The following is a 42,751-nucleotide window of genomic DNA, read 5'->3' as shown; positions in this document are numbered from 1 at the left end:
AGGCCGTACTTCTCACGGATGCCGTCCACCGCCTGCCTGCGTCGCTCGGGGGCTACAAGTTTCCCGAGGCGACGTCCGCCAGCACCTGACCCACCAAAGAAAGGTCGGCGACGAGCCGGCGCAGACGAGCGTTCTCGCGCTCCAGATCCTTCATCTTCCTGGCTTGATCGACCTGAAGGCCGCCGTACGCCTTGCGCCAGCGGTAGCAACTTTGCTCGGAGATCTCCGCCCCCCTGCATGCAAGGGCCAAACTCTTGCCCTGGGCAGTCTGCACCTCAATCTGGCGCAGCTTGAGCACGACCTGCTCCGCGTTCGTCTTCTGGCCTCGCCGCATGTCCAACTCCTTTGGTCCTGGCTGATCCTCTCAATCAGCCCGGTCCAAAGCCAGACGGTCAGGCCAAGGTCGACTGCCGTGGGCAATGGGCTTAACGTCCCTGAATAGTAATCCCGACGTGTCCGGTCCGCGTCTGCAGCGGTGGAACAGGTCAAGCAGGCCCATCCGCACGAGCATGGGGTGGACTGGGATCATGCGCCGGGCCGCCTCGGTCTTCACCCGCCGCAAATCCTCGGGGGGCATGCGCGTCACCTCTTCGTCCGGCTCCTCGTCCTCGTCGTCCTTGAGGCATAGCACGCTCAGGTGGGGGCGACCGTTGAAGGTCTCGTCCAGGTTGCCGACCTTCAGCTGTGCGATTTCGCCAGGGCGGGCGCCGCTAAACAGCATGATCGCCGGGACCCAATAGGTCGCGGAAATCACGGGCTCCTTCGCGGTACGTTCGAGAAGGGCGGTGATGTGCGCCGGCTTTAGGGGGAGGCGTTTGGCCTTCGAACTCGACGTTTCCTTCTGCGTGGGCCGTATATCGTCGACGGGATTCGAGCCAAGCAGCTTCTCGCGCACGAGGAATTCGAACATGCGCCGAACAGGGCCGATGTATTTCAGGTCGACGGTAACCTTTTCGATGGTTCGGAAAGGGCGCGCGAGGCGCCGGTTCGCCGCGATGGCCTCCGCGATGTCATGCGTCCCGAAACGCAGCGTGAAGCGGTCCGACGCCTGGTCAAGAAGGTCCCTGTAGGCCCGAAGATCGTCCCGGGTGATCTCGCGGGTAGGTTTGTCGCCGATAGCGCGGAGAAAGGAGGCCAACCGTCGGGGTGCGTCCTCCTGATGCTTGGCGCCTCCGCGATTGCGGACCTCGTCGACCTCGAACTTGGCGATGGCCTGCGACAGGGGCATGCTGGACCAACGCTCGGTAGCCGCGCGGGTGACGCCGGCGCGGACCTCGGACGCGATCATCTCCCGTATGGCCTGGGCGTCGAAAGCGAGCGCGCGCAGCTTCGCTAGTTTGGAAGCGAGGAGGGCCCGGAGTTGCTCGAAGGGGAATGCCGTGGAGGGTGCCGTCGCGCAATCCGTTGACGTGGAGAGAGCGGAGAGCGCCGCATCGAGATCCCGAGCACCGGTGGCCGTATCCTCAAGGTGACCGCCGCTCATCCTGGCGACCGCCCGCAGGACAGCGACGGCAATTCGGTTCTCATCACCCGCCGGGCGCTCGCCCTGAAGGATGCGCAACGCATCGAGGGTTTTGACGACGTGCCCAGCCACGCGGCCGTCGGCACCGACATCTCTCAAATCGGGAGGATCATCCCTTTCGCCGCCTGATAGGTCCCCGTCGCCCATCCCGCGCAGGACGCTGGCAACCTCGCGAAAAAAACGTCCTTTTCTGTCGATTGCCCACGGGCTGCCTGAGGTGGCGTCGAGCGCCTGCTGCAGCATGGCGAGGGCGGCGTCACGGGCTGGGCGCAGCGGGCGCTCTGTCCGGAGGGCAGCGTAGACGTCCTTGACCCTGACCAGCACCTCCAGCGCCCTCCGCCGTGCCTCGCGGGCGTTGCTGGTACGCAACGACTGACGAATCTCGGCGATGCCGAGCACGTCGACGAGGTCAACAGGGACGGCCTTGCGAAACCACCAACGGTCGCCACGCCTAACGACGAACATGCTCGAACCCGATCCTGGCCGGGACCGGGGCCCCGGCTGTGACGGGGCGCGGTGCCGTCCAGCGTCGGCCTTAATTAAAAAGATCAGAGTTACAATAATTTAGCTTGGCGGCGACGGAGGAATTCGAATCCTCATTCCCTGCTTGGAAAACGCATCTAAAATAGAGCCGACGCCGCTCCCTTGCTGCTGCAAGCTCACAGGTGGCCGACGTGCTCACCGCAATCGGCGCGGTTGCCGGTCATTAATGGCTTGAGCTGAAGGAACGAAAGCGCCATCGCATAGCAATGGACCTGAAGTGGCCCGGCCACACAGCCGTCATCTTTACCAATCCGGGCAGAATTTACCGGCCGGATCGTCGGTAGCGCCGAAAAGCCCGATAGAAATAGTGGTAATGAGGGAGAAATTTGAACCCCCAGAACAAGAACTATAATTCTCAGCGAAGGAACTAGGAGAATAAGGATGCCGCCTGGCGGGTTTGCTTACGTCACTGCGGACGAATAGCGAGCAGCCGTTGTACGAGCGTTGTACGCCGGGAACAGACCCGCATTAGAATCGGCTGTAACGAGCGCTGCAAGCCTTTGCGACTACGGCAGAAATTCATGGAGCGGGCGATCGGGATCGAACCGACGACATTCAGCTTGGGAAGCTGACGTTCTACCACTGAACTACGCCCGCCCACATAAACGGCGTCCGGGGCGGCAAAAGCGGAGCAACCGCTCAGCCCGAACCCGAAGCGTTCATGCTTGGGCATGATCTAGCAGCCGGACCGCGACGGCGTCAAACGGATCATCCGCCGCGTGCGGTCCCGGGAATCAGGCGACCCGCGATACGCTACCGGCTGATTGTTTTTGCGTCTCGCGGGCGGAATCGTAGGCGCGGTTCCGCAATGCGGTCTCGCTGGGCAGCTGATCGATCACGGTGCCGGACGTGGTGTCCACCACCTGGAAGACGATGGCGCTGGTATCGAGATCCTTGATGTATCGCGCCTTGCCGTTCGTCGTGGTGATGTCGAGTTTCACCGCAGGCTCCAACGTCTTGGCGCTCACAGGCGGCTTGGACGGCTGCTGCGTCTCCGCAGGGGCGGCCGTGGCGCCGAGGGCATCGAGGCCCTGCGGTCCCGGCGGGGCCGCGAGCGGGCGGATCTCCATGGCTGATCTCCTGCTGTCCTGTGATCGGAGGATTCAGCTGCCACGCAGCCTAAGCGTTCCTTAACGCTGGCTGGTCATCCACGGGCCGCCAAGCGGTGATCCGGCATGCACTGAACATTCCGTTACCGCACCGACACAAATTCGTGGTGATTTCGGTTGATGCAGGGGCCGCAGCGTCCCACCCGCAAGTGCCCGCGGAAGGAAATCTGGATGCGCTGGGTCTGCGCCGTTCTGATGATCACGGTGACGTCGCCACTCGCCGCGGCGGACTTGGGCAGTACGGCGGCGTCCCGGGCCCGTTTCATTGCGCGGCATCGGTGCGCGATCGCGGAGCGCCTCGAGATCATGCATCAGCGTGGCCTGGTCGAAGAGTCGCGGGACCGCTTCATCATCGTCGCGTTGCGCGGCGCGCCCCAGCGCTACGTGCAGTGCATCTACCACGATCGCGACACACGGATGTTCTGCGAGGCCTCGTCCGGCGCCTACGGTCCAACCGGCGAAGGGCGGCTGCGGCTCGACCCGGCCGAGCGCGCGGCTCTGAACGCGCTCGGCTATGTCCAGGCGAGCCCGCGCAAGAACTTCGCCCGCGAGGTCGAAATCGGGGACCCGCCGGATGTCACCATCGCGGCGGATCTGATGCTCGCGGCTTTGCACGACGGCTACGGTGCCGGCCCGGGATCCGTCATCGAGATCCAGGCTCCCTCCGGCGACGATCCGATCGCTGCCTGTGGCACGCCCGCATCCTGAACGGACCGGGCGTGCCGTCGCCTCACTCGGCGGCGTCGACGTAGAGCTTCCCGCCTTCGGCCAGGAATTCCTGCGACTTCGCCTTCATGCCGGCTTCGGCCTCGGCCTTGGTCATCACGGGCGCCGCACCCACGACCTCGCCGGCCTCCTCCATCGCCAGCACCTCGGCGCGCAGGTCCTGCGTGATCTTCATCGAGCAGAATTTCGGCCCGCACATCGAGCAAAAATGCGCGACCTTGTGGGCGTCCTTGGGCAGGGTCTCGTCGTGGTAGCGGCGGGCCGTATCCGGATCGAGGCCCAGGTTGAACTGGTCCTCCCAGCGGAAGTCGAACCGGGCGCGGCTCAGCGCATCGTCGCGCAGCTGCGCGGCCGGGTGGCCCTTGGCGAGGTCGGCGGCGTGGGCAGCGATCTTGTAGGTGATCACGCCGGTCTTCACGTCGTCCCGGTCGGGCAGGCCGAGATGCTCCTTCGGGGTGACGTAGCAGAGCATCGCGGTGCCGAACCAGCCGATCATCGCGGCGCCGATGCCGGAGGTGATGTGGTCGTAACCGGGGGCGATGTCGGTGGTCAGCGGGCCGAGGGTATAGAACGGCGCCTCGCCGCACTCCCTCAGCTGCTTCTCCATGTTGACCTTGATCTTGTGCATCGGCACGTGGCCGGGGCCCTCGATCATCACTTGGCAGCCCTTGTCCCAGGCGACCTTGGTCAGTTCGCCCAGGGTCTCGAGCTCGCCGAACTGCGCGGCATCGTTGGCGTCGGCGATCGAGCCGGGGCGCAATCCATCGCCCAGCGAAAACGACACGTCGTAGGCCCGCATGATGTCGCAGATCTCGTCGAACCGCTCGTAGAGGAACGATTCGCGGTGCCCGGCGAGGCACCAGCGGGCCATGATCGAGCCACCGCGCGAGACGATGCCGGTGACGCGTCGGGCGGTCAGCGGCACGTGGGCGAGGCGCACGCCGGCATGGATGGTGAAGTAGTCGATGCCCTGCTCGGCCTGCTCGATCAGGGTGTCCTTGAACACCTCCCAGTCGAGCTTGAGCGGATCGCCGCCGACCTTCTCCAGTGCCTGGTAGATCGGCACCGTGCCGATCGGAACCGGGCTGTTCCGGATGATCCACGAGCGGATGTTGTGGATGTTGCGCCCGGTCGACAGGTCCATGACCGTGTCGGCGCCCCAGCGGATCGACCAGACCAGCTTCTCGACCTCTTCGGCGGCCGACGAGGTCACAGCCGAGTTGCCGATATTGGCGTTGATCTTGACCAGGAAATTCCGGCCGATCGCCATCGGCTCCAATTCGGTGTGGTTGATGTTGGCCGGGATGATCGCGCGGCCCCGGGCGATCTCGTCGCGGACGAATTCGGGGGTGATGAAGGGCGGCACCGAAGCGCCGAAGCTCTGGCCGTCGGCGAGCGTGGCCTCAGCGCCCTCCAGCATCTGCTCGCGGCAGGCGTTCTCGCGGTGGGCGACGTAGATCATCTCCTCGGTGATGATTCCGGCGCGGGCGAACTCGTACTGCGTCACCTTTTGGCCGGGCGCCGCCTTGCGGATGGTCCGCTCGGCGGGGCAGGGGGCCACGAGCTTGTCGCCGGCAAAACCGTTATCCTCCGGCTTGACCGCCCGGGGCTCGACCGCCGCGTAGCCGCGGGCCGCGATCCAGGGCTCGCGCACGCCGGTCAGGCCGGCGCTGAGGTCAATGCGTACGTCGGTTTCTGTGTAGGGGCCCGACGGGTCGTAGACCCGCACCGGTGCTTCCTTCGGGTCGGAGAGGGCGATCTCACGATAGGGCACGCGGATGTCCGAGCGGCCGGCCGGGCTCGCATAGACCTTGCGCGATCCGGTGACCGGACCGGTGGTCACGGCCTCGGGGTTGCCTGTCACGTCCTTGGGGCGAACGGGTGCGTTCATCGTGGGCCTCTCCTCGCTTCGGAGCGGTCCGGTCCACGCGATGGGTGAGATGAGAGAGCCGGCCGCGAGGCGCGCAGCCGCAGGTTCCCGTCCCTCCGCCGGTATGAGCCGGATCAGGTTCAAGGGTCAGGGCCGGATGCCCAATCTCAGCCCCCTGCGGGGCTCCCCTCGGAACGATTCAAGACTCACGGTTGCCGGTGCCTTTGTCAATGCTGCGTAAAACGTCCGAACGACATCCGCTCCGGATGGTCTGGCAGCGTTCCAAGCGGCCCCGATTGCAAGGGCGACCCGGGCGGGCCTAGGGGAGGGCACTCACGCCAAACGCTGCTCACCGCCGTTTCGAATGCGCCTTCTCGCCGGTCTCGTGCTTACCGTACTGCTGCTCTCCGGCTTGGCGCTTGCCGCGCTCGCCCTTGGGCAACGCCGCTTTCTCTATCCGGGCGCCTATCATCCACCGTCCCTCGCGCCGGTGCCGCCGGAGGTCGCGCCGATCACGATCGCCACCAGCGACAGGGAAACCCTGCACGCCCTTTGGCGCGCGCCGCGGCCAGGTTGCGGCATCGTGGTCAGCTTTCACGGCAACGGTGGTCGCCCGGAACCGCATGCAGCGCGCTTCTCTGCAGACCCCTGGCGGGCGGGCGGCTGGGGCCTGCTGACCCCGGCCTATCGCGGTTATCCGGGTTCGACCGGGCATCCCAGCGAAGACGGCCTGATCCGCGACGGTCTGGCCGCCGTGGCGGAGGCGGCGGCGCGGGCGCCGGGTGCGCCGATCCTGCTGCACGGCCATTCCCTCGGGGCAGCCATCGCGGTCGCGGTCGCCGAGCATTATTCCGCGATCGGGCTCTACCTTGAGGCGCCGTTCGACTCGATGACCCACACGGTGCGGCTGCATGCCCCGCTGGCACCATCCTGGCTCCTGCGCGAAACCTACCGCTCGGATCTGCGCATCCGTTCCGGGACGGCGCCGGTCCTGATCGTCCAGGGCCGCGACGATCCGGTGGTGCCGGCCAAGCTTGCTTTGGCGCTCGCTGCCGCGGCCGGACCCCGGGCGCGGATCGAGCTGGTACCGGGCGATCACGTCTCCATCCTGGGCCTCCGGGATCGCGAGGCAGAAGCTACGTTCGGCGCGCGTGTCGGCGGGGGCTGCGCGGCGGCCGAGACGGCGGGGTAGTGGGCGGATGAAGGAGGGCGTGCGTGGTCGGACGGCGGTCCCGGCGCTGGAATGCCGATGATCCCGCGCAGCCGGGCGACGCCGCGCGGGTCGATCCGGTCTGCCCGCTCTGCGAGAGGCCGATCCCACCGCGCGCCCGCTCCAGCCTCCACCATCTGACGCCCAAGCTGAAGGGTGGAACCCATCGTGGCACCGTCCGGCTGCACCAGATCTGCCACTCGGCGATCCACGCCCGCTACAGCGAAGCAGAGATCGCCAACCGGCTCGCCGAGGTCGATGCGCTGCGTACCGATCCGGAGATCGCCCGGTTTCTCGCCTGGGTCCGCGGCAAGCCCGACGATTTTCATGCCGCCACGCGCATGACCCGCGACCGGCGGACCTTGCGCCGCAAGATCTGAGCGGCGAATATTTACGAAGTCTTGGCTACGTCGGCAGATCGATTGCGCCTCGAATCTTGCCGTCAACCACATGGGGTCCAGGATCATCCTTGTATCGGGGATGCGATGATGGCCGGAGTAGCAGACGCACGGGATCGACTGGCCTGGGTCGATATCGCCAAGGGGATCTGCATCCTCCTGGTCGTGATGATGCATGCCGTGACGGGCACCGGCGACGCCATGGGCGGGGAGGGATTCCTCCACCCGGTGGTCGCCTTCGCGAAACCGTTCCGGATCCCGGACTTCTTCCTGCTGTCGGGCCTGTTCATGGGGCGGGTGATCGACCGCGACTGGCGCCTGTTCTCCGACCGGCGCGTGGTCCACTTCGCCTATTTCTACCTGCTGTGGCTGGTGATCCAGTCGGCGGCCCGGTACGGAAAGATCGTCGGCGATGGCGGCCCCGCGGACTTCGCGGCCTATCTCGCGCACGCCCTGATCGAACCCTATTCCAGCCTGTGGTTCATCTACCTGCTGGCTGTGTTCTCGGTGGTCACCAAGGTGCTGCGCCGCCTGCCGGGCGGCGTGTTGCTGGCTGCGGCCGCGCTGTTGCAGATCGCCGATATCCGCAGCGACTCGACGTTGATCGAGGAGTTCTGCGCACGTTACGTCTACTTCGTCGCCGCATACCTGTTCGCCGACCGGATCTTCACCCTGGCCGATACGGCACGGCGCCATGTCGGGCCGGCGCTCGGCGGACTTGCCATCTGGGCCGCCCTGGAGGCCTGGTTGGCCATGACACCCGCGAGCGATCCCGCCCATCCGACGCTGGCGAGCCTGCCCCTGGTAAGCCTCGCCCTCGGCGCCGCCGGAGCCTTGGCGATCGTGGTGGCGGCCGCCCTGATCGGCTGGGCGGGCGGCCCCGTGGCGGAAGCGATCCGCGCCTGCGGCCGGCGCTCGATCGTCATCTACCTCGCATTCTCGCTGCCGATGGCCGCGACCCGGGAGATCCTCGTGCGCACCGGGATCATCGCGGATATCGGTGCCGTGAGCCTGATCGTGATGGTGGCCGCGGTTCTGCTGCCGCTCGCTCTGGAACGGCTCGTGCGCGGCACGCCCCTGAAGATCCTGTTCGTCCGGCCCGCATGGTTCCACTTGGCGCCGGCCCGCAGGTCGGCGCGTCCGGCCCTGCAGGCGACCTGACGAGCCGCTTCAGCCCTCGAAGGCGATGCCGATCCGCCGGCTTCGCCGCCACGCGACCGTAACCGGACGCGGATCGCCATCAGCGGTCAGGCGCAGCGGGAAACGATCCGGTACCGGCTGATCGTTCTCCACCTCAATCTGAGCGCCCGTTTCGGTCGCGTCCCAGACCAGGCAACTGACCTCGCCGTGTGCGAGGAGCAAGGAGCCGAACGTGAAGGCGTTCCTGCGGAACGTGCCGCGCCGGTCCTCCGTCATAAGACACTCCCTCGGCCGCACCCGCCCGCCGAACCGGGCCTGAATGCCCGGAACCATGGCGGATCGCAGTTAACAGGCTGAATACGGCGGGAAGACGCGGCTATCGGGACAAGATCAATCATCGTCCCGGTACTGCCGCGGTGCAGGCCGGTCGTAATCCTCGTCGTAAGGGCGCCGCACCGGCGGGCGGTCAGCGTCGCGGTCGTAGCCGCGATCGTCGCGATAATCGTCGCGGCGCCGGTCATAGCCCTCGTCCCGGGGGCGGTCGTTCGATCCGCCCGCATTGATGCGCGGCGCGTACCAGCAGCTCTTCGGCTGGCCCGGAGCAGGATCCCCGAAGGTCTGGGCGTTGCAGGCGATCACACCGCCCTGCGGGAACGGCCGACCGTTGGTGCGGCCGGGGACGCCGAAATAGACGTTGGTTGGATAGGGCATCTGGCAAACACCCCCCTCCTGCGCGCAGGCGATCAGGTTCACCGTGTCGAGCTGGTAGGCTTGGGCCGCCGTGAGCGCGAGCAGGCCCATCCCCAGCGAGCCGGCCGCGATGGCCGAGGCAATCCGAATCTTCACGTCCACGATTCCCCCGTGATGCGTCATGCCGGGGCCGATTAATCCGGATGGCGGCTTCCGGCCAGCGGCCGTGCTCGCTATGGCGTCGGCTCACGATATCGATTGCGTGAGGACGGGTCGCATAGGTCGGCGCCGGATCGCGACGCATCGGGAGGACTGAGTGAAAGATTCGCCCGCGCACGAGCTTCTGCTGCTCAGCGCCTTGCAGGAGTGCCGGATCGCGCTGGCGGCCGCGCGCCAGGACGAGGCGGCCCGAATGGTCGTCCGCGGCGAACTCGAGGCCGCGCTTCGGCGCGAGGAGGCCCTGAAGACCGAGATCGTCCTCGAGCGCGAGCGTACCGAAGCCGTCCGCCTGGTGCTTCAGGCGCTGCTTGTGAGTCTCCGGCGCTTCGGCCTGCGCCGACGCCTGTTCCTGGCGCGCGTCGCTCGGCTCGGCCGGGAGACGCCGGATTTCGGTCCGCAATCGGCCCGCCACCCGGTGCTGCTCGCCGAGGCGCGGCGGGTGATGGGTGTGGGGCAACCTCCCGACCCGGCGCCGGGTGCGTAGAGGTTGACGCGGTCTTAACGGATTGGCGAGCCTTCTCGTCCAGCGTCACCGCGATGCGGTCACAAACGGATTCGACAAGGCGGGCGCGCGGCTGCCGCGTCCTGTCCTGTATCGGGGCGGACGCCGCAGCCTGAGACGCGCGGCAACCGTGCGGCGTCACCGTAGATGGGCGCGCCGGTCCGGATCAATCGAAGACGGGATGCATGGCCAAGGGGCAAGGCAACGGTCCAGGCAAGGGGCGCGGCAGGGTTGAGCCGAACTTCGATGTGCCGGAGGGGCGCACGCGGGATCGCGGCGACCTCGACCTGCGCCTGTCCCGTGACGATCGTTCTGGATCAGGAGAGGGCGTGGCGAATCGAGCGAGTGGGCCGGCACGCAAGCCGGCCAAGGCGTCGGCACGTTCGGCGAGCGCGGGCCGGAAGCGGCGTCGGCGTTCGTGGCTCGGCCGGATTGTCTACGGCACGGTGGTGCTCGGCCTTTGGGCCGTCATCGGGCTTGCCGGGCTCATCGCCTACCATGCCTCCCAGCTTCCGCCGATCGACCAGCTCGCGGTCCCGAAGCGCCCGCCCAATATCGCGATCCTGGCGAGCGACGGCACGCTGCTCGCCAACCGCGGCGAGACCGGCGGCCGGGTGGTCTCGATCAAGGAATTGCCGCCCTATCTGCCCCGGGCGTTCGTGGCGATCGAGGACCGGCGCTTCTACCAGCATTTCGGCGTCGATCCGGTCGGCATCCTGCGGGCGGTCGGCCAGAACGTGACGCGGCGCGGCGTCGCGCAGGGCGGCTCGACGCTCACCCAGCAGCTCGCCAAGAACCTCTTCCTGACGCCCGAGCGCTCCGCCTCGCGCAAGATCCAGGAGGCGATCCTCGCGCTCTGGCTGGAGCACAAGTACACGAAGGACGAGATCCTCGAACTCTACCTGAACCGCGTCTATTTCGGCGCCGGCGCCTACGGCGTCGAGGCGGCGGCGCAGCGCTATTTCGGCAAGCCCGCCAAGGAGGTATCGCTCGCCCAGGCCGCCATGCTCGGCGGCCTCGTCCAGGCGCCGTCGCGGCTCGCCCCGAACCGCAACCTGCCGGCCGCGCAGGCCCGCGCCGCGCAGGTGCTTGCCGCCATGCAGGATCTCGGCTTCGCGACCGCGCAGGACGTGAAGGTGGCGCTCGCCCAGCCGGCCAAGCCCGCCAACGCCCGCGGCGGCGGCTCCGCCAACTACGTCGCCGACCTCGTGATGGACGTGCTCGACGATTACGTGGGTAAGTTCGAAACCGACATCACGGTCCAGACGACGGTCGATACCACCCTCCAGGCCACCGCCGAGCGGACCCTGACCGAGGAGCTGAACGCCAAGGGCGCGCGCTTCAACGTCGGCCAGGGCGCACTCGTCTCGATGCGCCCCGATGGGGCGATCCGCGCGCTGATCGGCGGGCGTGATTACGCGCAAAGCCAGTTCAACCGCGCCACCACGGCCAAGCGCCAGCCCGGCTCCTCGTTCAAGCCATTCGTGTACCTGACCGCCGTCGAGCACGGCGCCACCCCCGACACGGTGCGCGACGATGCGCCGATCCGCATCGGCACCTGGGCGCCGGAGAACTATTCGCACCGTTACGAAGGACCGGTCACCCTGCGCACGGCGCTCGCCCACTCTCTCAACACCGTGGCGGTGCGTCTCGGCCAAGAGGTCGGCCCGAAGGCGGTGGTGCAGACCGCCCAGCGCCTCGGCATCACCTCACCGCTCCAGGCCAACGGTTCGATCGCGCTCGGCACCTCCGAGGTGACGCTGCTGGAGATGGTCGGTGCCTACGGGGCCTTCGCCAATGGCGGCACCGGCGTGATCCCCTACGTGGTTACGGCCGTGAAGGGGCTGGACGGCAAGGTGCTCTACAAGCGCGCCGAGAGCGGGCTCGGCCGGGTGATCAGCGCCGATGCCGACGGCATGATGAACGCCATGATGCACGAGACCTTCGTCAGCGGCACCGCCAAGAAGGCTGATATCCCGGGCTGGGACCTCGCGGGCAAGACCGGCACCACCCAGGATTACCGGGATGCGTGGTTCATCGGCTACTCGGGCAGCCTCGTGACCGGAATCTGGCTCGGCAACGACGACGGCGAATTGACCAAGAAGGTGACGGGCGGCAACCTGCCGGCGGAAGTCTGGAAGAGCTACATGACCCAGGCGCTGAAGGGTCAGAACCCGGTCCCGCTGCCGAATATCAACCGCTGGCGCAGGGCGCCGGAGACGACAGCCTCCGTAGCCAGCGCCGGCCAGGAGGCGCCGGGCGGGATCCTCGGCCAGATCTTCGGCGATCCGCAAGCACCTGCACCGCGGCCGGCCGCCGCAGCCCGGCGGGCCCCGAAGGACGATCGCAACTTCATCGAGAAGTTGTTCGGCTTCGGCGACTGAGCGCGCAAGTGTCGGCGGGACACGCCGGACCGTCGGTGCTCAGAGCATCGGCAGCATCCGGGGACGCGGGCCGCGCGGGAAATGCGCGTCGATCATGGCGATCTCGGCGGAGCCGAGATGCAGCTCAGCCGCGCCGGCATTCTCCACCGCGCGGCTCGGGCGCCCGGTCTTCGGGATCGTGAAGGTCAGGGGCATCCGGGTCAGGAAGGCGAGGGCGACCGCGTGCGGGGTCGTACCATGCGCCTCGGCGATCCCTGCCAGGGCCCGGCCGCCGGCGCTGGCCGGATCCGGGAACTCGCCGCTGCCGAAGGGCGAGTAACCGACCATCGCGACCCCGTGCTTCTCGCACCAGGGCAGAACGGCGTGTTCGATCGCCCGCTCATTGAGATGGTAGAGGACTTGGTTGCAGGCGATGCGGTCCGGCCCCGCAATTGCCAGGGCGCGATCGAGATCCTCGATGTCGAAGTTGCTGACGCCCCACGACAGGATTTTCCCGGCCCGGCGCAGGTCCTCGAACCCAGCGATGGTTTCCTCCAAAGGGTGCTGGCCGGGCCAGTGCAGCAGGTAGCTGTCGAGCCGGTCGGTCCGCAGTTTCCGCAGCGATTCCTCGCAGGCGCGCACGACACCGCGGCGGGTCGCGTTTCCAGGCACAACCTTCGAGACGAGGAAGACCTCTTCACGGCAATCGGTGATTGCCTCCGCGACGATCGCCTCCGCGTCGCCGTACATCTCGGCCGTGTCGATATGGGTCATGCCGGCATCGATCCCGGCTCGCAGCGCGGCGAGCGCATCGCCGCGGTCCGACCGGTCGATGTGCCACGTTCCCTGGCCGATCACCGAGACCGGGACGCGGGCTGCACCGAAGCTCCTGGCCTGCATGGCGTCGTTCCCTTCCCTGTCTCGGCGCTTTTCCGACAGCGACCCCAACGATGGGCACCGGCGTCGCGACCCTGCCGTTCCACGCCTTACTCGCGCCATCATGGATTGTTGAGCAAGGCAGGGCGCATAAAGGCGGCGGTGCACTTCAGGCCATGGCCTGCTGTCATGCTGCGCGGTCTCGCCGTGCCCGCGCTATACGGTCGAACCCGTGAAACCCGGTCCGGTGCGCGGTCGCTCGGTTGGCCATGCTGGAGTTGCGCCGATGCTGCCCGCTCACCGCATGTTCTGGGTGCTGATCCTGCTGGCGGCTGCGGGCGCCGGGCTTTTGTACAACATCATTTTCGCGGCGGGCGCGTCCCCGCTCGCGGGATTCACCTACGGCCTGTGCATGGGCGCGACGGTGCTGGCCTTCGACCGCGGCCTGATCCTGGCAGGCCTGCAGGCGCGGATCCGCCGGTTTCCGGCTTGGCTCTACGTGGTTGCGGCCGAACTCGCCTACGTGCTGATGATCATGGCCGGCAACGCGCTCGGCGGCCTGCTGGTCTGGGCGTTTGCGCTGACGACCGACGACCTCACCTCGGCCACGCGCATGACCGCCCGGGTGCTCGCCTATGCCCTGGCCGTGTCCGGCCTCCTCGTCTTCGTGATCCGGATGCGCGACCTGATCGGCGGCGAAGTGTTCGTGAACTTCATGATCGGCCGCTATCACAAGCCGGTGGCGGAGGAGCGGGTGTTCCTGTTCCTCGACGTAGTCGGCTCGACGGCCTTCGCGGAGGCGCATGGCGATCTCCGGGCCCAGGAATATCTCGGCGCCGTCTTCGCGACGCTGGCCGAGCCTGTGCGCCGCAACGGCGGCTCCGTCGATGATTATGTCGGGGATCTGGCCATCATCACCTGGCCGATTGCCCGGGGCCTGAAGGATGCGCGCTGCGTGACGTGCCTGTTCGACGTCCTCGACCGGATCGAGGCGGATGCTGCGGCCTGGACGGCCCGGTTCGGAACGGTGCCGCGGCTCCGGGCGGCCCTGCACGGCGGCTCGGTCGTCACGGCCGAAGTCGGGGTCGATCGGCACAAGATCGCGTATTTCGGCGATGCCGTGAACGTCACCTCGCGGATCGAAGCCCTATGCCGTCCGCTCGGGGTCGGCATTCTGATCTCGCAGGATCTCCTGGACCGGTTGACGCGGCTACCGGATGGCGTTCGCGCCCGCTCCCTGGGCGCCCACGCGTTGCGGGGTCGCGGCGCGCCGCTCGCGGTCGCCACGCTCGAACGCGGTCACGGCGATATGCTGCCCGTCACGGATCTGGAACCCCGTCGCGTGGCGGCAGCCCGCTGATGCCCCGCATCGAATCGCCTCGAGCCGTTATCCTGACGACCGCGAAGCTAGGGCTGCGCTTCGGCTTGCCGTTGCTCGGCCTGCTGGTTTTCGGACACGCCATCCTGATCTCGGTGGGCGGCGATATCGAGCGCTGGGAATTCGCCCTCGGGGTTCTTCTGATCGTGGCGGGCTTCACGTCGAAGCTCGTGCCGCGGCCGTGAGCGCCGATACGGCGGGGCCGCCGATCTTCCTCGATGCCGATGCCTGCCCGGTCAAGGACGAGACCTACCGGGTGGCAGCCCGCTACGGGCTCACCGTCCACGTGGTTGCCAACAGCATCCTGAACCTGCCGCACGAACCCTGGATCGTGCGCGTCGTGGTCGGCTCTGCCCTCGACGCCGCCGATGACTGGATCGCCGAGCGTGCCGGTCCTGGAAGCATCGTCCTTACCGCTGACGTGCCGCTCGCCTCACGGTGCGTCAAAGCCGGCGCGACCGTGCTGGCCTTCACCGGCAAGCCGTTCAGCGAGTCGTCGATCGGCATGGCGCTCGCGACCCGCGACCTGATGCAGTCCCTGCGCGAGGCCGGAACGATCACCGGCGGTCCGAAGCCGTACTCGCGGGCCGACAGGTCGGCCTTCCTGTCGGCTCTTGATCGCGCGGTGAACCGGATCCTGCGTGAGCGCCCCCGCGACGCGTGAGGCGCGGACGCCAACACGCCAAGCTCAAATCCTGCGTCAGTCCTGACCGGCGGGAATAAGCGCCTTAAGCGCCGCGTTGATGCGGTCCTGCCAGCCCGGCCCGTCCTTCTGGAAATGGGCGAGCACCGTACTGTCGAGGCGAAGGCTCACCACCTCGCGCGTACCGGGCGGCGTTACGGTCCGGGGTGCCGCCTGCTGTGGAGCAGGAGCCTCCGGCTTCGGAGACGTTGCGGCTCTGAAGGCCGCCTCGGCTGCCGCGCGCGGATCGGTGAAGCGGCGGCGATTGCGATCTTCGGCCATCGGCCTCTAACCCTTTGCGGCGGTCTTTTTCGGCGCAGCCTTCTTGGCAGCGCCCTTGCCAGCACCTTTGGCAGCGACTTTCGCGGCGGCCTTGGCTTCCTTCTCGGCCGCCTTGGTCTGAGCGTCCGCTTCTTCCTTGGCCAGCCGCAGCGCCCGCAACTTGAGGGTCTTCTCATCCACAGCTTTGATCGCCGCGTGATGCTCCGCCATCGCCTGCGCACCCTCGCGGGCCATCCGCTCGGCGCGTTCGGCCCGCTCGATGCGATTGTCGGCTCGCGTCTTCGCCTCCGCTTCCGCGTCGCGCGTTGCATTCTCCTCGTCGAGGTCGAACTCGGTCTCGTCGCTCATCCTGTCCCTTTCGCCCCAGCGCAGCGTATCCGACCCTGCGCAACCTGCGCGGGACAGCGACTGGGCAGGTCCGGCCTGTTGGAGGGGGGGCAAGGCCGGATCTTCACACCCGTGTCCCGTCGCCGAAGGCACACGGACGCGTGTTCAAGTTGGCTTTAGCATGCCCGTCGGGTCGATGGCGAATCTGCAACGCTCGTCGGGTATGCCAGCGCACAATATTCGCCAGGATCACCGGAAGCTCACACCAGTCCAGATTCCGGCGTTCTTATCCACGCGTTGTGAGGCCGGGCTTATCTCACTCGAAAGTTGAGCGGGATGGAGACGGACAGGCTCGGCTGCGTCACGCCTGCCGGTGCGGCCGGAAGGCTGCCGCGGACGGCCGAGAGCGCGGCGCTGTCGATCTGCCCGACTCCGCTGGAGCGTGCGAGGCCGGCGGCCGTGACTTGGCCCGAGCGCATCACGGTAAAGCGGACCACTGCCGTTCCACCTCCGGTGCCGTTGGCGGCGCCCGCATTCATGCGGCCGTGGATCGCCGCGCTGATCGCGCCCGTCCATTGGCGCAGGGCGCTCGGATCGCTACCCGCTGCAGCGCGGCCCGCCGCGTTCTGGCGCGACGCCGAGGCGGAGTTGCGCGCTTCGGCGCCCTCCTGAGCCTTCGCCTGACGGGCTTTGGCCTCCCGCGCGGCCTTCGCCTTGGCTTCGCGAATTTCCTCCAGACGTTCCTGCCGCGCCTCCTCGCGCTTCTGCTCGCGGAGCTTCTCCTCCCGGACCTTGCGCAGCTTCGCTTCCCGCTCGGCCTTGAGCTTGGCGGGATCGGGCTCGGGCTTCGGCGGCTCCTCGGTCTTGGCGATCTCGGCTGGCGGGGGCGTAAGCGGCTGGGCCTCCTCCGAACTCGACGTGATCACCTGGCTCGGCGTCTCGACTGCCTGGGCCTGCGGCGGAGGCTCGACCACCGGGGTCTCGTCCGGCTTTACTTCGGCCATCTCGGTCGGGGGCGGCGGCTGGACCGCCTCGTCGGGCGGCAGGTCGACGGGCTTCGTCTCCGGCGGCGCGGCTTGGCTCATTTGCTGCTCGGACGGCGCCTCCGTCGGCGCCTCCGTCATGATCGGCGCCAGATCCACGGTGATCTGTTGCTCGCCGGGCGGCGTCGGCGGCGCAAGCCGCAGGACCATCGCGGCCACCAGCACGAGGGCATGCAGACCCAGTGCGACCAGGAAGGCCGCGACCAGCCCGGATGGGCGTCGTTGCCCGAATCCCTCGGGCGCATCCGTCGGTACGAACGTGTTCATCGGCTCAGCGGGCGGTCCCGGCAGGGGCGGCGGCCGGCGCAGACGGGGGCGCCGATGCGCCGCCGGGCGACTGCGCGATCAGCGAGACCTTGGTGAAGCCGGCCTGCCCCACCAATCCCATGACCTCCATGACCTTGCCGTAGGGGACGTCCCGGTCGCCGCGCACGAGGATGACCTGATCCTTGTCGGCTGCCGCCATCTCACGCAGGCGCGGCACCAGGCTCTCCATCGTGAAGATCTCCTTGGCGATCGAGGGCTTGCCGTCCTTGTCGACCGTGACCTCCTGGGGCTTCTTCGACTGCGCCACCTTCGGGGCCGCGGTCTTGGGCAACTGCACCGGCACGCCCGTCGTCATCAACGGCGCGGCGACCATGAAGATGATCAGCAGCACGAGCATCACGTCGACCATCGGGGTCACGTTGATCTCGGACATCGGCATGTCTTCGAGATCATCGTCGTCGCTCGCGCGAATGGATCCCATCGCCATCGGGCGTCTCCGGTTCGGTGCGTCGGTCCGCGCGTCGGCGGTCCTTTTGAAGCGGCTCAAGGCCTCTCACGAAGCTCCCGATTGCCGGGAGCCCTCCCTCTGCGCGCGGCGGGGCAGCGGGCGTTCTGTGGGAGGCGCCTACTCAGCGGCGGCGCGGTGCGGTGTGCCGGCGCGGTCGCGCGCCAGACGGTTGCCGAGCAGCGAGATATAGGACGAGAAGGTGCTCTGAATTGCACTCACGTCGCCCGACAGTTTGTTGAACGCCATGACGGCCGGGATGGCGACGACGAGGCCGATCGCGGTGGCGAACAGCGCCTCCGCGATGCCCGGCGCCACCACGGCCAGCGACGTGTCCTGGCTGCGCGCGATCGACGAGAACGAGTTCATGATGCCCCAGACGGTGCCGAACAGCCCGACGAACGGCGCGGTCGACCCGGAGGTCGCCAGCAGGGACAGGCCGGTACGCAGGCGCTTCACCTCCATCGTGAGCGCGCCCTTCATCGCCCGCTCGATCCGCTCGCGGCGCTCCGCCCGGGTCTCGGAGGTATCCTGATCGCGCCATGCATCGATGCCGGCCCGCGCGACGTGGCCGGCGATGCCGCTGAGTTCGCCGTCGAGCTTGCCGCCGGATTGGACCAGCGTGGCGAATGCCTTGGCCTGACGCCGGGCGGCGGCGAGGCGGATGATCTTCTCGAACACCACCGTCCAGCACGCGATCGAGGCGATCACTAAGAGGATCATCACGCCCTTCACGATCGGATCGGCCTGAAGGAACAGGCCGAGGAACGAGAAGTCGTGGGCGGCCTCGATCGGCGCTTGTGTCGGGTCCATCGCGGGCTCCTCGCGTTCTGGTCTCACGCGGCCTTGCGCCGCCGTCCTATCGGGGTGCGGCGAATGCCGCTGACCGCCCGGCGATACCTGCCGCCGGACGGTCTCACCGCTTCGTCCGCCGTGCGGCCGAGATCAGCGGTCGAACGGGATGCCGGCCTTCGAGTCCGTCTCGGTCCGTTCGAGACACGCTTCGCGGCCGGCGTCGCCTCCCTCGCAGGATAGAACGTCGTTCAGCAGGACGCGCCCTACTTTGTTGCAGGCGATCCCGGGAAAATCGAAAATCTTCACGAGGGTCTTCCGGGGTGGGAGCGGCCCGAGTTCCACCGCTACACGCTTCTGTGCGACCCCGTCCGTATCGAAGGCGAAGAGATCGACTTTGTAGGATTTGAGATTAGCCCCCTTGGTGTTGTCGATCACCATGGTGATGCGGCACGCCTCGGCGGCCGTCTCGACCTTGTTGAGCTGCAGCTTCAGCGGCCCGGCCTTCTCGGACGCATCCTGCGCCAGGGCCGAGACCACGAGGAGCGCCGAGAGCGCGACGCAGGCCGCCGTGTCGAGGGCGATACGCCCGATCCGCCGGCGGTACAGGGGAACGCTCAAGGCAAGCACCGAACCGTCATCCTCTTCCTCGTCCTGGGGCCTGCGCCCGCCGCTCCCGCCCGATCCCGGAGGGGATTCAGTGAAGTACAACGCCACCGCGACGGGATGCCGGTGCCAAGCGCTCGGCTGCCGCATCGAGCGGATCGACGGCCGCCCGGACCGCCGCCACGAGCCGCGGCGCCGCGTCCCGCCCGGTGATCTCCGCCGCTGCCTCCTCGAGATCCGCCCAGAGCCGTTTCCGGCCCCGGTTGATCAAGTTGACCAGCGCGCATTCATGACCGGTCACGCGGCAGCAACTCGCCGGCATGAACGACCAATCCTCCTCCCGCTCGACCCGTAGCGCACGGATGATCGCCACCACGCAGGCCACGAACCGGCACCCTTCCGCCGGCCCAAGCAATTGCTCGGCCCCGTCGAACGCAGCATTCCAGCAGGCCACATCGCTGGTCATGTAGCCGGCTGCAACGAACCGAGCCACCGACAAGGCCAGAATCTCGGCCTCGTCGCCGCACACGTCGACCACGCGCTGCAGCGCCGCACGGTCCGACAGAGTCTGGGGCGCGTCCATGGGCGCTTTGCCTCGGGTCACAGCGGAAATCCGAGCGATCGCCCGATGTGATCGACCGGTCGCCATCCGCGGCAGTAAGCCACCCGCGCGGCCTTGATCAAGGCCCAGCTCAAAAATCAGAGCAGTTCCAAACTGTTAGTGGGAAGCGTGACGGTTCGAAAACTTGCCAATATTTCCTAACTATCATTGCCGAATATGCCCATCACGGCTGCGCAGTCCGGTGATGGACGAAACCAGAGGCGTCCCTTGATGGCCGGCACCACCGTGGCCATATCGCTCTACTGCCGGCGGCGTCTCGTCCGGCGGAGCGCTGCCCGGGCGGGCTCCCTGTCGACGAGGTGCTCAGGCATCGCGGGGCGGCGGCAAGCCCCGGGGACGGAGGCCTCGCTTTCTGGATGACGGCCGCGATGACGCGCACTTCGCCTTTCGGGCATCCGTTCCTGCTTGGGTTCGACGAGATCGAACAGGCCCTCGACCGGGTCTCCAAGGCCACAAACGATGGTTATCCGCCCTACAACATCGAGCGCCTGCCCCGGACGGAGAGCGAGCCCGAGAGGCTCCGCATCACGCTCGCGGTTGCGGGCTTCACCCGCGAGCAGCTCGACGTGATGCTGGAGGACAGCCAGCTCGTGGTGCGCGGCCGGCAGGTCGACGAGCGCGAGCGGCATTTCCTTCACCGCGGCATCGCGGCGCGGCAGTTCCAGCGTACCTTCCTCCTCGCTGACGGCATGGAGGTCCTGGGCGCGGATCTCGCCAACGGCCTGCTGTCGATCGACCTCGTCCGCCCGGAGCCGGATCGGATCGTGCGCAAGATCGATATTGGCGCGCGCGGGTAAGATTGATCGGATGGCGGCAATCCCCACATGAGCTTGGTGCTGCCGGTGCCTTCGGGATCGGCCGCGGACGCTCTGCCACCCAGGAGGGCTTTGATGACCGTTCTCAATCCGTCGCCCCTGACCCCCGCCGATCTCGATCCCGCCGACTTCCAGCCGGCCGATCTCGCGGCGCTCGGTGAGGGGCACATCGCCTATGTTCGGCCGATCCGGTCCGACGAGGTGCGCCGCTTCTTCCCGCAGGCCCCTGAACTGACGCCCGGACTCGATCTGTTCGCGCTGCTCTCGGCGAGCGGTGCGCCGATCATGCTCGCCGATTCCCGTGCGGTCGTTCTGGCCAATGCTGTCGCGCAGGACTTGCAGCCGGTCAGTCTGCACTGAACCAAACGGGCTCCGGCCCGTCAGGCCATCTCGGCCACCGCCGCCACCAGCCGTGCGATATCCTGCGGTCGTGACAGGCGGTGGTCACCATCCGCGATCAGCGTCATCACCGTGCCCTCAGCCGGCAGACGTCCGAGGATCTTGAGGGCGTGGGCATATGGCACATCCGTGTCGCGCATCCCCTGCAGGATATGGATCGGGCAAGCCGGATCGACGGGGCCTTCCAGCATGCAGTTCCGGCGGCCATCCTCGATCAGCTTCAGGGTGAGCGGGTCCGGTTCGGGCGCGTAGTCGCTAGGCCTGCGCAGGACGCCGTCGCGCATCAGCATGGCGCGCCCTGCCTCGGTGAGGCGTTCCCAGATCAAATCCTCGGTGAAGTCCAGGGCCGGGGCGATGAGCACGAGGCCCGCATTTGGCGCGCCACGCGCTGCCCGGTCGCGGGCCGCAAGGCAGGCGATCCAGCCGCCCATCGAGGAGCCGACCAGGATCGGGGGCTCGCCGATATGGGCACCCAACACGGCCTGCGCGTCCTCCAGCCACGAACTGATCGTGCAATCCGCAAATGTGCCGCTCGATTCGCCGTGGGCCGCGTAATCGAACCGGACGAAGGCGCGCCCGGCTTGAGCGGCCCATTGATCGAGGGCGGTTGCCTTCGTGGCCTTCATGTCCGAGCGGAAACCGCCCAGCCACATCACCGGCGGCCCCGAACCGGGTCGCGCGCGCACCGCGATGCGACGCTGCGTGTCTCCGGTGCCGACCGTGAGGAAGCTCAGCTCCGTATCGGTCATCCTGATCTCCGATATCCCCATCCACGCGCGAAGAAACACCGTCCTTGATACGGTTCGCTTCAACATCCGTTTACCGGACCGTAAAGCGCGACGGTGATGCTGAAGCAATGGCAGCGAGCATTTGGCAGATACCGGCGGGCGGCATGCGCGTCCTCGCCGAGGGACCGCGGACGGGCGCCGAGTCGCGCGGCTTGACGGGCTTTCCCAGCGAGGTGGGTGTCCTGGCGGGGGCGCGGATCCTCCAGATCATACCCGAACTCGAAGCCGGCGGCGCCGAGCGCACGACGGTCGACGTCGCGGGCGCCCTGGCGTCAGTCGGGGCGCGTGCCCTCGTGGCGACCGAAGGCGGGCGTCTGGTCGGCGAGTTGCAGGCGAAGGGCGGCCACTGGCTCCGATTCCCGGCGGCCTCGAAGAACCCGGCGGCGATGGCGGTCAACGTCGTACGGCTCATGATGCTCTGCCGCCGCGAGGGCGTGCAACTCATCCATGCCCGCTCGCGCGCACCGGCCTGGGTGGCGCTCGCTGCCGCGCGCCGGCTCGGCCTGCCGTTCGTCACGACCTATCACGGCAGCTATTCCGGCCGGACCGGCGTGAAGGTGCTTTATAATTCCATCATGGCCCGCGGCGACGTGGTGATCGCCAACTCGCGCTACACGGCCGATCTCATCAGACGGATGCATGCCGAGCAGGCCGGCGAGCGGGTGCGGGTGATTCATCGGGGTACCGACCTCGCCGTGTTCAACCCTGTGGCGGTCGGTACCGGTCGGGTCGAGGCCCTGCGGCGGACCTGGAACGTCGCGCCCCACGAGCGGGTGATTCTCCTCGCGGCCCGCCTCACAGCCTGGAAGGGGCATCGCGTGCTGATTGAGGCGGCCGCGCAGATGCGCGACCGGGGCGTGCCAGATATCGCCGTCGTGCTGGCCGGGGATGCCCAGGGCCGAACTTCCTACGAGCGCGAACTCGACGCGCTGATTGCGGCCAGGAATCTCGGTGCCGTCGTGCGCCGTGTCGGGCATTGTACCGACATGCCGGCCGCCTTCCGGGCCGCCTCCGTGGTGGCCGTGCCGTCGATCGAGCCCGAGGCGTTCGGCCGGTCGGCTGTCGAAGCGCAGGCGCTCGGGACACCGGTGGTCGTCTCGGATCTCGGGGCTGTCCCCGAGACCGTTCTGGCACCCCCGGATGTCCCGGCCGGACAGCGCACCGGCTGGCGCGTCCCGCCAGGCGATGCCGCCGCTCTCGCATCCGCGCTGACGGAAGCCCTCTCGCTCGGCGCGAGTGCCCGCGACGCCATGGCGCGCAGGGCGCGTACCCATGTGGAGACGCACTTCTCCCTGGATCGCATGGTGGGAGACACCCTCGCGGTCTATGCCGAATTGCGTGGCGGAACCCGTTGATCGGAGCCCGGTTCGGGACGTGGATGACGCGCGACATCGGTCGTTTATTTTCGGTTGGCGCTTCGGTCAGCCGTTGACTCTGGCCGCGCTTCCCACAACGTAGTATGTCCGGAAGAGACCGGAGCGGCCGGCGGCCAGGTAATCCCTCCGGGGATTGTCGGGTCCGCCATTTCGTCGTTGCAGCAGGAGACCAAAGCCATTCGTAGACCGATGAGAGCCATGCCGGCCCCGCAGAAGGACGGGCCGCGCGCCAACCGCGACATTCGCGGTGTGCGAGAGGTGCAGCTGATCGACGATACCGGACAGAACCGCGGTGTCGTTGCCTTCTTCGACGCGCTGACTCTTGCCGAGGAAGCCGGCCTCGATCTCGTGGAGATCGCGCCGAATTCCGTGCCGCCCGTCTGCAAGCTGCTCGATTACGGGCGCTTCCGCTTCAACGAGCAGAAGAAGCAGAACGAGGCCCGCAAGCGGCAGAAGACGGTCGAGGTCAAGGAGATCAAGCTCCGCCCCGGCATCGACAAGCACGACTACGACACCAAGATGAAGTCGGTTCACCGCTTCTTCGAGGAGGGCGACAAGGTCAAGGTGACCCTGCGCTTCCGTGGTCGTGAGATGGCTCACCAGGATATCGGCCTGCGCCTCTTGGAGCGCGTGAAGCACGAGACCGCCGAGATCGCCAAGGTCGAGAGCGAGCCGATGCTCGAAGGCCGGCAGATGATCATGATTCTGGCGCCGCGCTGAGCGTCGCCGCGTCCGCGTTTCGAACGTGGACCAACGGCCCTGGGACATTCGCGTCCCAGCGCCGGTCCTGACCGTCGGTCTTCGTACCCTCTCCGGCGCTTCCGTGCGACCCCGCGAGGGCCTATGGGCTGCGTATGGCCCTCACTTCCGACGAAATCGAACGCTACGCCCGCCATCTCGTCCTGGCTGAAATCGGAGGCCCAGGACAGGCGCGGCTCAAGGCTACCCGGGTGCTCGTCATCGGCGCTGGGGGGCTTGGCGCACCGCTGATCCAATACCTCGCTGCGGCCGGGATCGGTACGATCGGCATCGTAGATGACGATACGGTCTCCCTGTCGAACCTGCAGCGGCAGGTGATCCACGGCACGCCGGACCTCGGCCGGCCGAAGATCGAGAGCGCTGCCGATGCCGTGGCGCGCCTCAACCCGCACGTCGCGGTGGTCGGCCATCCGCTCCGCATCGATCCGGACAACGCGGTCGAGCTGATCGCCGGCTATGACCTCGTTGCGGACGGGTCCGACAACTTCGCCACGCGCTATGCGGTCTCCGATGCCTGCTTCCACGCAGAGCGTCCGCTGGTGACGGCGGCGCTCGGCCGCTTCGACGGCACGCTCACCACCATCCGGGCGCACGAAACCGGCCCGGACGGGATCTCGAACCCCACCTATCGCTGTCTGTTCCCGAACCCGCCGCCGCCCGGCAGCATACCGGCCTGCGCGGAAGCTGGCGTCCTGGGAGCGCTGGCGGGCGTGATGGGCTCGCTGATGGCGATGGAAGTCATCCGCGCGGTGACCGATTTCGGCGAGCCCCTGGTCGGCCGTCTCCTCATGGTCGATGCCCGCGCCATGCGGTTCGAAACCCTGCGCTATGGCTGGGATCCGGAGAATCCGCTCAACGGCACGGGTGCCTCAGCTGAATAGCGCGCCCGGCGGCATCCAGGGCCCTTCGGCCCGCTCCTTGCCGAGGCAGCATTTCTTGAACTTCTTGCCCGATCCGCACGGGCAGGGATCATTGCGGCCGACATCCTTGAACGGGTTGCGCTGCGGTTCGCCCGCTCCTTCGACGGTCCAGTCGAGGGCTTCGACCGCGTCGTCGAGGTAGCCGTATTGATAAGGGCCGAGCCGGTCCCGGTCATCAGGCTTCGTCTCGGCCTTGCGCAAAGCCTCCTTGAACCAGTCGGCGTCGCTGATCTCATCGGTGATCCGGCCGTCCGAACGGGCCGCCGCAACCCGGGGGGCTAGGTCGCGGAAGCCGAGATGCGCAATCGTCTCTTCCCAGCCGGTCCAGGCCGGCGCCTCCTCGACGGCGGCTTGCGCGTCGTCGAAGCGGACGAGAAGGTCGTGCATCGCCGCGCGATCGATCCGGCCTTCCAGGGTCAGGAAGGTGCAGGCGCTGAACAGAGCCATGCGGGCAAAATCATCGACGGTGCTGTCGAGGATGAGTCGGAAAAGGGGGGCGGAATCGTCGTCGAACAGGCTTGCTAGAACCTTCGCGAGGGTTGCGGTGAGGGCATCGCCCAGCACGGCATCGAGGCTTTCCTCGTCCTGCCGCAGGAGGCGCAGCAGCGGCGCGAGGGCGCGCGTATCCCGCGCCTGGGCCATGACGTGCAGGCCCCAGAACAGCAGGTTGGTCTCCTCCGGTGTCAGTTCGCGCGCATCCGCTGCCCCTTCGAGCAGCGGCAGCGTCGCTTCGGCGATCGCGGCCGGATGCTGCATGGCTTCGCGCAACGCCGCGGTCGGCCGATGTTCGGCCGCCGCCAGATCCGCGATGAGAAGGGCGATCCGATCCATCCGGCTTCCCTCAGCCGCGAAGCGTCGCGCCGGTCCGGCGCGAGACCTCGGCGACGATCTTGGCGCTCACCGCCTCGATCTCGGCATCCGTCAGGGTCCGTTCCACCGGCTGCAGCCGCACCGCGATCGCCACCGATTTCGCGCCCCCGGGAACGCCGGGACCCTCGTAGAGATCGAACACGTCGACCGCCGTGACCAGCTTGCGCTCGGCGTTCTGAGCCGCCTTGACGATGTCGCCGGCCGGAACGTCGCGGCCGACCACGAAGGCGAAGTCGCGCGACAGGGGCTGGAATTCGGCGAGCGTGAGCGCCGGCTTGGCCTTGGTCGGCTTCTGCTTGGGCAGCGGCAGCGCGTCGAGCACGATCTCGAAGGCGACGAAGCTGCCCTTGAGATCGAGGGCCTGAAGCGTCCGCGGATGAACCTCGCCGAACCAGCCGATCTCGGTCTTGGGACCGAACCGCAGCGTCCCCGAGCGGCCGGGATGAAGCCAGGACGGTCCGCCGGCCGTCACCTGAAGCCCACCCGTCGGCACGCCGAGGCTGCCGAGCAGCGCCAGCGCGTCGGCCTTGGCGTCGAACGCATCCACGGTCTCGGTCGCACCGTCCCAGTGGCGTCCGGATCCCGACAGAGTCGCGCTGCCTCGGCGGATCGCAGCCGCGCGGATCGTCTGGCCCTCCGGCTCGTCGGAGGCGAAGCACTGGCCGACCTCGAACAGGGCAGCATCCGGGTAGCCGCGGTCGGCGTTGCGCTGCGCCGCGCGCAGCAGGCCCGGCACGAGGCTCGGGCGCATGTCCGACAGGTCGGAGGCGATGGGGTTGGCGAGCGCGAGATCGGCGCCGCCGCCGCCGAACAGGACGGCGTCGTCATGCGACACGAAGGACCACGTCACCGCCTCCATCAGGCCGCGGCTGGCCAGGGCGCGCTTGGCGGTCCGCGTGCGCTTCTGCATCACCGTGAGCAGCGCGCCACCGATGCCGGCCAGGCGCGGCAGGGGCGTCGCTACGATTCGGTCGAGGCCGGCGATACGCACGACTTCCTCCACGAGATCGGCCTTGCCCTCCACGTCGGGCCGCCAGGACGGGGTGCGGACCTGCACCCGGTCGCCGGTGCCGGAGACGTGGAAGCCGAGCGTCTCCAGGATTCGCTGCATCTCACCGGGCTGCACGTCGAGGCCAGCGAGGCGATGGACCTCGGACCAGGGGAAGTCGATGATGCGCTCGGATTTGGGCGGTTCGCCGGCGATCTGTGCTTCGCTCGGCGTGCCGCCGCAGAGGTCGACCACGAGGCGGGTTGCGAGATCGAGTCCCGGGAGCGCGAAGGCCGGATCGACGCCGCGCTCGAAGCGGTAGCGGGCATCGGTGATGATGCCGAGGCGCCGGCCCGATTGCGCGATGTTGGTCGGATCCCATAGGGCCGATTCGATCAGCACGTCCGTGGTGGTCTCATCGCATCCGGATGTTTGGCCACCCATGATGCCGGCGATGGATTCGACGCCGTTCCCGTCGGCGATCACCACGGTATCGCCGGAGAGCGCGTGGGTTCGGCCGTCGAGGGCGAGCAGGCTCTCGCCGTCCTGCGCCCGGCGGATGGTAAGCCCGCCCGAGACCTTGGCGGCGTCGAACACGTGCAACGGCCGGCCACGGTCGAAGGTGACGTAGTTGGTGATGTCGACCAGCGCGTTGATCGGGCGCAACCCGATGGCCCGCAGCCGGGCCTGCATCCAGGCCGGTGCGGGGCCGTTCTTGACGCCGCGCACCAGCCGCAGGGCGAAGAGCGGGCAGAGATGCCGATCCGCCGCATCGAAGGCGACTTCGACCCCGACCGGGCAGGGACCTTCGCCGCGCACGGCCGGCACGGTCTCATGCTTGAGCGTGCCGATGCCGGCGGCCGCGAGATCGCGGGCGATGCCATGGACCGAGGTGCAATCCGGGCGGTTGGGCGTCAGGTTGATCTCGATGACCGGATCGTCGAGCCCAGCATAGAGCGCGTAGGGCTGCCCGATCGGAGCCTCGGCCGGGAGTTCGAGGATGCCGTCATGGTCCTCGCCGAGGCCGAGTTCGGCGCCCGAGCAGAGCATGCCGTGGCTCTCGACGCCGCGGATCGTGCCGACCGACAGGGTGATGTTCTTGCCCGGCACGTAGGTGCCCGGCGGCGCGAAGACCGAGACGAGGCCGGCGCGGGCGTTCGGTGCCCCGCAGACGACCTGCACGGGCGCGCCGGCCCCGGTCTCGACGGTGCAGACCCGCAGCCGGTCGGCATTCGGATGCTGCTCCGCCGTCAGGATCTTGGCGACGATGTAGGGTTTGAGCGCGGCGGCCTTGTCCTCGACGCCCTCCACCTCCAGGCCGATCCGCGTCAGCGTCTCGGCGATGGTGTCGAGGGAGGCCTCGGTGTCGAGGTGGTCCTTGAGCCAGGAGAGGGTGAATTTCATGATGGACCTTCGAGAGCCTAGCGTCGGCTCGATCGTGTGGTGAGCAGAATCGCGAGCTTCCGGCGGATGTCTGCCGGAAGGCCGTCGAGAAGACTCACCGTCTCTTCGGCAGCCGCGATCAGGGTTCGGGTTTCAGTGCGGGTCAGCAACTTCTGTTCGCCGCCGAGCCTGCCTGGTTGACTATAATCGGCATCCTCTCGCCAACGACGAAGAGCGATGAACACATCTGCAACGACAGAAATGTCTTGGTGCAGCGCACGCGTCTTGGACGACGCCAACACATCCCGGGCCCTGTTGTGTTCGAGGTTCCTGTAGACGAGCTCAATCTCGTCCGCCGAAGCGGTCCACAGACGGAGGCCATCACAGCAGATCTGACAGAGACAATGGAAGACGGCATAGTACGCGCTGCTGAGGGCGCGCCGGAAGGCCGCCTGCTCGACGATGCGCCGCCCTCGAACGCTTGTCAGATGAACCGCAATCTCGAGCAGGCCGCCACTGAGAGGATTTCGCGTCCGCCGCGTCACGGATCGAAATCCTCGGGGGCTGCACCGGGGATTTCGTCGTCGGGATAAGCGTAGCGTAGAAAGGGAAAGCGGTCCTCGCCGAGTGCTCGCAGCCGGGCGTGTAGCCCGGAGAGCGCAGCAACGACCGCACGACCATCGGCCGGCTGCGATCCGGGCCGGAAGTGCGCCAACACGCGAACGGCTGCGACACCCTCCGGATCGATATCGTCGGCGACTTCGGCGCGCTCGAAGCCATGGGCACCGAGCGTCGCCTGCAGCACCTCGTTGGCGACGCCGGCAATTTGAGCGTGAGTCAGCACAGTGCCCTCCGACGCTATCCCGTCAGCCCACCCACCAAGCTCGGCACATCCAACGGCCGGAACCCGTAATGGTCGAGCCATCGGACATCCGCCTCGAAGAACGGGCGCAGGTCCGGCATGCCGTATTTGAGCATGGCGATGCGGTCGATGCCGACCCCGAAGGCGAAGCCCTGGACGACGTCCGGATCAAGCCCGCAATTGCGCAGCACGTTCGGGTGGACCATCCCGCAGCCAAGGATTTCCAGCCAGTCGTCGCCCTCGCCGAAGCGGATCTCGCCGCCCTTGCGCGAGCACTGGATGTCGACTTCCGCGGACGGCTCGGTGAACGGGAAGAAGGACGGCCGGAAACGCATCTTCACGCCCTCGACCTCGAAGAACGCCTTGCAGAACTCCTCCAGCACCCATTTCAGGTTGGCGATGTTGGCGCTTGAGTCGATCACCAGTCCTTCGACCTGATGGAACATCGGCGTGTGGGTCTGGTCCGAATCGTGCCGGTAGGTCCGGCCCGGAATGATCACGCGGATCGGCGGCGTCTGCGCCCGCATCGTCCGGATCTGGACCGGCGAGGTGTGGGTGCGCAACACCTTGCGCTTCCCGTCGCGGTCGGGCGCCAGGAAGAACGTGTCGTGCATCTCCCGGGCCGGGTGGCCGGGCGGGAAGTTGAGGGCGGTGAAGTTCAGCTCGTCCGTCTCGATGTCCGGCCCCTCGGCCACCGCGAAGCCCATATCGGCGAAGATCACGGTGATCTCGTCGATGACTTGCGAGATCGGATGGATCCGGCCACGCACCTCCGGCGCCTCGCGGACCGGCAGGGTTACGTCGATCCGCTCGGAGGCGAGGCGGGCCTCCAGGGCGGCCTCGGAGAGTTCGGTTTTGCGCGCGGTGACGGCGCCCTGCACCCGGTCGCGCAGGCCGTTGATCAGGGGCCCGCGCTCCTTGCGCTCCTCCGGGGTCATGCTGCCCAGGGTCTTCAGCAGGTCCGAGACGCTGCCCTTCTTGCCGAGCGCGGCCACGCGCACCGCGTCGAGGGCTGCCTCGTCGGAGGCCGTCGACACCTGGGCCAGGAGGTCGCGTTCGAGGGTATCGAGATCGGTCATCGCAGTCATCGAACTGGGTTGGGGAGCCGCCGTCGCGGGTGCTGTCGCGCGTTGTGTGCTCGGGCGCAAGCGCCGGGCGGGGCCTCGAAAACGACGAAGGCGCGGCCCCCGAGGGAACCGCGCCTTCCGTGCGTCTCGCCGTGGGCCTGGATCAGGCGGCCTTGGCGGTGGTCTGGGGCAGCGCGGCCTTGGCCTTCTCGACGACGGCGGCAAAGCTCGCCGGCTCGTGGATCGCCAGTTCCGACAGCGCCTTGCGGTCGACGATGATGCCCGACTTCGCCAGGCCGTCGATGAAGCGTGAATAGGTCAGGCCATGCTCGCGGACCGCCGCGTTGAGGCGCTGGATCCAGAGAGCGCGGAACGTGCGCTTCTTGTTCTTACGGTCGCGGTAGGCATACTGCATGCCCTTCTCGACCGCCTGCTTGGCGATGCGGATCGTATTCTTGCGCCGGCCGTAATAGCCCTTGGCGGCCTTCAGAACTTTCTTGTGCTTCGCGTGACTGGTCACGCCGCGTTTGACGCGGGCCATCGGTTATCTCCTGGATTCGACGAAAGACAGTGGCAACGGGTGTTGAGGACTTACCGCGCGTTCGGCAGGAAGTACTTCTTCACGTTGGCGGCATCACCCTCGAACATCGTCGTGGTGCCGCGCAGGTTGCGGATCTGCTTGGTCGTCCGCTTGATCATCCCGTGGCGCTTGCCGGCCTGGGCGTACATCACCTTGCCGGTGCCGGTGATCTTGAAGCGCTTCTTCGCGCCGGATTTGGTCTTCAGCTTGGGCATTTGGCTCTCCGTTGCGCGAACATTCCCCGGAGCCGACCCGTGAAGGTCGGATGAGGATCGCGCGTTGATGCTTCTGGTGGAGCAGCACGAGCCGCCACGGCAGCCCTATCGGCCGGGCGGTTCGACGCGGTGCGGCTTATGACAGAAAGCCGACGCGGCGGCAACGTTCGGGCTGCAGGGCATTTCGTGTGAGATTGCCGGCCCGGGATCCGTGATGACGGAACGGTCCGGCCCCGAGGCTGTTTCGGAGCAGCCTGAAAGCGGTGGTGATTCGGAGGAATTCGGGGACAGCGAGCGCACTGCACAAAACGGTGCGCGACACCGGGAGCGCCAGGAACCATAACCTTAGCCGTCAGTTTCATTCATGTCCCGCTCAGGCCGGCAGGGTTAGACCCCCCGTCAAATTCGGCCACCCAGGAGACACTCCGTGCGCATTGCCCAGATCGCTCCGTTATCGGAGGCCGTTCCTCCGAAGTTCTACGGCGGCACCGAGCGCGTCGTCAGCTGGATTACGGAGGAACTGGTCCGCCAGGGCCACGAAGTCACGCTGTTCGCCAGCGGTGACTCCGACACGTCTGCCAAACTCGCGTCCTGCACCCCCGAGGGCCTGCGCCTGCTGGGCTACCGCGATCACACCGCCAGCCACCTGGCGATGCTGCATCAGGTGCACCGCCGCGCCCACGAATTCGATATCCTGCACTTCCACATCGACCTGCTACAGTACCCGATGTTCGAGGACTTGAACCACAAGTGCCTCACAACGATGCACGGTCGTTTGGACGTGCCGGATTTCATGCCGGTCTACCGCACCTTCACGGGCATGCCGCTGGTCTCGATCTCCGATAATCAGCGCCTGCCGATGCCGCCGACCTCCAACTGGCTGGCGACGATCCATCACGGCCTGCCGGCCCAGAACTGTCCGTATACACCCGAGACCAAGGGCGGCTACCTCGCGTTCCTCGGCCGGATCTCGCCCGAGAAGCGGCCCGACCGCGCCATCGAGATGGCGATCCGCTCCGGTACGCCGCTCAAGATTGCCGCGAAGGTCGACAAGGCCGATCAGGATTACTGGAACGAGAAGATCGAGCCGATGATCCACCATCCGTTGGTGGAGTTCATCGGTGAGATCAACGAGGAGCAGAAGAAGGACTTCCTCGGTAACGCCTTGGCGCTCGCTTTCCCGATCGATTGGCCGGAGCCGTTCGGCCTGGTGATGATCGAGGCGATGTCGGCCGGCACGCCGGTGATCGCCTTCCGGAACGGCTCCGTGCCGGAGGTGATCAAGGACGGCGTGAGCGGCGTGCTCTGCGAGACCATGGACGATGCCGTTGCCGCCGTCGCCAAGGTGAAGACCATGAGCCGCGCCGGTGTGCGCCGCCACTTCGAGGGCCACTTCACCGCCGAGTGCATGGTCAAGAAGTACGTGGCCGCCTACGAGGAACTGCTCAGCCGCGGTGCCGATGTGATCAAGCTGCCGAGCTCGAGCTTCAAGCCGCAATACGGTGAACTGAACGGCTCTGCCCGACCGGCGATTCCCGTCGCTGCCATGCCGGCGTAATCTTCGGCACTGGGCTTGCAAGACGGGCCTGAATCGGCCGAACGTCTTAAAGGCGACTCATCCATCAGGTGAACAAGGGCCGCGGCATCAGTATCGATGCGGCGGCCCTCTCGATTCGTACCCTCACAGCACCCGGAGATGCCCTGCATGGCGGACAACACGGCAGCGGCCCAAGAGGCTTTGAGTCACGGGGCGACGACCCGGAATGCGCCCGCCGGCACAGGTTTGGCGCACGGTTTCCAGGACGCGGACGACGTGCTGCCGCCCTACCACATCGAGGCGCAGACCTCCCTGGTGGAGCGGCCGCTCCGCTCGCTGAAGTTCGGTGAAGCGTTCGGGGTTCTGGATTCGTACGGCGACATCGGTGTTCAGCCGGGACCCGAGGGCCTGTATTTCCAGGACACGCGCTACCTGTCGCGCCTGGAGGTGACGGTCGAGGGCCAGCGCCCGCTGATGCTCTCCTCGGTGATGCAGGACGATAACGGCGCGCTCAGCGTCGACATGACGACGCCCGATATCCGACTCGACGCCCACGACGAGACCTCGATCCCCCGCGAGACGATCGCGATCGAGCGCACCAAGTTCCTGTTCCGCGGCGCCTGCTACGACCGGATCGGCCTGCGCTCCTTCGATTCGAAGCACCGCCGCCTGCGGATCGCCGTGACGTTCGACGCGGATTTCCGGGACCTGTTCGAGGTGCGCGGAACCGACCGCAAGGAGCGCGGCAAGCGCGGCGTGCTGGTGGCGAGCGACCGGGAGGTCCAGTTCCGCTATGTCGGCCTGGACGAGATCGTGCGGACCACCGCCCTGCATTTCGGCCCGAAACCGGACCTGATCGAGCCCGGCCGCGTCGCCTTCGACGTGTCGCTGCCCCCGGAGGGCAAGGTCTCGCTGTTCATCCGCGTGACCTTCGAGGCGCACCGGGCCTTCACGAAGCCGCCGACCGACACGATGGTCGGCGAGGACGCGGCCGCCAAGCTGACGCTCGCGGCCAATGCCGGCGGCGCCCGGCGGGAGCCGAAGGATCTCGGCGAGGGGATGATCTTCGCCCGCGCCTACCGGGATTCGCGCCGCGACCTGCGGACGCTGACGGCGGGCATCACCACGATCATCTCGTCGAACGACCAGTTCAACGAAGGGCTGTGTCGGGCGACGGCCGACCTCTACATGCTGGCGAGCCGCACGCCGGAGGGGATCTACCCCTTCGCGGGCATCCCCTGGTACTCCACGGTGTTCGGCCGCGACGGCATCATCACGGCGATGATGGCGCTGTGGATCGACCCGAAATTCGCCCGGGGGGTGCTGCGCTACCTCGCCTCGACCCAGGCCAAGGCGGTCGATCCGGCGGCCGATGCACAGCCGGGCAAGGTCCTGCACGAGACCCGCCGCGGCGAGATGGCGATGCTCGGCGAGGTGCCGTTCCGGCACTATTACGGCACGATCGACGGCACGCCGCTCTTCGTGATGCTGGCCTGGGAATACTACGCCGTCACGGGCGATCTTGAGACCGTCCGGGCGATCTGGCCGGCGCTGGAACTCGCCCTCAATTGGATGGACCAATACGGCGACCGGGACGGCGACGGCTTCGTCGAATACGCCCGCGACACCGACAAGGGTCTGGAGAATCAGGGCTGGAAGGACAGCCATGATTCGATCTTCCATACGGACGGTCAGCTCGCCAAGGGGCCGATCGCGCTCTGTGAGGTGCAGGGCTACGTCTACGCCGCCAAGCACGGCATGGCGAAGCTCGCGGCGCTGCTCGGGCACGATCCGCTGGCCGAGCGCCTGACCCAGCAGGCCACGATCCTGCGCGAAAAATTCGACGCTGCATTCTGGAATGAGGAGATTGGCACCTACGCGCTCGCCCTCGACGGTGAGAAAAAGCAATGTGCCGTGCGCTCGTCCAATGCCGGCCACGCCCTGTTCACGGGGATCGCCAAGCCGGAGCGTGCCGAGCGGGTCGCCGAGACCCTGCTGGGCAAGGACGGGTTCAACGGCTGGGGCGTGCGCACCATCGCCAAGGGCGAGGCGCGCTACAACCCGATGTCGTACCACAACGGCTCGATCTGGCCGCACGACAACGCGCTCATCGCCATGGGTCTGGCTCGCTACGACCGCAAGCACGAGGCGGCGCGCATCTTCCAGGGGATGTTCGACACCTCGCTCTACCAGGACCAGAAGCGGCTGCCGGAGCTGTTCTGCGGCTTTATGCGGCGCAAGCAGCGCGGGCCGGTCTCGTACCCCGTGGCCTGCAGCCCGCAGGCTTGGGCGGCGGCGGCGCCTTTCGCGTTCCTCGCCGCGTGCCTCGGGCTCGAACTCGACCACGCCGGCAACAGCGTCCGGTTGAAGAACCCGATCCTGCCGGGCTTCCTCGACGGCGTGACGCTCTACAACGTCCGGCTCGGCGGCTCGCACCTCGATATCCGGTTCCAGCGTTACGACGACGATGTCACTGTCTCGGTCCAGCGCCGCCACGGCGACGTGCAGGTGGTGGTCACCAAGTAGCGGGACTCCCCCTCGCGGCCCGCTTCGGGGTAAGCGGGCCGCGAGGGCGCTTTTTTTCCGCCGAGGATGCTCCATGCCGGCTGAGCACGATGCCCCGCACCCCGCTTTGCGCCTCGCGCAGGCCCTGATCCGCTGCCCCTCCGTCACCCCGGAGGATCGCGGCGCCCTCGATGTGGTCGCGGATGCGCTCCGGCCGGCGGGGTTCATCATCGAGCGGCCTGTCTTTGCCGAACCCGGCTATCCCGAAACGCCGAACCTGTTCGCGCGCATCGGGACACGTGGCCCCTGCCTGGTCTTCGCGGGCCACACCGATGTCGTGCCGGAGGGGGAGGGGGCCTGGCGGCACGCCCCCTTCGACGGCGCGGTGGCCAACGGGATGCTATACGGCCGCGGTGCCGCCGATATGAAGGGCGGCATTGCATGCATGCTTGCCGCGACCCTGGCCTTCCTGGGACGCCGAAGCGCCGACCTCTCGGGGTCCATCGCCTTTCTGATCACCGGCGACGAGGAGGGGCCGGCGGTCAACGGCACCGTCAAGCTGCTCGATTGGGCGCGCGCCCGGGGGGAGCGCTTCGATCATTGCGTGCTCGGCGAACCGACCAATCCGGGCCGGCTGGGCGAGATGATCAAGATCGGCCGCCGGGGCTCGCTCACCGGCAAGCTCACGGTGCTCGGCCGACAGGGCCATGTCGCCTATCCGCACAAGGCCGAGAACCCGATCCCGGGACTCCTGCGCCTCGCCTCGGCGCTGATTGCGGAGCCGCTCGACCGGGGCACGGCGCATTTCGACGCCTCGAACCTCGAATTCACGACGATCGATGTCGGCAACCCTGCCACCAACGTGATCCCGGCGACCGCCCGGGCGACGTTCAACGTCCGCTTTAATGACGACTGGACGGCCGAGAGCCTGGGCGCCGAGATCCGCCAGCGGCTGGAGCAGGCGGCCGGGAACGCGGTGCGCTTCACCCTCGATCTCCAGCCGTCGAACGCGCCCGCCTTCCTGACGCAGCCGGACACGTTCGTGAATCGGGTCTCCGCGGCGATCCAGGCGGAGACCGGCCTGACGCCGATCCTGTCGACCACGGGCGGCACCTCGGATGCCCGCTTCATCAAGGATGCCTGCCCGGTGATCGAGTTCGGCCTCGTGGGAGAGACTATGCACCAGACCGACGAGTGCGTGTCCGTCGCCGATCTGGAACGCCTCACGGCGATCTACGAGCGGGTGCTGGATGCTTATTTTCGAGGAGCCGAACTGCCGGATCGATCACGGTAAGTCTACGCGGTTCCGTTCGAGGCCGCCTTCGGTGTCCCTGAAAACCGCCGGTTCGTGTCTCCCAGGCGCTCTCCCACCTTCATATAGATCTGCCGGAGGCGATGCACATGCGGATCGTCCAGCTTGACTTGGATCGTGGCAATCACGAGCGCTTCCGTGATGCCACCGTGTTCTGAGCCATCAGAGTTTAAGCGCCTGTCGGGCAAAAGTATTGCACAGATAGCCATCAGAAGATCCGTGCTTCTCCAAATTTCGTTCAGGGCAGCACGCTCAAGATCGAACAGGGTTCGAATACCGGGCTGTCAGAGTCGGATCAATTTATCTGGCCCAACCGAGCAGCAGAGCTGCGCCTGCGCGACCCACTCCATGATCTGATAGGCGCCGTAAGGTGTCTCCACAAACGACATCAGTGGATTTGCAGTGGCTAAGTTTTGGGTTGAGCGGATATGGTGGTCGGCGAGACGGTCGCGGATATCGCTATCAATACCGTCGATGATGTCGACGGGGGTCGCCGTGATCTTTCGACAGATTTCTGTGTTGTCGCGCTTGAAATGAGCCAGCTTGCTGCGGTCCATCACCATCCGATTGGCGCTCCGGAAAATGCCCGACCGCTTAGCCGAGCGTGATGAGCACCCCCGCGAAGACGGCGCTGGACCGAGTTGCATCTGTCATGAAGTCGAACGCAAACACGAAGATAATGATCAACAATGCACCAGCGATCAGGTTATTCGTCGCTGATATGTTAGAGGCCGGTCCAAAACCGAAATTATTGATTGCACGAAAGAAATTGCGGATCATAAAGACATAGTCGCCTGCGAGCGCGGCGAGGAGGCCACAGACCCAGGCCGATAGCAGAGGATCTGAGCATCGCCCAATATCTTTTGGGGCGCAACCCGAACCGCCTTGAAAGGCAAGTAGACTGAGATTGACATAGCGGGAAACAATGAATCTGAAGAGGATGAAGATAACCATCAGAGCAAGAAGTCCGGCAGTCCATGCTCACCATGCGAAATCTTCCTGACTTGACCCACCTTCCTGCCCAGATCATCCAAGAAAATATTTATATTTTACGAATTCGGACGATGGGAAAAAATCTTCTTGATTTCGATTGCCAATCGACGATTGAATATTAAATACTTTAGCTAGATCCATGACTACACCTTGTCTTTGGATTTTCACAGTATTTCTAACAAAAATAAATAAAACGGGCGGTAGGATCAGGCCTAGCGTAACCAACAGCCAAATCAAATTATCCCAGCTCGTCGAAGCTCCGATCACTGTGCGGCTCCCAATAAACCGCGCTAGGGTCGGTCGGTCCGCCTATTTATCAACTTGAAGTTATCAAATAGGCTTCAGACTGAGTAGTCCACCCCCACGAACGTCAGCCCCGCGGCCGGCGCCAGGGGCCCGCACCGGCGCTTGTCGCCGGTCGCCAGGATGTCGGCGACCGCGTCGGCCGAGAGCCGTCCACAGCCGGCGAGCATCAACGTGCCGACTATCGCGCGCACCTGATGGTGCAGGAACGAGCGTGCCGAGGTCGCCACCACGATCTCGTCATGCAACGCCATCGGCACACGGGCAACGTCGAGTTGCTCCAGTGTGCGCATCGGGCTCTTGGCCTGGCATTCGGCGGCCCGGAAGGCCGAGAAGTCGTGGTGGCCGACGAGGCGCTGAGCCGCCGCGTGCATCAGATCTGCGTCCAGAGGCCATGGCACCTGCCAGACCCGATCTCGCGTCAGTGCTGCCGGGCTGCGCCGGTTGAGGATCCGGTAGCGGTAGTGGCGCCGGATCGCTGAGTGCCGAGCGTCGAAGCTGTCCGGCACGATCTCGGCCGAGAGCACGGCGACCGGCTGCGGCCGGAGATGCGCGTTGACGGCGTCGCGCACGGTGTCGGTCCGCCACGCCTTGGCGAGGTCGAGATGGGCAACCTGATGGATCGCGTGAACGCCGGCATCGGTCCGCCCGGCGCAGGTCAGCCGGACATTTTCGCCCGAGAAGCGGAGTACGGCGGCCTCGATGGCCGCCTGCACCGTGGGTTCATCGGCCTGCCGCTGCCACCCGCAGAACGGGCCGCCATCGTACTCGATGACGAGCTTGTAGCGGGGCATCAGCTGAGGCGGGCGCCGGGCGTCAGCCGGGCGCCGCGGACGAATTCGGCTCCGCTCGCGCTTCCACCCTTGCCGGCCCGGCGCAACTCCGTCAGACGCACTGCGCCCGTCCCGCAGGCGACGGCTCCCTCGGCGTCCAGCAGCGTCCCCACTGCGCCCGAGCCGTCACTGACCAATGCGCGCAAAACCTTCACCCGCTCCGGGCCCTTACCTAGATCGACCTCGAAGAAGGCGCCGGGGAAGGGCGACAGGCCGTTGATGTGATTGGCAACCTCCGCGGCTGTCCGCGACCAGTCGATCCGTGCCTCATCGTTGGTGATCTTGTGGGCGTAGACGATGCCCTCGTCGGGTTGTGGCGTGAAGCTGAGCGTGCCCTGATCCAAGAGGCCGAGGGCGCGGGCCATCAGGTCGGCACCGATCGGCATCAGCGCGTCGTGCAGTGCACCGGCAGTCATGCCGGGTGTGATCGGTACCCGCGCCTCCAGCGCGACCGGCCCGGTATCGAGCCCGGCTTCCATGCGCATCACGCCGACACCGCTCTCGGCATCCCCGGCCATCACTGCGCGCTGGATCGGCGCCGCCCCGCGCCAGCGCGGCAGGAGCGAGCCGTGCAGGTTCAGGCAGCCGTGCCGCGGCGCGTCGAGGATCACCTGCGGCAGCAGCATCCCGTAGGCCACCACCACGGCGACATCGGCCCGATGCGCGGCGAATGTCTCCGCGGCCTCCGGCGTGCGCAGGGTGGCGGGAGTCAGAACCGGCACGCCAAGCTGTTCGGCCAGCGTGTGGACCGGCGAGGGGCGCAGGCTCATGCCGCGGCCTGCCTTGGCGGGGGCGCGGGTATAGACGGCGGCGATGGCGTGGCCGTCCTGCGCGAGCTTGGCCAGAGTCGGCACCGCGAAGTCCGGGGTGCCCATGAATACGATGCGCATGGCCGGCTCAGGCCGCGTCGCGCTTGGCCGCCTTGGTGAATTTCTTGAGCACGCGGTCCCGCTTCAGCTTCGACAGGTGGTCGATGAACAGCACGCCGTTCAGATGGTCGATCTCGTGCTGGAGGCAGGTGGCGAGCAGCCCGTCGGCCGCGATCTCCTGCTCTTTGCCGTCGAGGTCGCGGAACTTCACGCGGACCCGGTCCGGCCGCTCGACCTCGCCGTAATATTCGGGGATCGACAGGCAACCCTCGTCGTAGACCCGCTTCTCCTCCGACGACCAGACGATCTCGGGATCGATGAAGACCTGCGGCTTGCGCACGCCCTCCTCCTTCGAGGTGTCGATGGTCACGACGCGCTTCGCCACGCCGACCTGGATCGCCGCGAGGCCGACGCCGGGGGCGTCGTACATGGTCTCGAACATGTCGGCCACGAGGGTCCGGATCTCGCCGGTGATCGGGCCGACCGGATCGGAAATGCGGCGCAGGACGGGATCGGGGAGGATGACGAGCGGGCGGATGGTCATGGCGGCAACCGGCAGGGACAGCGCCGGGTCGGATCCGGGCTTTTTTGTCGAATAGGATGCGGGTCGAGACCGGTCAAATAGCGTGCGGCCTCAGAATACGGTCCGGCTCCGGATCGCCGCCGTCAGCGTACCCTCGTCGAGGTAATCGAGCTCCCCGCCGACCGGCACGCCATGGGCGAGGCGCGTCACCTTCACGTCGCAGTGGCGGATCGATTCCGTGACGTAATGGGCCGTGGTCTGCCCATCGACGGTGGCGTTGAGCGCCAGGATCACCTCCGTGACCACGGGTTCGGCCACGCGCTCCACCAGGGAGGCGAGGTTCAGGTGCTCCGGCCGCACGCCGTCGAGCGCCGAGAGCACGCCGCCGAGGACGTGGTAGCGCGCCTTCACGGCCCCGGAGCGCTCCAGCGCCCAGAGGTCGGAGACATCCTCCACCACCACCAGGGTCGTGGGATCGCGCTCGATATCACGGCAGATCGTGCAGGGCTCGGAGGTGTCGACGTTACCGCAGCTCGTGCAGACGACGATGCGCTCGACCGCGACCCGCATCGCGTCCGCGAGAGGGCCCAGCAGCGTGTCGCGCCGCTTGATGAGCTGCAGGGCGGCCCGCCGGGCCGAGCGCGGGCCCAGCCCGGGCATGCGGGCGAGAAGCTGGATCAGGCGTTCGATCTCGGGGCCGGCGACGGCTTGGGGCATCGTGCCTCTGGAGAGAGTCTGGGGCGTGGACGGGGGCGCTGTCCGCGACGGGCATACCCGTCGCCGGTCGGCATGCAAGCGCGACCCAGTGCATCATGGAGATATGGGTATTCCGATGCCGGTCCGCCCGTGTCGTGTGATCGGCCGATGCGGGTGACTGCTTACAGACACGGGTTCCTGCAGGCGCAACTGTGGTCTAACCTGTTTGTCCACATTGCGGGCTTCCCGCGAAGCCCATAATGACAGCGAAGCTTCGCCGTCTACTCAGTGGAAGGGGAAGCGGCCGGGGAGCGGTGAACCTGCGTGCGGCGGACCTGTACGACCGCACGGACGTCCCCCGGGCAATCCCGGACGCGGATCGCGTCCGGCACAGTCGCGTCGACGGTCGAACAGGGGCCCGGGAGATACGCTCTTGACCAACATCGGTGATCACAACGCGGCCCACGGCGCCGAGGCGGCCGGCTTCCGCGACCTCAGGGCCGTCCACTGGAATTTCGAGGCGCCGCGCCTCTACGAGGAAGCGCTGGCCCGCAAGGAGGGCCAACTCGCCCGCGGCGGTGCCCTGGTGGCGACCACGGGCAGCCATACCGGCCGCTCGCCCAAGGACAAGTTCGTGGTGCGCGACGCGAGCACCGAGAACGAGGTCTGGTGGGACAACAACGGCGCGATCACGCCGGAGCAGTTCGAGACCCTGCGCCAGGATTTCCTGACGCACGCCGCCGGCAAGGAGCTGTTCGCCCAGGACCTCTACGGCGGTGCCGATCCGGCCCACCGGGTGAAGGCCCGGGTGTTCACCGAATTCGCGTGGCACTCGCTGTTCATCCGCAACCTGCTGATCCGGCCGGACCGCGCGGAGATCGCCGCCTACGTGCCGGACCTGACGATCATCGACCTGCCGAGCTTTCAGGCCGATCCCGCCCGGCACGGCTGCCGGTCGAAGACCGTAATCGCCATCGATTTCGCCAAGAAGCTCGTGCTGATCGGCGGCTCCGCCTACGCGGGCGAGATGAAGAAATCGGTCTTCACCTATCTCAACTACATGCTGCCCAAACAGGGCGTGATGCCGATGCATTGCTCGGCCAACGCGGCGCTCGACGCCGAGGGCGGCTCGGCGATCTTCTTCGGATTGTCCGGCACCGGCAAGACCACGCTGTCGAACGATTCCTCGCGCCAGCTTCTCGGCGACGACGAGCATGGCTGGTCGCCCGAGGGCATCTTCAACTTCGAGGGCGGCTGCTACGCCAAGACGATCCGGCTCTCGCGCAACGCCGAGCCCGAGATCTACGCCACCACCGAGCGCTTCGGCACGGTGATGGAGAACGTGGTGATCGATCCCGTCACCCGGGCGCCCGACTTCGACGACGCATCGCTCACCGAGAACACCCGCTGCGCCTATCCGCTGGACTTCATCGCCAATGCCAGCGCGACCGGCCGGGCCGGGCATCCCAGGAACATCGTGATGCTCACCTGCGACGCCTTCGGGGTGATGCCGCCGATCGCCAAGCTCACCGGCGCCGAGGCGATGTACCACTTCCTCTCGGGCTACACCGCCAAGGTGGCGGGCACCGAGCGCGGCCTGACCGGGCCGGAGGCGACCTTCTCGACCTGCTTCGGCGCCCCGTTCATGCCGCGGCATCCGAGCACCTACGGCAACCTGCTGCGCGACCTGATCGCCGAGCACGGCGTCGATTGCTGGCTGGTCAACACCGGCTGGACCGGCGGCGGCGTCGGTACGGGCCGGCGGATGCCGATCCGGGTCACCCGGCGGCTGCTCTCCGCGGCGCTCGACGGTTCGCTGTCGCAGGCCGAGTTCCGGCGCGATCCGTATTTCGGCTTCGCGGTGCCGGTCGCGGTGCCGGGCGTCGAGTCGCACATCCTTACCCCGGTGAAGACCTGGGGCAACAAGGGCGCCTTCGTCGAGACGGCGGCCCGGCTGGTGAAGATGTTCGACGACAACTTCAAGCGGTTCGAGGCCCATGTCGATTCCGACGTGCGCGCCGCCGGACCGACTGCGCAGGCGATCGCGGCCTGATTGGCAATGGGGGCGGCCCGAGCGGCCGCCCTTCCTACGGCGTCTCTGGTCCCGTGTTTTCGGCCGCAACGCGTTCTCCTCCCCATGCCGAGCTGAGCGACGAGCCAGCCCTGATCTCAATTCTGGGTCGCTCGAAGCCGCAAGGCTCTGATGCCAAATTGCGTGGCGCCAAACATGCGTCATCGTCCCCGCCCGCCTTTCGGCGCCGGGGGCATGGCCCAAGAGTGACAACACGCGGGACGCGGGACGCCGCGGGGACCCAGGTGTCGGCCAAGTAACGCGCGGGATCCGATCCCCGCGGCGCCCGCGGCATCGACCGGGCATCGCCCCCGGCCGGTGCCGTCTTTCTCGTCGCGGTGTCTCCGACGTCCCGATCCTGCGACTCCCCGTTAGCGGTCTCGGGCGGGGTGCACGCACCCCCGGAACCCGCATC

Annotated in this window: 45 protein-coding genes, 1 tRNA gene, 1 pseudogene and 1 riboswitch; of the genes and pseudogenes, 18 read left to right on the top strand and 29 right to left on the bottom strand. The window is 67.2% G+C overall.

Annotated elements, in window-relative coordinates; translation table 11 throughout:
* The 4 genes and pseudogenes from MKK84_RS26245 to MKK84_RS26230 all read right to left on the bottom strand — a co-directional run.
* Positions 1-334, bottom strand: a pseudogene (locus tag MKK84_RS26245) (transposase); the annotation flags it as partial.
* 30 nt (positions 335-364) lie between these two features.
* Complete coding sequence (locus MKK84_RS26240) at positions 365-1,987, bottom strand: DUF6538 domain-containing protein (protein ID WP_243924957.1); 1,623 nt, start codon at positions 1,985-1,987, stop codon at positions 365-367.
* A 600-nt stretch (positions 1,988-2,587) separates the two neighbouring features.
* Positions 2,588-2,662: transfer RNA gene (locus MKK84_RS26235), tRNA-Gly, on the bottom strand.
* Positions 2,663-2,799: 137 nt separating this feature from the next.
* On the bottom strand, positions 2,800-3,135 hold the full coding sequence (locus MKK84_RS26230) for a flagellar protein FlaG (RefSeq protein WP_243924956.1): 336 nt from the start codon (positions 3,133-3,135) through the stop codon (positions 2,800-2,802).
* A gap of 345 nt (positions 3,136-3,480) precedes the next feature.
* Between MKK84_RS26230 and MKK84_RS26225 the strand changes: the two genes are divergently transcribed.
* Positions 3,481-3,882 carry a TY-Chap domain-containing protein gene (locus MKK84_RS26225; RefSeq protein WP_243924955.1) on the top strand — a complete coding sequence of 134 codons (402 nt, stop codon included), beginning with the start codon at positions 3,481-3,483 and terminating at the stop codon, positions 3,880-3,882.
* 22 nt (positions 3,883-3,904) lie between these two features.
* Here MKK84_RS26225 and thiC read toward each other — a convergent pair whose 3' ends face one another.
* Positions 3,905-5,791, bottom strand: a complete 1,887-nt coding sequence (thiC, locus tag MKK84_RS26220) for a phosphomethylpyrimidine synthase ThiC (RefSeq protein WP_243924954.1) — start codon at positions 5,789-5,791, stop codon at positions 3,905-3,907.
* Positions 5,792-5,864: 73 nt separating this feature from the next.
* Positions 5,865-5,970, bottom strand: a riboswitch (TPP riboswitch).
* A gap of 164 nt (positions 5,971-6,134) precedes the next feature.
* Between thiC and MKK84_RS26215 the strand changes: the two genes are divergently transcribed.
* The 3 genes from MKK84_RS26215 (at position 6,135) to MKK84_RS26205 (ending at position 8,539) form a co-directional block, all read left to right on the top strand.
* Positions 6,135-6,962 carry an alpha/beta hydrolase gene (locus MKK84_RS26215; RefSeq protein ID WP_243924953.1) on the top strand — a complete coding sequence of 276 codons (828 nt, stop codon included), beginning with the start codon at positions 6,135-6,137 and terminating at the stop codon, positions 6,960-6,962.
* Positions 6,963-6,985: 23 nt separating this feature from the next.
* A complete protein-coding gene (locus tag MKK84_RS26210; RefSeq protein ID WP_243924952.1) occupies positions 6,986-7,360 on the top strand; it encodes an HNH endonuclease in 375 nt (124 codons plus the stop codon).
* Between the two features lie 108 nt (positions 7,361-7,468).
* Positions 7,469-8,539: an acyltransferase family protein gene (locus MKK84_RS26205; RefSeq protein ID WP_243924958.1), complete on the top strand. Its 1,071-nt coding sequence runs from the start codon at positions 7,469-7,471 to the stop codon at positions 8,537-8,539.
* Between the two features lie 9 nt (positions 8,540-8,548).
* Here MKK84_RS26205 and MKK84_RS26200 read toward each other — a convergent pair whose 3' ends face one another.
* Positions 8,549-8,794 carry a pilus assembly protein PilZ gene (locus MKK84_RS26200; RefSeq protein WP_243924951.1) on the bottom strand — a complete coding sequence of 82 codons (246 nt, stop codon included), beginning with the start codon at positions 8,792-8,794 and terminating at the stop codon, positions 8,549-8,551.
* Positions 8,795-8,908: 114 nt separating this feature from the next.
* Positions 8,909-9,364 carry a hypothetical protein gene (locus tag MKK84_RS26195; RefSeq protein ID WP_243924950.1) on the bottom strand — a complete coding sequence of 152 codons (456 nt, stop codon included), beginning with the start codon at positions 9,362-9,364 and terminating at the stop codon, positions 8,909-8,911.
* A 160-nt stretch (positions 9,365-9,524) separates the two neighbouring features.
* Between MKK84_RS26195 and MKK84_RS26190 the strand changes: the two genes are divergently transcribed.
* Both MKK84_RS26190 and MKK84_RS26185 read left to right on the top strand, forming a co-directional pair.
* Positions 9,525-9,911 (top strand): ATP-dependent helicase, encoded by a 387-nt coding sequence (locus MKK84_RS26190; protein ID WP_243924949.1) that lies wholly within the window; start codon positions 9,525-9,527, stop codon positions 9,909-9,911.
* A 203-nt stretch (positions 9,912-10,114) separates the two neighbouring features.
* A complete protein-coding gene (locus MKK84_RS26185) occupies positions 10,115-12,313 on the top strand; it encodes a transglycosylase domain-containing protein (RefSeq protein ID WP_243924948.1) in 2,199 nt (732 codons plus the stop codon).
* 39 nt (positions 12,314-12,352) lie between these two features.
* Here the strand turns inward: MKK84_RS26185 and MKK84_RS26180 are convergent, their stop codons facing one another.
* Complete coding sequence (locus MKK84_RS26180; protein WP_243924947.1) at positions 12,353-13,192, bottom strand: aldo/keto reductase; 840 nt, start codon at positions 13,190-13,192, stop codon at positions 12,353-12,355.
* 262 nt (positions 13,193-13,454) lie between these two features.
* Between MKK84_RS26180 and MKK84_RS26175 the strand changes: the two genes are divergently transcribed.
* The 3 genes from MKK84_RS26175 to MKK84_RS26165 are packed head-to-tail and all read left to right on the top strand — an operon-like array spanning position 13,455 to position 15,210.
* Positions 13,455-14,528: an adenylate/guanylate cyclase domain-containing protein gene (locus MKK84_RS26175; protein ID WP_243924946.1), complete on the top strand. Its 1,074-nt coding sequence runs from the start codon at positions 13,455-13,457 to the stop codon at positions 14,526-14,528.
* Entirely contained in the window at positions 14,528-14,731 is a 204-nt protein-coding gene (locus tag MKK84_RS26170) for a hypothetical protein (protein ID WP_243924945.1), read from the top strand. Before MKK84_RS26175 ends, MKK84_RS26170 begins: the two co-directional genes overlap by 1 nt.
* Complete coding sequence (locus MKK84_RS26165; RefSeq protein WP_243924944.1) at positions 14,728-15,210, top strand: YaiI/YqxD family protein; 483 nt, start codon at positions 14,728-14,730, stop codon at positions 15,208-15,210. Before MKK84_RS26170 ends, MKK84_RS26165 begins: the two co-directional genes overlap by 4 nt.
* 36 nt (positions 15,211-15,246) lie before the next feature.
* Here the strand turns inward: MKK84_RS26165 and MKK84_RS26160 are convergent, their stop codons facing one another.
* The 7 genes from MKK84_RS26160 to MKK84_RS26130 all read right to left on the bottom strand — a co-directional run bounded on the left by MKK84_RS26160 (position 15,247) and on the right by MKK84_RS26130 (position 19,633).
* Entirely contained in the window at positions 15,247-15,510 is a 264-nt protein-coding gene (locus MKK84_RS26160; protein ID WP_243924943.1) for a BrnA antitoxin family protein, read from the bottom strand.
* A gap of 6 nt (positions 15,511-15,516) precedes the next feature.
* Positions 15,517-15,858 (bottom strand): hypothetical protein, encoded by a 342-nt coding sequence (locus MKK84_RS26155; RefSeq protein ID WP_243924942.1) that lies wholly within the window; start codon positions 15,856-15,858, stop codon positions 15,517-15,519.
* Between the two features lie 290 nt (positions 15,859-16,148).
* Positions 16,149-17,147, bottom strand: a complete 999-nt coding sequence (locus MKK84_RS26150; RefSeq protein ID WP_243924941.1) for a TonB family protein — start codon at positions 17,145-17,147, stop codon at positions 16,149-16,151.
* Positions 17,148-17,151: 4 nt separating this feature from the next.
* Positions 17,152-17,634, bottom strand: a complete 483-nt coding sequence (locus tag MKK84_RS26145; protein ID WP_243924940.1) for an ExbD/TolR family protein — start codon at positions 17,632-17,634, stop codon at positions 17,152-17,154.
* A gap of 138 nt (positions 17,635-17,772) precedes the next feature.
* A complete protein-coding gene (locus MKK84_RS26140) occupies positions 17,773-18,465 on the bottom strand; it encodes a MotA/TolQ/ExbB proton channel family protein (RefSeq protein WP_243924939.1) in 693 nt (230 codons plus the stop codon).
* A 132-nt stretch (positions 18,466-18,597) separates the two neighbouring features.
* Positions 18,598-19,074, bottom strand: a complete 477-nt coding sequence (locus tag MKK84_RS26135; RefSeq protein WP_243924938.1) for a Tat pathway signal protein — start codon at positions 19,072-19,074, stop codon at positions 18,598-18,600.
* A gap of 67 nt (positions 19,075-19,141) precedes the next feature.
* Complete coding sequence (locus MKK84_RS26130; RefSeq protein WP_243924937.1) at positions 19,142-19,633, bottom strand: hypothetical protein; 492 nt, start codon at positions 19,631-19,633, stop codon at positions 19,142-19,144.
* Between the two features lie 407 nt (positions 19,634-20,040).
* Between MKK84_RS26130 and MKK84_RS26125 the strand changes: the two genes are divergently transcribed.
* Complete coding sequence (locus MKK84_RS26125) at positions 20,041-20,469, top strand: Hsp20 family protein (RefSeq protein WP_243924936.1); 429 nt, start codon at positions 20,041-20,043, stop codon at positions 20,467-20,469.
* Between the two features lie 93 nt (positions 20,470-20,562).
* Entirely contained in the window at positions 20,563-20,847 is a 285-nt protein-coding gene (locus tag MKK84_RS26120) for a DUF1150 family protein (RefSeq protein WP_243924935.1), read from the top strand.
* A 20-nt stretch (positions 20,848-20,867) separates the two neighbouring features.
* Here the strand turns inward: MKK84_RS26120 and MKK84_RS26115 are convergent, their stop codons facing one another.
* Positions 20,868-21,635, bottom strand: a complete 768-nt coding sequence (locus tag MKK84_RS26115) for an alpha/beta hydrolase (RefSeq protein ID WP_243924934.1) — start codon at positions 21,633-21,635, stop codon at positions 20,868-20,870.
* A gap of 107 nt (positions 21,636-21,742) precedes the next feature.
* Between MKK84_RS26115 and MKK84_RS26110 the strand changes: the two genes are divergently transcribed.
* From MKK84_RS26110 to MKK84_RS26100, 3 genes are all read left to right on the top strand, one after another.
* Positions 21,743-23,029 (top strand): glycosyltransferase family 4 protein, encoded by a 1,287-nt coding sequence (locus MKK84_RS26110; protein WP_243924933.1) that lies wholly within the window; start codon positions 21,743-21,745, stop codon positions 23,027-23,029.
* Positions 23,030-23,248: 219 nt separating this feature from the next.
* On the top strand, positions 23,249-23,770 hold the full coding sequence (gene infC, locus MKK84_RS26105; protein WP_243924932.1) for a translation initiation factor IF-3: 522 nt from the start codon (positions 23,249-23,251) through the stop codon (positions 23,768-23,770).
* Positions 23,771-23,904: 134 nt separating this feature from the next.
* Positions 23,905-24,690, top strand: coding sequence for a HesA/MoeB/ThiF family protein (locus MKK84_RS26100; protein ID WP_243924931.1), 786 nt, complete (start codon positions 23,905-23,907; stop codon positions 24,688-24,690).
* On the opposite strand, the gene MKK84_RS26095 is transcribed toward MKK84_RS26100, so the two are convergent.
* The 7 genes from MKK84_RS26095 to rpmI all read right to left on the bottom strand — a co-directional run bounded on the left by MKK84_RS26095 (position 24,679) and on the right by rpmI (position 30,694).
* Positions 24,679-25,560, bottom strand: coding sequence for a DUF1186 domain-containing protein (locus MKK84_RS26095; RefSeq protein WP_243924930.1), 882 nt, complete (start codon positions 25,558-25,560; stop codon positions 24,679-24,681). The genes MKK84_RS26100 and MKK84_RS26095 overlap by 12 nt on opposite strands.
* 10 nt (positions 25,561-25,570) lie before the next feature.
* A complete protein-coding gene (pheT, locus tag MKK84_RS26090) occupies positions 25,571-27,991 on the bottom strand; it encodes a phenylalanine--tRNA ligase subunit beta (RefSeq protein ID WP_243924929.1) in 2,421 nt (806 codons plus the stop codon).
* A 17-nt stretch (positions 27,992-28,008) separates the two neighbouring features.
* A complete protein-coding gene (locus MKK84_RS26085; RefSeq protein WP_243924928.1) occupies positions 28,009-28,515 on the bottom strand; it encodes a hypothetical protein in 507 nt (168 codons plus the stop codon).
* The gene (locus tag MKK84_RS26080) at positions 28,512-28,814 is read right to left on the bottom strand and encodes a hypothetical protein (RefSeq protein ID WP_243924927.1); all 303 of its coding nucleotides are present in this window, start codon (positions 28,812-28,814) and stop codon (positions 28,512-28,514) included. Before MKK84_RS26080 ends, MKK84_RS26085 begins: the two co-directional genes overlap by 4 nt.
* Positions 28,815-28,828: 14 nt before the next feature.
* The gene (pheS, locus tag MKK84_RS26075; RefSeq protein WP_243924926.1) at positions 28,829-29,911 is read right to left on the bottom strand and encodes a phenylalanine--tRNA ligase subunit alpha; all 1,083 of its coding nucleotides are present in this window, start codon (positions 29,909-29,911) and stop codon (positions 28,829-28,831) included.
* Positions 29,912-30,062: 151 nt separating this feature from the next.
* Entirely contained in the window at positions 30,063-30,440 is a 378-nt protein-coding gene (gene rplT, locus MKK84_RS26070; RefSeq protein ID WP_160534568.1) for a 50S ribosomal protein L20, read from the bottom strand.
* A gap of 50 nt (positions 30,441-30,490) precedes the next feature.
* Positions 30,491-30,694 (bottom strand): 50S ribosomal protein L35, encoded by a 204-nt coding sequence (gene rpmI / locus MKK84_RS26065; protein ID WP_243924925.1) that lies wholly within the window; start codon positions 30,692-30,694, stop codon positions 30,491-30,493.
* Positions 30,695-31,121: 427 nt separating this feature from the next.
* On the opposite strand from rpmI, the gene MKK84_RS26060 reads away from it, so the two are divergent.
* The 3 genes from MKK84_RS26060 to dapE all read left to right on the top strand — a co-directional run bounded on the left by MKK84_RS26060 (position 31,122) and on the right by dapE (position 36,030).
* A complete protein-coding gene (locus tag MKK84_RS26060) occupies positions 31,122-32,252 on the top strand; it encodes a glycosyltransferase family 4 protein (RefSeq protein WP_243924924.1) in 1,131 nt (376 codons plus the stop codon).
* 147 nt (positions 32,253-32,399) lie between these two features.
* A complete protein-coding gene (locus MKK84_RS26055; RefSeq protein ID WP_243924923.1) occupies positions 32,400-34,757 on the top strand; it encodes a glycogen debranching N-terminal domain-containing protein in 2,358 nt (785 codons plus the stop codon).
* A gap of 73 nt (positions 34,758-34,830) precedes the next feature.
* Positions 34,831-36,030 (top strand): succinyl-diaminopimelate desuccinylase, encoded by a 1,200-nt coding sequence (dapE, locus tag MKK84_RS26050; RefSeq protein ID WP_243924922.1) that lies wholly within the window; start codon positions 34,831-34,833, stop codon positions 36,028-36,030.
* 302 nt (positions 36,031-36,332) lie between these two features.
* On the opposite strand, the gene MKK84_RS26045 is transcribed toward dapE, so the two are convergent.
* The 6 genes from MKK84_RS26045 to recR all read right to left on the bottom strand — a co-directional run bounded on the left by MKK84_RS26045 (position 36,333) and on the right by recR (position 40,286).
* A complete protein-coding gene (locus MKK84_RS26045) occupies positions 36,333-36,605 on the bottom strand; it encodes a hypothetical protein (RefSeq protein ID WP_243924921.1) in 273 nt (90 codons plus the stop codon).
* A 37-nt stretch (positions 36,606-36,642) separates the two neighbouring features.
* A complete protein-coding gene (locus MKK84_RS26040) occupies positions 36,643-37,002 on the bottom strand; it encodes a hypothetical protein (protein ID WP_243924920.1) in 360 nt (119 codons plus the stop codon).
* 380 nt (positions 37,003-37,382) lie between these two features.
* On the bottom strand, positions 37,383-38,138 hold the full coding sequence (gene truA / locus MKK84_RS26035; RefSeq protein ID WP_243924919.1) for a tRNA pseudouridine(38-40) synthase TruA: 756 nt from the start codon (positions 38,136-38,138) through the stop codon (positions 37,383-37,385).
* The gene (gene fmt / locus MKK84_RS26030; protein WP_243924918.1) at positions 38,138-39,067 is read right to left on the bottom strand and encodes a methionyl-tRNA formyltransferase; all 930 of its coding nucleotides are present in this window, start codon (positions 39,065-39,067) and stop codon (positions 38,138-38,140) included. The genes truA and fmt overlap by 1 nt, the downstream gene beginning before the upstream one ends.
* A 7-nt stretch (positions 39,068-39,074) precedes the next feature.
* Positions 39,075-39,590, bottom strand: a complete 516-nt coding sequence (gene def, locus MKK84_RS26025) for a peptide deformylase (protein ID WP_243924917.1) — start codon at positions 39,588-39,590, stop codon at positions 39,075-39,077.
* Positions 39,591-39,680: 90 nt separating this feature from the next.
* Positions 39,681-40,286, bottom strand: coding sequence for a recombination mediator RecR (gene recR / locus MKK84_RS26020; protein WP_243924916.1), 606 nt, complete (start codon positions 40,284-40,286; stop codon positions 39,681-39,683).
* 412 nt (positions 40,287-40,698) lie between these two features.
* Between recR and MKK84_RS26015 the strand changes: the two genes are divergently transcribed.
* Entirely contained in the window at positions 40,699-42,318 is a 1,620-nt protein-coding gene (locus MKK84_RS26015) for a phosphoenolpyruvate carboxykinase (RefSeq protein ID WP_243924915.1), read from the top strand.
* The last annotated feature ends 433 nt before the right edge of the window (positions 42,319-42,751 follow it).

This window comes from Methylobacterium sp. E-065, from assembly GCF_022829605.1.
In the GTDB taxonomy this organism is placed as follows: domain Bacteria; phylum Pseudomonadota; class Alphaproteobacteria; order Rhizobiales; family Beijerinckiaceae; genus Methylobacterium.
The sequence above is the reverse complement of the archived record's forward strand: the minus strand, read 5'-3'. Positions and strand labels throughout refer to the sequence as shown.

Excerpts from the sequence above, each read along its gene's own strand:
- dapE (WP_243924922.1), top strand. The coding sequence starts at position 34,831 with ATGCCGGCTGAGCACGATGCCCCGCACCCCGCTTTGCGCCTCGCGCAG.
- MKK84_RS26175 (WP_243924946.1), top strand. The coding sequence starts at position 13,455 with ATGCTGCCCGCTCACCGCATGTTCTGGGTGCTGATCCTGCTGGCGGCT.
- rpmI (WP_243924925.1), bottom strand. The coding sequence starts at position 30,694 with ATGCCCAAGCTGAAGACCAAATCCGGCGCGAAGAAGCGCTTCAAGATC.
- MKK84_RS26180 (WP_243924947.1), bottom strand. The coding sequence starts at position 13,192 with ATGCAGGCCAGGAGCTTCGGTGCAGCCCGCGTCCCGGTCTCGGTGATC.
- MKK84_RS26185 (WP_243924948.1), top strand. The coding sequence starts at position 10,115 with ATGGCCAAGGGGCAAGGCAACGGTCCAGGCAAGGGGCGCGGCAGGGTT.
- pheT (WP_243924929.1), bottom strand. The coding sequence starts at position 27,991 with ATGAAATTCACCCTCTCCTGGCTCAAGGACCACCTCGACACCGAGGCC.
- MKK84_RS26130 (WP_243924937.1), bottom strand. The coding sequence starts at position 19,633 with ATGGACGCGCCCCAGACTCTGTCGGACCGTGCGGCGCTGCAGCGCGTG.
- thiC (WP_243924954.1), bottom strand. The coding sequence starts at position 5,791 with ATGAACGCACCCGTTCGCCCCAAGGACGTGACAGGCAACCCCGAGGCC.
- recR (WP_243924916.1), bottom strand. The coding sequence starts at position 40,286 with ATGCCCCAAGCCGTCGCCGGCCCCGAGATCGAACGCCTGATCCAGCTT.
- MKK84_RS26150 (WP_243924941.1), bottom strand. The coding sequence starts at position 17,147 with ATGAACACGTTCGTACCGACGGATGCGCCCGAGGGATTCGGGCAACGA.
- MKK84_RS26170 (WP_243924945.1), top strand. The coding sequence starts at position 14,528 with ATGCCCCGCATCGAATCGCCTCGAGCCGTTATCCTGACGACCGCGAAG.
- MKK84_RS26140 (WP_243924939.1), bottom strand. The coding sequence starts at position 18,465 with ATGGACCCGACACAAGCGCCGATCGAGGCCGCCCACGACTTCTCGTTC.
- MKK84_RS26200 (WP_243924951.1), bottom strand. The coding sequence starts at position 8,794 with ATGACGGAGGACCGGCGCGGCACGTTCCGCAGGAACGCCTTCACGTTC.
- MKK84_RS26215 (WP_243924953.1), top strand. The coding sequence starts at position 6,135 with ATGCGCCTTCTCGCCGGTCTCGTGCTTACCGTACTGCTGCTCTCCGGC.
- MKK84_RS26230 (WP_243924956.1), bottom strand. The coding sequence starts at position 3,135 with ATGGAGATCCGCCCGCTCGCGGCCCCGCCGGGACCGCAGGGCCTCGAT.
- MKK84_RS26110 (WP_243924933.1), top strand. The coding sequence starts at position 21,743 with ATGGCAGCGAGCATTTGGCAGATACCGGCGGGCGGCATGCGCGTCCTC.
- MKK84_RS26115 (WP_243924934.1), bottom strand. The coding sequence starts at position 21,635 with ATGACCGATACGGAGCTGAGCTTCCTCACGGTCGGCACCGGAGACACG.
- MKK84_RS26045 (WP_243924921.1), bottom strand. The coding sequence starts at position 36,605 with ATGGACCGCAGCAAGCTGGCTCATTTCAAGCGCGACAACACAGAAATC.
- MKK84_RS26225 (WP_243924955.1), top strand. The coding sequence starts at position 3,481 with ATGCATCAGCGTGGCCTGGTCGAAGAGTCGCGGGACCGCTTCATCATC.
- MKK84_RS26155 (WP_243924942.1), bottom strand. The coding sequence starts at position 15,858 with ATGAGCGACGAGACCGAGTTCGACCTCGACGAGGAGAATGCAACGCGC.
- MKK84_RS26240 (WP_243924957.1), bottom strand. The coding sequence starts at position 1,987 with ATGTTCGTCGTTAGGCGTGGCGACCGTTGGTGGTTTCGCAAGGCCGTC.
- MKK84_RS26100 (WP_243924931.1), top strand. The coding sequence starts at position 23,905 with ATGGCCCTCACTTCCGACGAAATCGAACGCTACGCCCGCCATCTCGTC.
- MKK84_RS26205 (WP_243924958.1), top strand. The coding sequence starts at position 7,469 with ATGGCCGGAGTAGCAGACGCACGGGATCGACTGGCCTGGGTCGATATC.
- MKK84_RS26055 (WP_243924923.1), top strand. The coding sequence starts at position 32,400 with ATGGCGGACAACACGGCAGCGGCCCAAGAGGCTTTGAGTCACGGGGCG.
- pheS (WP_243924926.1), bottom strand. The coding sequence starts at position 29,911 with ATGACCGATCTCGATACCCTCGAACGCGACCTCCTGGCCCAGGTGTCG.
- rplT (WP_160534568.1), bottom strand. The coding sequence starts at position 30,440 with ATGGCCCGCGTCAAACGCGGCGTGACCAGTCACGCGAAGCACAAGAAA.
- MKK84_RS26120 (WP_243924935.1), top strand. The coding sequence starts at position 20,563 with ATGACCGTTCTCAATCCGTCGCCCCTGACCCCCGCCGATCTCGATCCC.
- MKK84_RS26160 (WP_243924943.1), bottom strand. The coding sequence starts at position 15,510 with ATGGCCGAAGATCGCAATCGCCGCCGCTTCACCGATCCGCGCGCGGCA.
- MKK84_RS26145 (WP_243924940.1), bottom strand. The coding sequence starts at position 17,634 with ATGGCGATGGGATCCATTCGCGCGAGCGACGACGATGATCTCGAAGAC.
- MKK84_RS26125 (WP_243924936.1), top strand. The coding sequence starts at position 20,041 with ATGACGCGCACTTCGCCTTTCGGGCATCCGTTCCTGCTTGGGTTCGAC.
- fmt (WP_243924918.1), bottom strand. The coding sequence starts at position 39,067 with ATGCGCATCGTATTCATGGGCACCCCGGACTTCGCGGTGCCGACTCTG.
- infC (WP_243924932.1), top strand. The coding sequence starts at position 23,249 with ATGCCGGCCCCGCAGAAGGACGGGCCGCGCGCCAACCGCGACATTCGC.
- def (WP_243924917.1), bottom strand. The coding sequence starts at position 39,590 with ATGACCATCCGCCCGCTCGTCATCCTCCCCGATCCCGTCCTGCGCCGC.
- MKK84_RS26040 (WP_243924920.1), bottom strand. The coding sequence starts at position 37,002 with ATGGTTATCTTCATCCTCTTCAGATTCATTGTTTCCCGCTATGTCAAT.
- truA (WP_243924919.1), bottom strand. The coding sequence starts at position 38,138 with ATGCCCCGCTACAAGCTCGTCATCGAGTACGATGGCGGCCCGTTCTGC.
- MKK84_RS26095 (WP_243924930.1), bottom strand. The coding sequence starts at position 25,560 with ATGGATCGGATCGCCCTTCTCATCGCGGATCTGGCGGCGGCCGAACAT.